Origin of the sequence: Brenneria roseae subsp. americana (assembly GCF_003115815.1) — a bacterium.
GTDB classification, from domain to species: Bacteria; Pseudomonadota; Gammaproteobacteria; order Enterobacterales; family Enterobacteriaceae; genus Brenneria; species Brenneria roseae.
In genome coordinates this window covers 57,672-115,342 of the sequence record NZ_QDKJ01000011.1, presented here as the reverse complement: position 1 = coordinate 115,342, position 57,671 = coordinate 57,672, and the positions used below count along the sequence as shown (strand labels likewise).

Below are 57,671 nucleotides of genomic sequence, written 5' to 3'. Positions count from 1 at the left end.
TCATCGTCGATGAAAAAGCAGTGGGGATCAGACTCCGCCTCTTTTCGTCCCTGCGCCACGGCAACGCCATAATCTTCGGCATATTCCACCACGTTCACGCCATTATCACGCAGCTTTTGCTTTTTCCAGGCGCGGGCGTCGGCGGACATGTGTACGCTGACGCTGAACCCCAGTCTGGCGCTCATGATGCCAATCGACATCCCCAGATTGCCGGTGGAGCCCACCGCAATGCTGTACTGACTGAAAAACCGGCGAAATTTGTCGGAACAGAGAATGCGGTAATCATCCTCCAGACTGAGCATGCCTGCGTCCAACGCCAGTTTTTCCGCATGAGCCAGGACTTCATAAATTCCGCCCCGCGCCTTGATAGAACCGGAAATTGGCAGGTGGCTATCTTTTTTCAACCATACCTGGCCGGCGATCGTCTGCTGGTAACGCTGCTCCAGCGCTTTCTGCATCGCCGGAATGGCCACCACTTCGGACTCAATGATGCCCATCGTTCTGGCCGTTTCCGGAAAAGCCAGGCACAGAAAAGGAGCAAAGCGCTGCAAACGGGCTTCCGCATCGGCAACATCCTCTGCCGTCAGCCCGACATAGGGAAGCCCTTGTTCCAGCGATGTCACGTTGGGGTTAAACCAGGTTACAGCGTCTAAATCGATGAGGCGCAGCACCAATGGGTATTGCACAACGAGTTTTTCAATTTCGGTCTTGTTCATCACTTTTCTCTTCTTGATCACACAACATAAGAAAGCAGGAAGGTCGCGCCCAGCGCAATCAACGAGGCAATAAAGGTCGCCACGGTGTAATACCTGAATGTTTCACTCAACGTCGCACCGCAATACTGCTTCACCAGCCAGAACAGGGAATCCGTCACGATGGTACAACCGATGGCGCCGGAGCCGATAGCCAACGTAATGATCTCCGGGCTGATGTCTGGATACATGGGCAACACCGGCGCGACAATGGCGGTCGCCCCCATCATCGCCACTGTGGCGGAGCCCACGGCAGCATGCAGAATGATGGCGACCAGCCACGCCAGCAGAATCGGGTGCATGTGCATATTCGACAGCACCGCCGCCAGCGTATCGGCCAGTCCACTCGCTTTGAGGATGCCGTTAAACGCGCCGCCCGCCCCGATAATCAGCAGAATATTGGCGATCGAGGAGAAGCAGTCTTCCGTTTTGGTCAGCAGCGTACTCATTCCCATATTCCGGCGAATGCCCAGCACGTAATAGGCGACAAACGCGGCGATAAACATGGCCGTGATGGGATTACCGATAAACTCCAGGAAGTTGTACAGCGCAGAATCTTTTTCCATGTTCAGTTCCGCTGCGGTTTTGATCAGCATCAGCACAATCGGCAGCAGTACGGTGAACAACGTGGCGCCCAGTGAAGGCAGATCCTCTTCCCGGCGCACCTCCAGTTCTGAAAACGCCGCGGGCACGGTTTTAAATGGCAGACGGTTACCGAGAAACTTGAGGAACAGCGGGCCGCCGATCAGTGAAGCAATCAGCCCGACGAGCAGTCCATAAACGATCACCGAACCAATATCCGCACCCAGTTTATTGGTGACATACAACGCCGCCGGGTGGGGAGGCACCACGCAGTGAACCGCCATCAGCGCGGTACACAGCGGGATGGCCAGTTTCAGCAGTGAAGTATGGGTCTTTTTGGCAATGGAGAAGGCCAGCGGAATCAACAGCACGACCCCAACCTCCACGAACAGGGTAATACCGCAGATCAATCCCACCAGCACCATGATGACGTCCGGCGACAACCAGCGGCACTTTTGCAACGTAATACCGATACGCTCCGCCGCGCCGGAAATTTCCATCATCTTGCCAAGAATCGTCCCCAGACCAATCACGGCGGCAAGAAACCCGAGCGTTCCGCCGATCCCGCCTTCAATGGCGTTTACCATGTCCAGCGGGTTCATCCCCATCAGCGTGCCAACATAGAAACTGGCCAGCAGCAGCGCCAGGAAGGGATGCACTTTGAATTTAACGATGGTCAATATGATGATGATTATGCTTGTTAATAAGGTACAGACTACCCAGATTTGTTCGTTCATATCTGTTCTCAGCCATGTTGAATTTACGCAACTATTGGATAAGAAGTTGGCGGGGCTGACAAACGATCAAAAATGCGCTACACATGAAGCAGATTAAATCAAATGTGTGATATTGGTCGTAACCTCGCCATAATCCTGCTTTTGCATCACAAGAATTCATCCTTATGCACCGCAGCCCGGATAATTACGTTATGCTCGCATCATCCAGGAACCATCACTGAACTCAGCCATGTACGACGCCAACCATTATCTTGTCCGAAATAAACACCTGAACGGCTACCAGTTATCGCGGCTACACACCTTTGAAGTCGCCGCCCGCCACAGCTCCTTTGCGCTGGCGGCAGAGGAGCTATCCCTGACCCCCAGCGCCGTCAGCCACCGGATCAATCATCTGGAGGATGAGCTGGGTTTTCGCCTGTTTCAGCGCTTCCACCGCAGGGTGGAACTGACCCCGGAAGGCGAACGGCTGTTTTCCGTGTTCAAATCATCGCTGAACTACCTCAATCAGGAGATCCTGGAGATCAAAAGCCAGGAACTCTCAGGGATGCTGACCGTCTATTCCCGGCCATCCGTCGCCCAATGCTGGCTGGTGCCGAAGCTGGCTGACTTCGCCCGTCATTACCCGGCCATCAGCCTGAATATTCTGACCGGCAATGAAATGGTGGATTTCAGCGGCGCGGGCATCGATTTGGCCATTTACTTCGACGATAAAACGCCGGAAAAACTGGCCTGCGAGCATCTGATGGATGAATCGATGGTGCCGGTATGCAGCCCGGAATACGCCCAGCGTTTTGACCTGATCGCCAAGCCGGACAATCTGCGCCGATGCACGTTATTACACGATCGGCAGGCATGGAGCTATGACTCGGACGTCGGTGAATGGAGCGCCTGGGCCAGCCATTTTTCGATAACGCTTGATGAAAGACAGTGCGGGATGGGATTCGATCGCTCCGATCTGGCGGTGATCGCCGCCATGAACCATATTGGCGTGGCGATGGGCCGGCGCAAACTGGTGAGCAAACGGCTGGAAAGCAAAGAACTGATCGTGCCGTTTCCGGGGCTGGAAATGAAGTGCGAACAGCGCTACTACATCACCACCCTGTCGGACCGGCAGTGGCCAAAAATCAACGCGTTTATCCAATGGCTGAAAAATCAGGCCCGGAATACCTGATCGACAAAGTCGTAAGCTCCCCCCCAATTTGGCAAATGCGGATGATTAACGCGCTTGACTGATGAAAATATCGCCTGCCACAAGGTGGTATCAAAATAATGAATGGATAAAAGTGCCTTCATAACGAGATACACCGTTTAGTTTCGATATCTTCCCAAGATATAATTGCGTTTTTGTGTTCTTCATCTCATTTTTAGTGAACGCGTTACATAGAATGACGTGGAAAACTTGGCCTGCCTCATATTTGGAGCAAACATGTCTCTATCCCATATTGCGCAATTTGTTTTGGCGTTGATTGTCGTTGCCGCTCTGGCGCTACTTGTCTGCCGGGATCGTAAAAGCATCCGTATCCGTTTTATTATTCAACTGCTGGTTATTGAAATCCTGCTGGCCTACTTTTTTCTCTATTCGAATATCGGGTTGGGTGCGGTAAAAGGGGTTGCGGCGCTCTTCGATAAACTGCTCGGATTCGCCGGTCAGGGGACTGATTTCGTCTTCGGTGACATGGTCAATAGTGAAAAGAACCTGATCTCGTTCTTCTTCAAAGTGCTCTGCCCTATCGTCTTCATTTCTGCGCTGATCGGGATTTTGCAATACATCAAAGTGCTGCCCATCATCATTCGTGTGATCGGGACGGTGCTGTCCAAAGTGAACGGCATGGGGAAACTTGAATCCTTTAACGCCGTCAGTTCACTGATTCTCGGCCAGTCCGAAAACTTCATTGCCTACAAAGACATTTTGGGCAAGATGTCCGAAAAACGGATGTACACCATGGCCGCCACCGCCATGTCGACGGTTTCCATGTCCATCGTCGGCGCCTACATGTCCATGCTTGATGCCAAGTTCGTGGTCGCCGCCCTGATCCTGAATATGTTCAGTACTTTTATCGTGCTGTCACTTATCAATCCTTACAAAGTGGGCGACGAACCGGAGCTACAGTTAGGTAATCTACACGAGGGTCAGAGCTTTTTTGAAATGCTGGGCGAATATATCCTGGCCGGTTTCAAAGTCGCGGTTATCGTGGCCGCCATGCTGATTGGCTTTATCGCCCTGATCGCCGCCATTAACGCCATTTTCAGCGCCGTCTTCGGCGTGAGCTTCCAGGATATCCTCGGCTACGCTTTCTATCCGTTTGCCTGGATTATGGGTATCCCCTCTCATGAAGCCCTACAGGTTGGCAGCATTATGGCAACCAAACTTGTATCCAATGAATTCGTGGCCATGCTGGAGCTGCAAAAAGTGGCGGACACGCTGTCGCCGCGCAGCGTGGGCATCCTGTCTGTCTTCCTGGTGTCTTTCGCCAACTTTTCATCGATCGGTATTATCGCCGGTGCGATTAAAGGTTTGAATGAGCAACAAGGCAACGTGGTTTCCCGTTTCGGTCTGAAACTGGTTTATGGTTCAACGCTGGTGAGCATTCTTTCCGCATCTATCGCAGGACTGGTGCTGTAACGCAATGTATAAACCGGGAACAATAAGTTCCCGGTTTTACCTTCAGAAAGGAATACAGCAGGCCCCTTGTTCCGCGCCGGAAAGCCGCTCACGCAACGCGGTAAAAAGTTCCCTGCCGCACCCCTGATGATAGGGCGTTAAATCATACGGTTTAACGACGCGCTGCGCTAACACCTCATCGTCAACCCGTAGTGAAATCTCCCCGGTGTGTCCGTTAATACGGATGATGTCGCCGGTGCGGATTTTCGCCAGCAGCCCGCCATCACAGGCTTCCGGGGTGACATGTATCGCTGACGGCACTTTCCCCGAGGCTCCCGACAGACGGCCATCGGTGACCAGCGCCACGCGAAATCCCTTATCCATCAGCACCCCCAGCGGCGGCATCAGCTTATGCAACTCCGGCATGCCCACGGCTTGCGGTCCCTGATAACGCACCACGACGACACAATCCTTATCGAGCTCACCACGGTCAAAGGCGGGACCAACATCATGCTGGCTGTCAAACACCACCGCAGGCGCTTCAACGATCAGCGCATCATCGGGAACCGCTGAGGTTTTCATCACGGCGCGGCCTATATTACCGGACAGCACTTTTAATCCGCCGTGTGGCGAATAAGGCTGGCCGACAGAGGTAATGACCGACGAATCCATCGAGATCTCCGGGCCGTTCCGCCACCGGAGGCCCTCTTCTGCAAGATAAGGTTCCAGGGTGTAACGCTGCAATCCCCGACCGGCAACCGTTTCTACATCCTCATGCAGCAGACCGCTATTGAGTAATTCACGCACCAGCAAGGGAACGCCACCCGCGGCCTGGAAGTAGTTAATATCCGCCGGGCCATTCGGATAAATACGGCACAGCAGGGGAACAACCTCAGACAACCGGGAAAAATCATCCCAGTTGATCAGAATTCCGGCGGCGCGGGCGATGGCGACCAGATGCATGGTAAGATTCGTCGATCCGCCGCTGGCCAGCAGCGCCACAATGCCATTGACGATTACCTGTTCATTGACCAGATGTCCGACGGGCAGATAATTACCGGAAACCGCCGTCATACGCACAATCTGACGGGCGGCGGCATCATTCAACGCCTGACGCAACGGCGTATCAGGATGAACAAAAGACGCTCCGGGCAAATGCAACCCCATGACTTCCATGACCATCTGGTTAGAATTGGCCGTTCCGTAGAACGTGCAGGTGCCAATACCGTGATAGGAGGCGGCTTCTGCCTCCAGCAGCGCCTGACGATCGACCTTTCCCTCTGCGTAAAGCTGCCTTACCCGCACTTTTTCTTTATTAGGCAACCCGCTGGTCATCGGCCCGGCAGGAACAAACAGCGCCGGCAGATGACCAAACGACAGCGCCGCCATCAACAGGCCGGGAACAATTTTGTCACACACGCCGAGATACAGGGCCCCGTCAAACATGTTATGCGACAACCCCACCGCGGCGGACATGGCGATAACGTCGCGGCTCATTAGCGACAGCTCCATACCGTCCTGCCCTTGCGTCACGCCATCACACATGGCGGGCACGCCGCCCGCCACCTGCCCCACCGCGCCGACGGTACGCAACGCCGATTTTAACTGCTCCGGATAATGTTCGTAGGGCTGATGGGCGGAAAGCATGTCGTTATACGCCGTAATAATCGCAATATCGCTATGCACCATATTTCTGAGCATCGCTTTATCATCGGGCGTACAGGCGGCGAAACCGTGCGCCAGATTGCCGCAGGCCAGCTGGGAGCGCTGAACCTTAGTCTCTTTGGCGGCGGCAATCCGTTCAAGATATGCCCGACGACTCACCGCTGAACGCGTAATAATTTGCTGTGTGACGCACTCAACGACAGGGTTCATTGAACCTCCTGCATCAGGCGGTCAATCGTTTCTTCTGTCAGACCGGCAAAACGCGCCAACACGCCGACCAGAAAAGAGTGATCTTCACGATGCGGCGCGCCCGATACCACCACGCTGCCGACGATCCCGGCATGTTTAACCTGTAAGGGGAATCCGCCGCCAAACGCGGCATAGTCACGTTCATTGACCCCATAACGGGCAGACAACGTGGTCTGGCGCACTTGTAACATCAGGCTGGCGGCATAGGAACTCATCTCCAGCAGTTCCACCACATTACGTTTACGGCGCAGCCAATCCAGATTTTCCTTCGTCGTACCCGGCATGGCATAACTGAACCAGGTTTGGTGATTAACGGTAATACTCATCGCCAGCGACAGAGACTGGCGCTCCGCCTGATGTTTTATTGCTTCACCCAATGACCAGGCCAGTTGGCGATTAAATTCAGGTAAAACAATCAACTGCTGCTGTTGTTGACATAATTCAAACTGGTGCTGCACATTCATAACCCACTCCGACTTCTACACTACCGGCTGCGATCGCAACGTATCGCAGCCAGCGGGATAACGCTGTGTTTGCTCAATACGACACTATGTTCGCTCAACACGACCAAGCGGCTTTACCTTGGCGTTTTTATCGACGGACATATCGCACGTTTCCGGCAACAGGCAGGTAACCAGTCCGGCAATAATCAGGGAGGCCGCCAGTACGCAAACCGCCGTAGCCTGCCCGAAGAAATAGAGCATCACGCCGACCAGATAGGGACCGCAAAAGCCACCCAGATTCCCCAGTCCATTAATCACGCCGCGAGCGCCCCCTGCCACTTCAGGAACGGCAATGCGTCCTGGAATGGACCAGAAAGGTCCGGTTGCCGCTTTCAGGAAGAAACCGCACACCACCAGAGAAATATAAGACGCGACGGGATAATTTCTGAACAGCACCGAACAAATCAAACCCGCCGCAAAGCAGAACAGCGACAGCATAATGAACAGACGACGTTTACCGGTCTTGTCCACCAGAATGGAGATGGCATAAATACCCAGAATGGTCGCGACAAACGGCAGGATAGCCAGAACGCCCACTGACGCCATGCTGCCGCCGGTCAGATTTTTCAAAATGGTGGGAAGCCAAAGCGTATAACCGTAATCACCTGTTTGATAAAAGAAATTCAGGATAATCAGCTTAACCAGACCATTATTCAGAAACACCTCTTTCAGCGGGGCATTGGTCACCGGCGCGATACGAACCCGTTCTTCCCTCTCCCGGGCCAGCTCCGTGACCAGATAATTGCGTTCTTTCTCAGACAGCCATTTGGCCTCTTCAGGACGATCGCTGATAACAAACCACCACATCACCAGAACAACGGCCGACAGTCCGCCTTCCAGAATAAACAGCCAGCGCCAGTCAAGCGCGTTGATGATGAACCCGGATAACGGCGCGGTAAACATGCCGCCCAGCGGGGCAAACATCATGACAAACGCGTTCGCGCGGCCAATTTCTTTTTCCGGAAACCAGTTGCTGACCATCGTCAGAACCACCGGCAGCATCCCGCCTTCAGAAACGCCCAGTAAAAAGCGCAGGAACAACAATTGATAGTGATTGGTTACCAGACCGGTCAGGATGGAAATCACCGCCCACCCAAACAGGGAAAAGGCGATAAATTTCCGGCCGCTGCCGTGCACCGCCATCCGTCCGCCGGGAATTTGCAGAAACAGATAGCCAATGAAAAATATGCCTCCGGCAAGTCCGGCCATTTGGCTGCCCATGCCTAAATCCGTCTCCATTCCTCCAGGCAGCGCAAAACTGATATTTACCCGATCCATAAAAGAAATAATACATGCAATCATGATCGGAACGATGACACGTAACCAGCGAGCATTAGGGATCTTATTGTCCATGCTTGTCATGCCTCTTCAAAATAAGAGAAACACTCCTCTGTTGATTAGAACAGTTAATTAGAACAACAGAGGATTGTCCGTACATAAAACAGATAAAAAATTAGTGACGCGATTAAATTTAAAAAATAAGTTAATTAATAAATCGCCGTAGGCTCTTTCTCACCTTTAAAATGAGCATCAATATTTGAGAAAACAATATTACTCATCTGAATACGTGTTTCTATTGTCGCACTGGCAATATGCGGTAATAAAACCACATTATCCATGCCAATAAACTCGTCGGGAACATGAGGTTCATTACTAAACACATCCAATCCTGCGCCGGCTATTTTTTTCTGCTGCAACGCATCAATAAGATCCTGTTGATTCACCATATTGCCCCGGGCAATATTAATCAGGATGGCGCGTTCAGGCATCAGCGAGAAAATATCAGCATTAATTAATCCTTCACGACCCGGCCCGCCTGAAATAGCGATGACCAGAATATCGCTCTGCTTTGCCAAATCCGATAATTCCGCGACATATTGATACGGCAGAGCGGGGTTTTCTTTCAAATCGGTATAGGCAATCTGCATGTCAAAACCGGCGGCACGACGGGCAATCGCGCGACCGATGTTCCCCATACCAAAAATGCCGATACGTTTTCCCGTCACTTTCGTTCCCAGCGGCAGGCCCGCATGCGGCCATTGGCCATCCCGCACAAATTTATCGGCCTGACATAAACGACGGCAGACAGACAGTATCAACCCTAACGCCGTATCTGCGACGTCGTCCGTCAACACGCCCGGTGTTGTTGTCACGACGATGCCCCGCTGACGGGTATATTGCAGATCAACGGCATCGGTTCCCACGCCAAATATGGCGATAACCCCCAGATTTGGCAGCTCTTCGAGCACGCTGTTCGTTACGCCAATATCACCGCGAGTAACGATCCCTTTGATATTTTTACCCTGCGCCGCAAGAAATGCCTGCGGATTTTCCTGCTCAAAAAGTTTATGTACCGTGAAGTTCGCTTCCAGATTATTCATCAGATGCGGCAAAATCGGCGCCACGACCAGGACAGACTGAGCATCATTTTTCATTACATAACCACCTGATAGATTTAATAAAATCATTAAAAAAGCACTATCGACACCGGTGTCACCCGTTCGGCTGGCAGTTCAATTCGCTGGTCCGCGCGGAACTGCACATTCCATTTCTGATAAGGCCCTTTCTTCGTTGCGGTTATCACACCCGTTTTTGATGTTCAATTTTGTGACGGACATCACTGCAAATCATGTTAACAAAAGATGTTACTGGTAACGTGATCGCGCCGTCATTTTCCACCGCGCAGCGCAATCCGTACAATTCATTCAGGGAAGAAAAAGGGCTTCTCGCGGCCATATCCGCCCGCGGAAGAAGATGGCGTCAGTGAAAATCACAGCGTACCGCCGAGCGAAATACGATAATGCAGGTCAATATATTCAATGGTAGGAATCTGATTGATTTTCTTAAGTAAAATCTCTGCGGCAACTTTCCCCATCTCAAAACGGGGGGTAATGACGCTGGCCATGACCGGCGTTGTCGCCTGACCAATATCAAGACCATGAAACCCGGATATCGCCATCTGAGCCGGGACATCAAGTGACAGTCGCAGACACTCTTGTAACACACCGACGGCAATATCATCGTTGGTGCAGAAAATCGCATCGGCCTGTGGATACATCTGGCGAGCCAGAGCCAGCATCCCGCCGCCGATTGAAATGGAGGAAACCCGGTTTGGCGTAATATGCATCGGCTGCTCCCCTGCGTCCAACATCGCCTGGCTGTAACCCTGATACCGCTTTCTATCACGCCGATCAGACATGGAACCAAAATAGACCACCTGTTTTTTCCCACTGGCCAACAGGGTCGAGGTCATATCATACGCGGCCCGGTAATTATCAAACCCGACCACAATACGGCCGGGGATCACCTCTAAATCCATCACCTGAGCAACCGGAATGGATGCGGCATTCAGGTATTTATCGGCGCGTAGCGTGTGCTCGGAATCCGTCAGGATCAGACCGGCGATGGGAAAAGAGAGCAGATTGATGATCTGTTCTTCTTCACGCTCTTTATTGTAATCGTAGTTAACCACCAGCGTCTGATAGCCCTGGGCAAGCGTGACGGATTCAATGCCTGCCAGCAGATCGGAAAAAATCTGATTATTAAAAGACGGCACCAGAACGCCGATACGGGGGCTGCGCGCACTTCCCGCGTCGGGCTGACTATCCGGTGTAAAATTCACTTCGGCCATAACCTGAGCGATACGCTCGCCGGTTTCTGGCGACACCTTATCCGGAGTACGCAAATAGCGGCTCACTGTCATTTTCGTTACGCCTGCCAGTAAAGCGATATCCTGTAACGTAACACGCTGGTTTTTCATGCCGGAGTCCCAGAGAAATACCGTAAGTAGATAGCAGGATTATGCCCTGCGATACCCCTTCATGGAAAGCATGATACCCCGCCACGTCGGCGGTAACATTCCCGCCATATAAATTAAATTAGATATTTATCATATAGTTAAATGAAAATATCCCTCTATTTACTGCCATTATTTATCGCGGTATCTCATGTGGAGCGGATGAGTGTCACGTAAGCGGTAACATCCCGCAGTAACACTTTTAAAGGTGATCTTCATCACAGTTTTACCGGCCGTAAAACGGTTTCATAATCCCACATAATTTATCGTTTTATTTCGTTATCCGTCATCAATATCGTATTAACCATCATCCAATATTACGTTGTTAATTTTTGGCCTGGTTAATGCTGGCTGGTTTTATTCATCAGTGCCGTATTCATGACATTTCGAAATATAAAATAACGTTGACCCTAAAAATGATTTACTCAGCCATCAGGAATTATTTATGAAAGATCTGTTTTCACTATCAAAAAAGAAAGTGCTTATTACAGGCTCTGCACAAGGCATCGGCTTTCTGCTGGCTAAAGGTTTATCTGAATTTGGTGCGGAAGTCATTATTAATGATATCACCACCGAACGCGCGGAAAATGCCGTCGGAAAATTACGTGAAGCGGGCTTTCAGGCTCATGCTGCCGCATTTAACGTTACCGACCACGACGCCGTTCAGGAATCGATTCATTACATAGAAGAAAATATTGGCGCCATTGATGTGTTAATTAATAACGCCGGCATCCAACGTCGCCATCCTTTTACCGAATTTCCGGAAAAGGACTGGGACGATGTCATTAACGTTAATCAAAAATCTGTCTTTTTGGTTTCTCAGGCGGTTTCCCGGTATATGGTGAAACGCCAGAGCGGGAAAATCATTAATATCTGCTCGATGCAGAGTGAATTAGGCCGCGACACCATCACGCCTTATGCCGCATCCAAGGGCGCGGTAAAAATGCTGACGCGGGGCATGTGCGTGGAGCTCGCTCGCCATAACATTCAGGTTAACGGCATCGCTCCCGGCTATTTTAAAACCGAAATGACCAAAGCGCTGGTCGATGATCAGGCATTTACCGGCTGGTTATGTAAACGGACGCCCGCCGCACGCTGGGGAGATCCCGAGGAGCTAATCGGCGCCGCCGTCTATCTCTCCTCCCGGGCATCGGATTTTGTCAACGGACACCTGCTGTTTGTTGACGGTGGCATGTTGGTCGCAGTGTAACTGACAGAGGGTATTATGTCCGGTAAATGTATCATCATCATGGGCGTGTCCGGCACGGGAAAATCCAGCGTCGGACTGGCGCTGGCCAATCATCTCCATGCCAAATTCATCGATGGAGATGACCTGCACCCGCGCGCCAACATCCAGAAAATGGCCTCGGGTCATCCCTTGAACGATGACGACCGTATGCCCTGGCTTGAGCGCCTGAGCGATGTGGCCTATAGCCTGCAACAAAAAAATGAGACGGGTATTCTGGTCTGTTCTTCTCTGAAAAAGCGTTACCGCGATCGGCTAAGGGAAGGGAATAACGATTTGACCTTCCTGTGGCTGCACGGCGACTATGAACTGGTATTGGACCGGATGAAACGCCGCGCGGGTCATTTTATGCCGGAAAGTCTGCTGAGAAGTCAGTTTGCTACCCTTGAGTGCCCCGACGAGCGGGAAACAGACGTTATCCCTATCGATATCGCCACGTCATTTGACGGCGTGGTCAACCGCTGTGTGACGTCGTTGCCCCAGGAGGCAACGCCGCAATACGCCTGAAAAATACACGCCATACCCACAGGTTTCGAGGTGCCGGCGAACGGCAGGCAAATACGTCCCCTCTCAGCGACGCAAGTCAGCGATCGGGGGGACGCCCCCGCCAGAAGCAGGTTTAAACGCCGCCAACCTGCCGGCCTTTGAAAGATAACGGGTACAAAAACAAGGATTGATTATGATCGTCGATACACTTAAAAACGCGCTGGACAACCCCGGTTATCCCGATGCCATTCTCCGCACGCTTAACGCTATCAGTAAGCTGGATCTTGCCACTCTCCCCGCGGGCGAACAGGATATTGAAGGCCGTGAAATTTATCTGAACCATATCATCGGGCAGACTAAGCCCCTGCATGAACAGCAGCCGGAATTACATCGTTATTACATTGATCTTCATTTTCTAATCGAAGGCCATGAATATATCGGTGCGGCGCCCGGAACTCAGGGGCAATCCCCGACCATGGAATTCGATACCGAGCGGGACTATGGTTTCTATGAAAACATCAGCAACGAAACGCTGTTGGCCTTATCACCCGGCGATTTCGCCTTGTTATTCCCCGGCGAATTACACCGTCCGATGGCGACGCTGACCCAACCCGCGCCGCTGCGCAAACTGGTTGTAAAAATCGCGGCGCACCTGCTGCAAGATTGATTTAACCGTTCAACCCGAAATACCCAATGCCGCCTTGCCACCTACCCTGCCAGGACAAGGTGGCATTTCTGTGATAATATCCAGCCCGTCTCGCAAGTCGAAATACCCCCCTACAAACCCTGACACATCTTCCACATTTCCTTCATTTTTGTCCTGTATGAACTGTTTAAACTAGTATGATAAACCTGGTTTATGTAGCGTCTTGTTTTTTATGGAGCCTGAGCCGTTCTCAGCGCAATCTGGAGAGATTAATCCCATTATTATGAATGCCAAACGCCTCTCACGTCTGTTGATACTCGTTGCCGCCATCATTATTGCAGCCCTGCTGCTCTGGAGACATTTCAGTCAACCCCAGGCCGTTCCAGGTCCGGGAGGAAACAGCACCGCGCAACAGTCACGCGACGGCGGCAGCGGTGGGCGACGGGCGGCGATGAGAGTGCTGCCGCCCGTGCAGGCGGCGTTGACTCAATCAGCCGCCGTCCCTTACTACCTTTCCGGCCTCGGCACCGTGACCGCCGCCAACACCGTGACCATCCGCAGCCGCGTGAGCGGTGAATTGATGGCCCTGCACTTTCAGGAAGGACAGCAGGTCAACGCGGGCGATTTACTGGCAGAGATTGATCCGCGGCCTTTTCAGGTTGAACTCACTCAGGCTCAGGGCCAATTGGCAAAAGATCAGTCAGTGCTGGCAAATGCTCGTCAGGATTTATCCCGCTATCAGCAACTGGTGAAAACCAACCTGATTTCCCGTCAGGAACTGGATGCGCAAATTGCGCAGGTCCGTCAGGCGGAAGGCACCCTGAAGGCCGATGAGGGCGCGGTGGCCAGTGCAGAACTCCAATTGGCTTACAGCAAGATTACCGCGCCAATCAGCGGCCGGGTCGGTCTGAAACAGGTGGACGTGGGGAATTACATCACCAGCGGCGATACCAACGGACTTATCGTCATCACGCAGACACACCCTATTGATGTGGTGTTTACCGTACCGGAAGGTGAAATCGCCACGATTCTGAATGCGCAAAAATCGGGCCAGTCGCCGATAGTCGAGGCCTGGGATCGCGCCAATCAGAAAAAGCTGTCGCAGGGCAGCCTGCTCAGCATGGACAACCAGATCGATACCACCACCGGCACCATTAAGCTCAAAGCGCGTTTTGAAAATCTGGATGATGCATTGTTCCCTAATCAGTTCGTCAACATCCGTATGAAGGTTGATACGCTGCAAAATGCCGTGGTTGCTCCGGCCGCCGCCGTGCAAATGGGTAACGAAGGACGTTTTGTCTGGATACTGAATGATAAACACGAAGTCAGCAAACGACAGGTGACAACCAGCATTCAATACGGTCAGCAAATCGTGATTACCGCAGGTTTGGATGCCGGGGTACAGGTCGTTACCGATGGTATTGACCGTCTGACGGAAGGGGCAAAAGTCGAGGTACTGCCCTCGGCCAAAATAGAGCAAACACCGGTAACCACCGGGGAGAAATCCTGATGCAGGATACCGTGCCAGCCAGTGGTGGCGGACCATCACGGCTTTTTATACTGCGTCCGGTCGCCACCACATTGCTGATGATCGCCATCCTGCTGGCGGGGATCATCGGCTATCGCGCGCTGCCCGTTTCGGCCCTGCCGGAAGTGGATTACCCGACGATTCAGGTTATCACCCTTTATCCCGGCGCCAGTCCCGAGGTGATTACCTCGGCGATTACCGCGCCGTTGGAGCGTCAGTTCGGCCAGATGTCAGGGCTGAAACAGATGTCGACCCAGAGTTCGGGCGGGGCGTCGGTCATCACCCTGCAATTCCAGCTTGAACTGTCGCTGGATATTGCGGAACAGGATGTGCAGGCCGCCATTAACGCGGCGACCAATCTGCTGCCGACCGATCTGCCCTATCCGCCGACCTACAGCAAGGTAAACCCGGCCGATCCGCCGATTATGACGCTGGCGGTCACCTCCAGCGCCATGCCGATGACGCAGGTTCAGGACATGGTCGATAATCGTATCGCGCAGAAAATCTCGCAGGTGGCCGGCGTCGGTCTGGTTTCGCTGGCGGGCGGACAACGCCCCGCGGTGCGGGTGAAACTGAACGCGCCAGCGCTGGCGGCCTACGGCTTAACCAGCGAAACGATCCGCACGGCGATCACCGCCGCCAACGTCAATTCCGCCAAAGGCAGCCTCGACGGCCCGACGCGCTCCGTCACGCTCTCCGCCAACGATCAGATGAAATCCGTTGAGGATTACCGGCAGTTGATCGTCGCCTGGAACAATGACGCGCCGGTACGTCTGCGCGATGTCGCCACCATCGAACAAGCCGCGGAGAACACCTATCTGGCCGCCTGGGCTAATCGGCAGCAAGCGATCATTATCAACGTTCAGCGCCAACCGGGCGCCAACGTGATCACCACCACCGACAATATTCGCAACATGTTGCCGGGGTTGACGGCCAGCCTGCCGAAAACGGTTGAAGTCACCACGCTGACCGATCGCACCACCAGCATCCGGGCATCCGTCAAAGATGTACAATTCGAGCTGCTGCTGGCTATCGCGCTGGTCGTGATGGTGATTTACCTGTTTCTGCGTAATGCGGTTGCCACGCTGATCCCAAGCATCGCGGTGCCGCTCTCGCTGGTTGGCACGTTTGCCGCCATGTATTTCCTCGGTTTTTCCATCAACAATCTGACGCTGATGGCGCTCACCATTGCGACCGGTTTTGTGGTGGATGATGCGATCGTGGTCATCGAAAACATTACCCGCTATATCGAAAAGGGGGAAAAACCGCTTAATGCGGCGTTGAAAGGCGCCGGGGAAATCGGCTTTACCATCATTTCACTGACGTTCTCGCTGATTGCCGTACTGATCCCGCTGCTGTTTATGGGCGACATTATTGGCCGTCTGTTTCGGGAATTCGCCATCACGCTGGCCGTCTCCATTCTGATTTCAGCGGTTGTCTCGCTCACCCTCACCCCCATGATGTGCGCCCGGATGCTCAGCCATCAGTCGCTTCACAAGCAGAACCGCTTTACCCGCGCCAGCGAACGGTTCTTTACCAGACTGGTGGAGGCGTATGGCCGTTATCTGCGCAAGGTACTGAATCATCCATGGCTGACGCTGAGTGTCGCATTAGGCGCCCTGCTGATGACCATCCTGCTCTACCTGTGGATCCCCAAAGGATTTTTCCCGGTGCAGGACAACAGTATTATTCAGGGAACCGTGCAGGCGCCGCAGTCCGTCTCCTTCAGTAATATGGCGGATCGTCAGCAGCAGGTGACGTCGATTATCATGAAGGATCCGGCGGTACAGAGCGTCTCCTCCTTCGTGGGCGTTGATGGCACCAATGCGGCGCTGAACAGCGGCCGCTTGCAGATCAATCTGCGGCCGCTCAGTGAACGCAGCGAACGTATTCCCGAAATCATTAGCCGGCTGCAACAGCAGACCGCGCAGATCCCCGGGATCCAGCTTTACCTGCAACCGGTGCAGGATTTGACTATCGATACCCAGGTCAGCCGCACGCAATATCAGTTTACGTTGCAGGCCATGTCGCTGGACGAACTGAGTCTGTGGGTGCCGCAGCTGATGGCGGAACTGCAAAAACTGCCGCAGTTGGAAGACGTCAGCAGCGACTGGCAGGATCGGGCGCCGATTGCCTATGTCAACGTCAACCGCGACAGCGCCAGCCGTCTGGGCATTACCATGTCGCAGGTCGACAGCGCGCTGTATAACGCGTTCGGACAACGTCTGGTTTCCACAATTTATACGCAGGCCAGCCAGTATCGCGTCGTGCTGGAACACAACACGGCCAACAACAACGGTCTGGACGCGCTGAATGACATACGGTTAATCAGCAGCGACGGCGGCGCCATTCCACTGAACAGCATCGCGACCGTTGAAGAGCGTCAGGGGCCTTTGGCGATCAATCGCATCGATCAATTTCCCTCAACCACGATCTCCTTTAACGTGAGCAGCAACTACTCACTGGGTGAAGCGGTGGATGCCATCACCCAGGCGGAACGGCAGATGAATTTGCCTGCGGATATCACTACCCGTTTCCAGGGCAGTACGCTGGCGTTTCAGGCGGCGCTGAGCAGCACCGTCTGGCTGATCGTGGCGGCCGTGGTCGCCATGTACATTGTGCTTGGCGTGCTGTATGAAAGTTTTATCCATCCGGTAACCATTCTCTCGACCTTACCCACCGCGGGAGTGGGGGCGCTGCTGGCGCTGATGATGGCGGGCAGCGAACTGGATGTGATCGCCATTATCGGCATCATTCTGCTGATCGGTATCGTGAAGAAGAACGCCATTATGATGATCGACTTCGCGCTGGCCGCCGAACGGGAACAGGGCATGACCCCCTATGACGCCATCTATCAGGCTTGTCTGTTGCGTTTTCGTCCCATCCTGATGACCACCATGGCGGCGCTGCTCAGCGCCTTGCCGCTGATGCTCAGCACCGGCGTAGGGGCGGAACTACGGCAACCGCTGGGAATCTGTATGGTTGGCGGCCTGGTGATGAGCCAGATCCTGACCCTGTTTACCACCCCGGTGATTTATCTGCTGTTTGACAGGCTGGCGTTGCATTTACGCCGTGCGCCGCGTCGGGAGGAAGAAACCGAGTGAAGTTCTTCGCCCTGTTCATTCACCGGCCCGTTGCCACCACGCTGCTGACATTGGCCATCGCCATCTGCGGCGTGATTGGATTTCGCCTGCTGCCGGTTTCTCCCCTGCCGCAGGTGGATTTCCCGGTTATCTCGATTAGCGCCTCGCTGCCGGGCGCCTCGCCGGAAACCATGGCCTCCTCGGTCGCCACGCCGCTGGAGCGTTCTCTGGGCCGGATTGCCGGCGTCAGCGAAATGACGTCCACCAGTTCGCTCGGCAGTACGCGCATTATTCTGGTGTTCAACCTCGATCGGGATATCAACGGCGCCGCCCGTGATGTACAGGCCGCCATCAACGCCGCCCAGAATATGTTGCCGTCAGGCATGGCGAGTCGTCCGACCTATCGGAAGGTCAACCCGTCCGATGCGCCGATTATGATCCTGACGCTGTCTTCCGATACCTATGATCAGGGGCAGCTCTACGATTTTGCATCAACCCAACTGGCGCAGAAAATTTCCCAGATGGAAGGCGTGGGGGATGTTTCGATCGGCGGCAGTTCGCTGCCCGCAGTACGGGTGGCGCTCAATCCACTGGCGCTGTTTAATCAGGGGATTTCGCTGGATGACGTGCGTCAGGCCATCAGTCAGGCTAATGTTCGCCAACCGCTCGGCAATATCGAAAACCACCAGCAAAACTGGCAGATACAAACCAACGATGAACTGAAGACCGCCGATGTCTACAAGCCGTTGATTATTCACTACAGCAACGGAGCCGCAGTACGGCTGAGCGATGTGGCGACGGTGGAAAATTCGGTGCAAGATGCGCGTAACGCCGGCATGTCCAATTCCAAACCCGCCATTCTGGTGATGATCCGCCGCACCCCCGACGCCAATATCATCAATACCGTAGATAATGTGCGCGCCGCCCTGCCGGAACTGCGCGCCAGCCTGCCCGCGGCGATCCAACTCGATGTTGCTCAGGATCGCTCGCCGACCATCCGCGCCTCGCTCGCCGAGGTCGAACAATCGCTGGTGATTGCCGTCGCGCTGGTCATTCTGGTGGTATTTCTGTTCCTGCGTTCCGGGCCCGCCACCCTCATTCCTGCGGTAGCCGTTCCGGTTTCCCTGATCGGCACCTTCGCCGCCATGTATTTGTGCGGATTCAGTCTGAATAACCTGTCACTGATGGCGCTCACCATCGCGACCGGTTTCGTGGTGGATGACGCGATTGTGGTGCTGGAAAATATTTCCCGGCACATTGAAGCAGGGATGAAGCCGATGCAAGCCTCGTTGCAAGGGGTACGCGAAGTCGGTTTCACCGTGTTGTCGATGAGTCTGTCGCTGGTGGCGGTTTTCATCCCGCTGTTGCTGATGGATGGCTTACCGGGCCGGCTGTTCCGGGAATTTGCCGTGACGCTGTCGGTGGCGATCATGATTTCTCTGCTGATTTCACTCACGCTGACCCCCATGATGTGCGCCCGGCTGCTGCGGGCCGTGCCCAAACAAAGTCAACCGCGTAAACGCGGTTTCAGCCGGGTTATCACGGCGGTACAGCGGCACTATGGGCGTTCGCTCAAGTGGGTGCTTAACCATACCCGCTGGGTATTGATGCTGTTGCTGGGGACGATGGCGCTGAGCGTCTGGCTGTATATCAGCATCCCAAAAACCTTTTTCCCCGAGCAGGATACCGGCAGGCTGATGGGGTTCATTCAGGCGGATCAAAGCATCTCCTTCCAGGCAATGAAAGTGAAGCTACAGGACTTCATGACTATCGTCCGCAACGATCCCGCCGTGGATAACGTGACGGGCTTTACCGGCGGGACGCGAACCAACAGCGGTTCGATGTTTATTTCCCTCAAGCCGCTGTCCGAACGCGATGTCAGCGCCCAGCAGGTCATCAGCCGCCTGCGGATCAAACTGTCGAAAGAACCGGGGGCCAACCTGTTTTTAACGCCGGTGCAGGATATCCGCATCGGCGGGCGTGAAGCGAATGCAAGCTACCAGTTCAGCCTGTTGTCTGACGATCTCGGCGATCTGCGCGCCTGGGAGCCGAAAATCCGCGAGGCCCTGAGCAAATTGCCCGAACTGGCCGATGTGAACTCCGATCAGCAGAATAAAGGATCGGAAATGGCGCTGTCCTATAATCGCGATGCCATGGCGCAGTTGGGGATCAGCGTTTCCAGCGTCAATGCGCTGTTGAACAATGCGTTCGGCCAGCGTCAGATCTCCACCATTTATCAGCCGCTCAATCAGTACAAAGTGGTGATGGAAGTGGATTCCGCCTATACGCAGGATGTGAGTTCGCTGGATAAAATGTTTGTCATCAGCGCTGACGGTAAACCGATCCCGCTCTCTTATTTTGCCAACTGGCAGCCAATTAACGCGCCGCTGTCGGTCAACCATCAGGGATTGTCGGCGTCTTCAACCATTGCCTTTAACTTACCGGAAGGGGGAACGCTGTCCGAGGCGACCTCCGCGATTGAGCGGGCAATGACCTCGCTGGGCGTGCCTTCCACCGTGCGGGGACAGTTCGCCGGTACGGCGCAGGCCTTCCAGCAGTCGCAATCTTCTCAGCTGGTGTTGATTCTGGCGGCAATCATTACGGTCTATATTGTACTGGGTGTGCTATACGAAAGTTACGTGCATCCGTTAACCATTCTCTCCACTCTGCCTTCTGCCGGCGTGGGGGCGTTACTGGCGCTGGAGTGGTTTGATGCGCCGTTCAGTTTGATCGCGCTGATTGGAATCATGCTGCTGATAGGTATCGTTAAAAAGAATGCGATTATGATGGTGGATTTTGCATTGGTGGCGCAGCGTACTGGCGGACTCAGCGCCAAAGACGCTATCTTTCAGGCCAGCCTGCTGCGCTTCCGCCCGATTATGATGACCACGCTGGCCGCGCTGTTTGGCGCCCTGCCGTTGGTTCTCACCAGCGGCGACGGCGCCGAGCTGCGCCAGCCTCTGGGAATTACCATTGTCGGCGGATTGGTGATGAGCCAGCTACTCACGCTCTACACCACGCCGGTGGTGTACCTGTTCTTTGATAAACTGCGGAATTTGCGGCGCAAGAAACCGCTACCAATAAAGATAGAAAGCAGCGCTAATTAGCATAAATCCGGCGTGAAAGGGGCTGAGCCGGAAGATGCCTTCAGGATGAGCCGCCATAGCGTGTTGATAAACGTTTATATTTTCAATTCAGTCACCAGGAGAATCCTGAAGAATGATCACTCAGCCCGCCTCGGTGCGCTGGCAACTCTGGATCGTCGCCTTCGGCTTTTTTATGCAAACGCTGGATACCACCATCGTGAATACCGCTCTGCCGTCGATGGCCGCCAGCCTGAATGAAAGCCCGCTGCATATGCACTCGGTGATTGTGTCCTATGTACTGACCGTCGCCGTCATGCTGCCGGCCAGCGGCTGGCTGGCCGATCGGATCGGCGTTAAAAATATCTTTTTCTCCGCCATCCTGCTCTTTACGCTGGGTTCGCTGCTGTGCGCCCGTTCTGCAACCCTGAACGAATTACTGATCTCCCGTGTGATTCAGGGCGTCGGCGGGGCAATGATGGTGCCGGTCGGACGCCTGACCGTCATGAAGATTGTGCCGCGCGATCAGTATATGGCGGCGATGACTTTCGTGACCCTTCCCGGTCAGATTGGTCCGCTGATGGGGCCGGCCCTCGGCGGCTTTCTGGTGGAATACGCCAGCTGGCACTGGATTTTCCTGATCAATCTGCCGGTGGGGATTGCCGGCGCGCTGGCTACCTGGTTTCTGATGCCGAACTACACCATGCAAACGCAGCGTTTCGATATTCGTGGCTTCCTGTGGCTCGCCGTGGGGATGGCAACGTTGACGCTGGCGTTGGACGGGCATAACAACCTCGGCATTCCGCCCATTGTTATTTTCGCCTTGATCGTCGTCGGGCTGATTTCCCTGCTGAGCTATTGGCTGCACGCCCGCAACAACAGCCGGGCGCTGTTTAACCTGCAACTGTTCAATACGCAGACCTTTTCCATCGGCTTGACCGGTGGGCTGCTGGCCCGCATCGGCAGCGGCATGCTGCCATTCACCACGCCGTTGTTCCTGCAACTGGGAATGGGATTTTCACCGTTTCATGCCGGGCTGATGATGATCCCCATGGTGCTGGGCAGCATGGGGATCAAACGCGTCGTGGTGCAAATTGTGAATCGGTTTGGCTATCGCCGTATGCTGGTGGCTTCGACCTTACTGCTGTCGCTGGTGACGCTGCTCTTTGCGCTGGTGGCGTTAATGAACTGGATGTGGCTGCTGCCCGTGGTGCTGTTTTTCCTCGGCACCGTGAATTCAATTCGCTTTTCCTGCATGAATACGCTGACGCTGAAAGATCTGCCGGATGCCCTTGCCAGCGGCGGCAACAGCCTGCTTTCCATGACCATGCAGCTCTCCACCAGTCTGGGCGTCAGCGTGGCCGGGATTTTGCTGGGGATGTTTTCACAACAGCATATGAATATGGGCGCATCAGAAACGCACGCCGTGTTCCTCTATACCTATCTCAGCATGATGGTCATCATCGCGCTGCCGGCCCTGATTTTTAATCGCGTACCGCCGGATACCGTCAAACAGTCAACGCTTTCCCGTCGGTCGTGAGGTTGCTATGAAATTCGGAATTACCGCCAAGCTTTTCCTCGCCATTTTCGCCACCTGTATGCTGGTCTTGATCACCATGCACTGGGGTGTACGCATAAGCTTTGAGCGCGGATTTATTGACTACATCAAGAACGGCAACGAGCAACGGGTCATTCAGTTACGTGACGCGCTGGCCGAGCAATATCAGCTGCGAGGCGACTGGTCGTTTCTGCGAAATAACGAACGCCTGGTTTTTAAAATGCTGCATTCGATGGATCAAAGCGCCGACGACAACAATACCAACAACAGTATGCAGGGCTGGCGTGTACGCCTCTGGGTGCTGGATGCCGCCAAAAACAAGCTGTTTGGTTCTCCGGCGCCGGTATCCCGGGATAGCACGTGGCAGCCGATTATCGTCCAGAATCAGACGGTCGGCTGGATTGTCGCCTCTCCCATCGGACGGCTAACCCGCGATGCCGATATCAATTTTGACAAGCAGCAGCAGCGAACCAGCTGGCTGATTGTCGCTCTGTCGACCCTGCTGGCCATTATTGTGACCTGGTTAACCGCACGCGGTCTGCTGGCCCCGGTAAAACGGCTGGTGAATGGCATACACCATCTGGCCGCTGGGGATTTTAGCGCACGCGTATCCGCCAGTTCGCACGATGAACTTGGCCGTCTGGCACAGGATTTTAATCAGCTCGCCAGTGCATTAGAAAAAAATGAACAGTCCCGACGGGATTTCATGGCCGATGTTTCCCACGAACTGCGCACGCCGCTGGCCGTACTGCGTGGAGAACTCGAAGCGTTGCAGGATGGCGTTCGGCAACCTAACGCCAATTCGCTGAATTCGCTACAGGCGGAAGTGGCAACGTTAACCAAGCTGGTCGACGATCTTCACCAGTTGTCGTTCTCCGATCTGGGCGCGCTGGCCTATCGCAAGGTTCCCGTGGATATTGTGCAACTGCTGCATATCGCGATTGCCGCATTCAGCGATCGCTATCAGAAGAAGCACATAACGCTGACGATGGACTGTCCTGCGCCGTCCGCGGTTTTACAAGCCACAGTTTTCGGCGATCCGGATCGATTGAGTCAGCTGTTTAATAACCTGCTGGAAAACAGCCTGCGCTATACCGATGAGCAAGGGAAACTGGCTATCCAGGTTGCGCTGCGTCAGAAGCAGCTGCTGATAACCTGGCAGGACAGCGCCCCCGGCGTCACCGATGAACAGCTGACGCTGATTTTTGAACGGTTTTACCGGGCGGAAAGCTCGCGCAATCGCGCCAGCGGCGGCTCCGGACTGGGGTTGGCCATTTGCAATAATATCGTTGAGGCTCATGGCGGACGACTGTATGCTGAACACTCCTCATGGGGTGGCCTGTTGATTACCGTCGAGCTACCTTTACATTCATCGGAATAACGCGTCACAACAGAACCCGGAATAATGACAACTGAATCGACTTTCGCTAATCCTTTACCCGTATTGATCGTTGAAGACGAGCCAAAACTGGGGCAATTACTGGTCGATTATCTTCAGGCGGCAGATTATCAAACGCACTGGATCACCAACGGCAATGACGTCGTTGATTGGGTACGGAAAAATCCGCCCGCCCTGATTCTGCTGGATCTGATGCTGCCGGGCTGCGATGGCCTGACCATCTGCTGCACCATCCGTCAGTTCTCCAACGTGCCCATCATTATGGTGACCGCCCGCAGCGAAGAGATCGATCGCCTGCTCGGGTTGGAAATCGGCGCGGATGATTACATTTGCAAACCCTTCAGCCCACGCGAAGTGGTGGTCAGAGTCAGGACGTTACTCCGCCGCTGCGGCTGGCAAAACGATCCCCGCCAACCGATGGAGAAAACCGCGTTACTGATCGATAAAAGCGGTTTTCAGGCCAGCTACCTCGGCCAGAATCTCGACTTGACCCCGGCAGAATTCAGGCTGTTAAAAACATTATCCACCGAACCGGGCAAGGTTTTTTCCCGTGAAGAACTGCTGGATAAACTCTATGACGACTACCGTGTCGTCACCGATCGCACGATCGATAGCCACATCAAGAACCTACGCCGCAAGCTGGAACAGCTTGATGAGGAAACCTCATTTATCCGCACCGTTTACGGGATGGGCTATCGCTGGGAAGCGGCGCCCTGTGAGGAGGTTTAAATCAGGCCACGTTTCATCAAATTGAAACACGATGCACGGGCAACGCCGGGGCGAGGCCCATTTAAGAGGACAACACGATGTCAGGTTTAGTAGACGGCAAATGGGTCAGCGGCGATGTCGCGGCCGAAGAAATAAAAAACGGCACCTTTCATCGGCAGGAAACCCGATTCCGGCAAACCGAGATTGTTCCTGAATCCGGCCGTTACCAGCTTTTTGTCTCGTATCTCTGTCCGTGGGCATCGCGTACGTTGATTTTCCGCAAGTTGAAAGCACTGGAGAACATCATTCCGGTCTCCATAGCAGAGCCGCGCATCGGCGATAACGGCTGGGAATTTTCTACCCCGCAGGATGCGGGAGAACATGTTGCGCCCATCCGTTTTCTGCACCAGCTTTACACCGCCAGCGAGCCGCACTATACGGGAAAAGTCTCGGTTCCCGTACTGTGGGATCGTCAGGAAGGCCGGATTGTTAACAATGAATCCGCAGAAATCATCCGCATTCTGAACGATGCCTTTAACGATCTGAACGATAACCGTCTGGATTTTTACCCGGCCGCCCTGCGTGGCGAGATCGATAGCTGGAATGAAACGATCTATCACAATGTGAATAACGGCGTGTACAAAACGGGCTTCTCCAGAACGCAGGAAAGCTACGATCTATCGGTTACCGCCCTGTTCAGCACCTTGGATGAACTCGAAAAACATCTGGCAACCCATCGCTATATTGCCGGTAATACCCTGACCGAAGCGGACTGGCGTCTGTTCGTTACGCTGGTTCGTTTTGATGTCGCCTACCACGGCGCCTTCAAATGTAATCTGCGCCGTATTGAAGATTATCCGAATCTGTCGAACTACCTGCGCGAACTTTATCAGTGGACGGGCATAGCGGAAACCGTCAACATCGACCATATCAAAGCCGGTTATTACGGCATTTTATGGCTGAATCCTACCGGCATCATTCCAAAAGGTCCGATGGTTGATCTGTATCGTTTGCATAATCGCGAACAACTTGGCAAGTCGGTTATCGCCAGCCGTTAATCGCCATCATCGCGCCCGTGAGGCAATGCGACTTCGCGGGCCGTCACACTTGATGCACATCAAAGAATAGGCCTACTTTTTGTAGACCGTCTGCTGCATTTTTTGCTTATTAGCGCTAGAATCGCCGCCTTTACTGCTCCCGCCGGGAGCAGCCTGACTTGTGATCAGAATCGAGAGCCCTCCCATGTTCAAACCGGAATTACTTTCTCCGGCCGGTACGCTGAAAAATATGCGTTACGCCTTTGCCTATGGCGCTGATGCGATTTATGCCGGTCAACCCCGCTACAGCCTGCGAGTCCGCAACAACGAATTCAACCACCAGACGCTGGCGCAAGCCATTACGGAAGCGCACGATCTGGGTAAGAAATTCTATGTTGTGGTCAACATTGCGCCCCACAACGCCAAGCTGAAAACGTTCCTGCGCGATCTGCAACCCGTCGTTGATATGGGGCCGGATGCGTTGATCATGTCCGATCCCGGCCTGATTATGCTGGTACGGGAAAACTTTCCGCAGATGCCGATTCATCTTTCCGTTCAGGCCAACGCCGTGAACTGGGCCACGGTGAAGTTCTGGCAGCAAATGGGGCTAAGCCGCGTGATTTTATCCCGCGAGCTGTCGCTGGAAGAGATCGAGGAAATCCGCAGACAGGTGCCGGAAATGGAGCTGGAGATCTTTGTCCACGGCGCCCTGTGCATGGCCTATTCCGGGCGTTGTCTGCTGTCTGGCTACATCAACAAACGCGACCCCAATCAAGGCACCTGCACCAACGCCTGCCGCTGGGAATATAACGTACAGGAAGGAAAAGAAGACGACGCGGGCAATATCGTCCACCAGCATGAACCCATCGCGGTGAAAAACGTTGAGCCGACGCTGGGTATCGGCGAGCCTACCGACAGAGTCTTTATGCTGGAAGAAAACCAGCGCCCCGGCGAGTACATGAGCGCGTTTGAAGACGAGCACGGCACCTACATTATGAACTCCCGCGATTTACGCGCGATTCAGCATGTAGAACGCCTGACGCAAATGCAGGTTCATTCGCTGAAGATCGAAGGCCGCACCAAGTCCTTCTACTACTGTGCCCGCACCGCCCAGGTGTATCGTCGTGCTATTGATGACGCGGCCGCGGGGAAACCCTTCGATCCGACGCTGTTGCAAACGCTGGAAGGTCTGGCCCACCGCGGCTACACCGAAGGCTTCCTGCGCCGCCACGTCCACGAGGATTACCAGAATTACGACTACGGTTATTCTGTTTCCGATCGCCAGCAGTTTGTGGGGGAATTTACCGGCGTGCGCCGTGACGGTCTGGCAGAAGTGGCGGTAAAAAACAAATTTTCCTGCGGCGACAGTGTGGAAATGATGACGCCCGGCGGCAATATTCAGTTCACCCTTTCAGCCATACAAAATGCCAAAGGTCAGGCGACAGACGTCGCGCCGGGTAACGGACACATTGTCTATTTGCCGGTTCCCGCCGACATTGCGCTGGAGTACGCGCTGCTGTTGCGTAATTTGCCCGGCACCACCACCCGCAATCCAAACGCCAAATAGTCCGGTATGACAACCGATTGCCGCCGGTAATCGGTTGTCAACGCATGACGCACCTTCGTCGTTACCGGGCCCGGCAGGCAAAATCACCGATAAAGAGCGATGAAATATAGCCGGTATAACCACAAACAACATGGTTTTTGACAAATATTAGAATCGGATCACATCAATGACTCATCCTTCTGGTTAGTATTGCGTTGCTGAGAAAATCTAGAACGAAAAATAAGCGTAGTGATACTACTAGGAACCACCTCCTTGGCCAGCTCAATCTCCCTTGAGCTGGCTTTTTCTTTATCTGCCCCTTAACATATCTCCCGTCGCCACACGATCCTGACGTCACGCGAGTCCCCACGGCGCTCAATTCACCGATTCTTCTGATACCTGTGTTGGTATTTCCTGACTATGATTATCAGGGTTCAATCCGCCGCCTTTCATCTGAACGCCCTGATATGGAGAATGCTATGGATAAACGCCCGATGACTTTACTGATTCTGAACGGGAAAAGCGCAGATAATGAGGAACTTCGAGAGGCGATTGGGGCGCTGCGTCAGGACGGCTATCATCTGGATGTACGCGTAACCTGGGAATTTGGCGACGCACAGCGCTATGTAGAAGAAGCAATCCGCCTGAAGGCCGACAATGTGATCGCCGCAGGCGGCGATGGCACGGTTAATGAGGTTGCGGCAGCGATTGCCAGACAACCGGAAGGACGGCGCCCTTGCCTTGGCATTGTTCCATTGGGAACCGCCAATGACTTCTCGACCAGTTGTCAGATCCCCATCGACCTGCACCACGCGTTGACGCTGGCCATCAAAGGCCGGGCAACGGCGATCGATATGGCGAAAGTGAATGACGAACACTATTTCATCAACATGGCGACAGGCGGATTCACCACGCGGATTACCACAGAAACGCCTGCCAGGATGAAATCGGCGTTGGGGGGAGCGTCTTATGTGCTCCATGCGCTATTCCGCATGGATATGCTGCAATCCGAACGCTGTGAGATCCGCGGTCCGGACTTTAGCTGGTCGGGCGATACGCTGGTCATTGCCGTGGGGAATGGCCGTCAGGCAGGCGGAGGACAACAGCTTTGCCCGGAGGCATTGATTAACGACGGGTTTCTGGAGCTAAGCGTGCTTTCCGCGCAGGAGCTGCTGCCCAATATGCTACAGACGTGGTTCACCGGCAGTGAAAACCAGAACATGATTTCCGCTACGCTACCCTGGCTGGAAATCATCGCGCCAGACGAGATGACATTCAATCTGGACGGTGAACCGCTCAAGGCAAAACGTTTTCATATCGAGGTGTTGCCCGCCGCCATTCAGTGCCGTTTGCCGCCACAGTGCGCCCTGTTGGGATAACGGGCCGCCTATCGATATAACCGGAATCGGGATTATTCGCGTTTCAGCCGGTTGCTGTTTGCCAGATAGAGCGTCACCACCAGCAACAAAATTGCACCCGAGTATATCAACGTGTCACTCGGGCTTTTGTGGTCGACAATAATCAGCCGGATAATCGCGGTAATACCGATATAGATAAAATAGCGCAGCGGAAAATGATATCCGGCCTGGAAATATTTCACGATCAGCGCAATAAACTCAAAATAGAGGAAATAGATAACAATACCTTCGATCAACTGATAGGAAGAGTCCCTCTCGTTGCTGAACAATAATACTCTGGCCAGATGAATGGTTTCCTTGGCCAGAAAAATAACCAATATGGTGGCCAATAACAGTAATCCGACATTGAGTATCGTCTGAAGTATTTTGGCGATCATGATGCCACGTGTTGAACCTGCCATCGCCTTTCCCTCACTGCTGTTTAACGTCTGCTGGTACTGCCTGCGCTCTTGCTCGCCTGCAAGGTTATTGTTCTTATGTGTCACTACTGCCTCTGATCACGATTTACCGACTACTTGTTTATCATCGTGCCGCACGGCCTGAACCCGCGCCACAATGCCAACGGCTTATACTTGTTGTCCTCTTCAAATGCAAATACAGGAATGAAGAAATCAAGGCAAAGCGAGTCACCACTTAATGAGCAACTCGCTTATTTATCAGCAAAAATTACCGGGAGTATGTCAGGATGTCCATGAATTCAGATTATTTTATCCAGGTGATTTTCTTATTCCTTTCTTTCACCACCAGCGATAGAAATGATGTACCGGCCCGATCCCCTGCCCGACCTCCAGCGAATCCGCCTGTTGCAACGCCTGTTGTAGATACGCTTTGGCTTCTCTCACCGTATCCGCCCAGGACGCATGCCGTGGCCGCAATGCCGCAAGCGCGGCGGAGAGGGTACACCCGGTGCCATGTGTATGTCGGGTATTGACTCGCGGGGAGGTAAAACGCAGCGGCGATGCCTGCCGGCTGAACAACCAGTCAGGGCTTTCCTCTTCGCTCAGGTGTCCGCCCTTCATCAAAACCGCCTGACATCCCATTGCCAGCAACGCTTCCCCCTGTTCGACCATCTCCCGCTCGCTGGCGGCAGGCTGACAATCAAGCAGCGCCGCGGCCTCCGGCAGGTTCGGCGTAATCAGCGACGCCAGAGGGAGCAATAAACGCCGCAGCGCCTCCACGGCCTCGGACGAAAGCAGCGGATCGCCGCTTTTCGCCAGCATAACCGTATCCAACACGACGTAAGGCAGCGGGTAATGATGCAACCGTTCGGCAACGGCTTCAACAATGTCCGCCTGCGCCAACATCCCAATTTTGGCGCTATCAATACGGACATCACTCAACACCGAATCCAACTGGGCCGCGACAAAGGCGGGTTCAATCCGGTAGACCGACTGTACGCCGCGCGTGTTCTGCGCCACCAGCGCGGTAATGACCGAGGCGCCATAAGCCCCTAGCGCGGAAAACGTTTTTAAATCCGCCTGAATGCCCGCGCCGCCGCTGGGATCGGTGCCCGCGATCGTCAGTGCGTTAATCCGTTTCATGCCAGATCCTCCGCACGCAGACCATAAAGCCGATCGAGAAAGGCCGGGATAAAACTGCCCGGTCCCTGGGCCTGTAACGCAGCCAGTTTGCCGGCCAGCGACATGACATAGCAGGCGGCCGCCACATGTTGCAACCGATCGCCGTCAAGCGCACAGAATCCCGCCACTACTGCGGATAAGGCACACCCTGTTCCGACGACGCGAGTCATGATTTTATCGCCGCCGTTAATCGAAAAATCCCGCTCACCATCGGTGACGTAATCGATTTCTCCCGTCACGGCGACGACGGCTGACAGACGGCGCGCCAGATCGCGAGCGGCCGGCAGCGCACTTAACGAATCGTTGGTACTGTCCACACCTCGTCCCTGTGCGTTCAGCCCGGACAGCGCCATAATCTCCGAGGCGTTTCCACGCACAGCCGCCGGTTTCAGAGCTAGCAACTCATGAGAAAACTGCGTGCGGAACGTCAGTCCGCCGACGGCGACGGGATCAAGCACCCACGGCGTTCCCGCCTGATTCGCACTGTGAACCGCAGCCAGCATGGCATCTGCGCGATCCCGCTCCAGCGTCCCCACGTTAATCAGCAGCGCATCCGCCAGCGCGCTGAACTGCGCGGCTTCGCCGGGATCGACCACCATCGCGGGCGACGCGTTCAACGCCAGCAGGACATTCGCCGTAAACGACTGCACCACATCGTTGGTCAGACAGTGTACAAGCGGAGACAACGCATGAAATTGTGTTAGACAGGCCGCCGCACAGGCAGCAGGTAGAGGGACAGGTCGAGTATTCATCATTCTCCCAACCGGCGTTCAAGAAGGCGGTAACCGGTTGGGGAATACCGTGACTTCCCTCCGCTGGCATTATCCAGTTCAGGTAATACGGGTATTTCTCAGCCATGCGTTACCGCACGGGCACCCCGAGTCATTTAATTCACGTTAATATGGATACGATCGAGCAATCGACCGCCAGCCATATCGTTTTATAGTATGTCTAACAAACAGGCCGGCAACAATCCCCATTTATCGCTCCGCGGGCAAAAAATCCGAGCGGCCTGACGGCAAGCCGGGCTTCAGCGCACGCAGGAATAGTGACGGCCAATCTGCGCGGCGGCGTTGACCAGACTCCGATCGCTGCCGCGAGGCCCAATCAGAGAAATCCCCAGCGGCGCGCCCTCTTTTTGCGCCAGCGGCAGATTAACCTGCGGTACGCCGCACAGTACGGCAATCGCTAACAGATGATGAGACAAACGCCGGGTTTCTTCGATATCAGCATCATTCGCGTTCAGCAGCGGCGCAATATCCGGCACCGTGGGCAAGACCAGAATACGATTGCCCGCCAGCGCCTGCCAGGCCGCGCGAAAACGCTCACGAACAGCACAGCTAGTAAGATATTGCTCATCGGTCACGCTTTCACTCCAGGCGAAACGACCGGCAACATCCGGCCCCAGGACCAAGCCATCGCGCTTTATTCTTTTCCCCTGCGCCAGCCAGGCTTCGCGTCCCTGAATAAAACGGAAGGCCCAGTAAGCGTCCTCCAGCGCAGGAAGCTGTCCGGCTAGCGGCGCCAATTCGCCGGCGACGGCCTTGATCTGTTCCAGCGCGGGCAACAGCGCCGCCTGCGATGCCGCGGGCAGTAACGCAAACAGCGCCTCGCAAATCACCCATTCCGGCCGGGCGGGCAGCGGCGCGTCGTCCTCACCCAGCAGGCACTCCCCGACCCGAGCGAACAAGTCGGCGTCGCGGGTAAAATAGCCCGTCGTATCCATACTCGGACAAAGCGGCTGACAGTCTTGCAGAGAAATCCGACCGTGGCTGGGGCGCAATCCGTACAGGCCGCAGTAACTCGCCGGCGTGCGAACCGAACCGCCGGTATCCGTCCCGAGGGCGAAATCGCACAGATGGTTAGACACCGCCGACGCCGAACCCGATGACGATCCGCCGGGAATGCGATCGGGCGCCGCGCCGTTACGCGGGGTGCCATAATGCATATTCTTGCCGCTCATGGAGAACGCCATCTCGTTGGTATGGGTTTTCCCCACCAGTTCCGCCCCCGCATCCAGCAGCCGCTGCACCGTCGGCGCCGTGCGCTGTTTTATCCCCGACATGGCGAGCACGTGAGGATTGCCGCCCCCGGTCGGATAGCCCGCCACGTCAAACAGATCCTTCACCGCGAACGTAACACCGGCCAGCGGGCCGTGCGGCGCGTGCCCGACGGCAACCGCCGGGTAGGGCATAAAAGCGAACGCATTATCCTGCATAGTGATTATTCCTTCATTCATGACGCCGGATCGCTCAGGCGATCTGCCATCCAGTGATGACAACGAATCTGATGCCCGGCGGCCACGTTCTGTGAAGCCGGCAGTTGGCTGCGGCACACATCGCTGGCGCGCGGGCAGCGGGGAGAAAAAGCGCACCCGTCGGGTAAGCGCGTCAGGTCCGGCGGCGAGCCGGGAATACTGACCAGCCTTTCGCCTTTTCTGAGCCCGTCTTTCGGCCGGGTGCTCAGCAGCACCTGGGTGTACGGGTGGCGGGGATTATTCAATAGCTCCTGTAGCGGCGCCTGTTCGACAATGCGGCCGCCGTACATCACGGCAACCCGGTCGGCCACCTCGACGGCCGCCCCGATATCATGCGTCACGAAAACGATTGAAAGACCGAGGTCCTGCTGTAACTCGCGCAGCAGGATCAGAATCTGGATTTGCACCGTCGCATCCAGCGCGGTCGTCGGCTCATCGGCCAGCAATAACTGTGGCTGGCACGACAACGCCAGCGCGATCATCGCCCGCTGACGCATCCCGCCGGACATTTCATGCGGATAGGCGTCGAGCCGCTGTTCGGGGCTGGGAATGCGCACCCGGCGCAGAGCCTCCAGCGCCGCAAGCCGCGCCTCGGCATAAGACAACGGACGATGCTGGCGCAGCGCTTCGATGATTTGCGCGCCGACGGTATAGACCGGATCCATCGCCAGCAACGGTTCCTGAAAGATCATCGCCGCCACCGGGCCACGCAGGGCGCGCAGCTGGCTTTTGGAAAGCGCCATCACATCCTGTCCGGCGATATGAATCTGGCCTTCAATGGCGGTGCTGCGTTCAGGATGGAGGCGCATCAGGGCCCGCAGGGTGACGCTTTTTCCCGAACCGGATTCGCCAATCAGCGCCAGAACCTCGCCGCTGGCCACCTCAAGGCTCACTCCATTTACCGCCGATACCGTCTGGTTGCCCCGGCGGAAACGCACCTTAAGATCCCGCACATCGATCATGAGTTGCTCTGCCATTCAGGCCTCCTTAACGGGGATAAGATCGGCGGAACGCCGCGAATGTCCGGAATCGGGCTCAATCATCAGGCAGGCGGCGAAATGCTGATGCGCCGCGGAATACAACCGCGGCGTACGCTGCGCGCACACCGGTTCGGCATACGGGCAACGCGTGTGAAAACGACAGCCCGAAGGCGGATCGATCGGACTGGGCGGATCGCCGCTCAACGGAGATCTCAGCGTACGCTGCGTCGGGTCCATGGATGGCATGGAGCTGAGCAACGCGCGGGTATAGGGATGTAATGCCCCGGCAAACAGCGTCTCCGCCGGCCCAATTTCAACCACTTCCCCCAGATACATCACCATGATGCGATCGGAGAGATAGCGCACAACGTGCAAATCATGACTGATAAATACATAGGTCAGACTCAGGCTATCTTTCAAATCCAACAGCAGGTTAATCACCTGCGCCTCAACGGATTTATCCAGTGCGGATACCGCTTCATCAAGGATCACCAGACGAGGATCGACAGCCAGAGCGCGGGCGATGTTGACCCGCTGGCGCTGTCCGCCAGATAATTCATGCGCGTAACGACCGGCAAAACGTGACGGCTCCAGCCCGACGCGCGCCATCAAATCCCGCGCCCGCGCCTGAGCCTCCCGCTTGCCGACGCCATGCACCAGCGGACCAAATGCCACTGATTGTTCCATGGTCAGCCGGGGATTGAGCGATGAATAGCTATCCTGAAATACCATTTGCACCTGACGCCGGTAGTGGTGCAGCGGCAATCGCTGGCCGCCGACGGACTGCCCATCGAAAATAAGCTCGCCGCTGTCTTGTTCAATGAGCTGCATAAGTACGCGGGCGGTCGTGGATTTTCCACATCCGGACTCTCCCACAACCCCCAGCGTTTCCCCCTTCAGCACCGAGAAATCGATGCCGTCCACCGCCCGCACCAGAGCGCGTTTTCCCAACACCCCTTTCACCGGAAAATGTTTGACCAGTTTCTGCCCGATAAGCAGCGGCTGAGCCGGCCCGCCGATGTCGTGATTATCCATAGTCAACTCCGTACAGCCATTGCCATCCGCAGACGATCGGCCAGAATATTAAAAGAGACCGAGGTGACGAAAATCATCACGCCGGGCAGCGCGCAAACCCACGGCTGGGTATAAATCGCGGTACGCAGCGTATTCAGCATCAATCCCCATTCCGGCTCCGGCGGAGTGACCCCCAGCCCGAGAAAAGAGAGCCCCGAGGCCAGAATCATCGATACCGAAATCAGGCCGGTGGTGAAAACGAAGATCGGCCCCAGCACATTCCCCAACACCTGAGTGCGTATAATGGTGAACGCCGAAGCGCCGGAGGCGCGCGCCGCTTCAATGTAATCGCGGTTGCGCACCTGCGTCGTCACACTCTCCGCGATACGCGCCACCTGCGGCACAAAAACCAGCGTCAGGGAAATCAGGGCATTCACCACCCCGGCGCCCATCGCGCCGGATAAGGCAATCGCCAGCAATACGGAAGGAAACGCATAAAAAACATCGACGGTACGCATGATCGCGCTGTTCAGCCAGCCGCCCGCGTAGCCGGCAATAATGCCGATCGTCGAACCGATAAAAAACGCGATCACCACCGGCGTAATCCCCATAAATAAAGACAGCCGGGTCCCCAGCAGCAAACGCGACAGCATATCGCGCCCCAGCTCATCGGAACCCAGCGGGAAGCCAGGAGAGCCGATGGGTTTCAGGCGATTGAACATGGAGGTGGCATAGGGGTCGCTCTGAACGATCCACGGCCCCAGCACCGCCAGAATCAGAAGACATAAAATCACCGCCCCCACGCTCAGCGCCGAAGGATCGCGCATCACCCTCTCCAGCACGACGCGCCAATATCCCGGTGATTTTTCTGTCGGAGCCAGTCGCGGGACCGGGCGAACAAGATTCAGATTCATCATCAGGCCCTCTTGATGCGCGGATCGAACAGCGTTTGCAGGATATCAACCAGCAAATTAAGCAGAACAAAGAACAGCGCCAGCACCCAGATAGTGCCTTGCAGCAGCGGCAAATCACGTTGGAAAATCGCCGAATTGAGCAACAGCCCGGTTCCCGGCCAGGCAAATACGGTTTCAACCAGAATGGAGCCTCCCATCAGGTAGCCGATCTGCAACCCCATCACCGCCAGCGCGGTAGGCGCCGCGTTTTTCGCCACATGGGTAAATAGCGCAAATTCGCCGATCCCTTTCGCCCGCAGTCCGATAATAAATTCCTGCGCCAGCGTTTCCGCCACCTGCGCACGCACGGTCCGCGCGATGATGCCCGTTGGGATGACGGACAGCGTAATGGCGGGCAATAACATGAATTTCAGATGCGCCCAATCCCAGGCCCAATCCATCGCCCCCATCGGACCGCCCCCGGTGGCAGGCAGCCAGTTGAGCTGTGAAGAAAAAATGATAACCAGCAGCATACCCAGCCAATAATGCGGCACGCTGACGCCAAAAATGGAAAAGGCGGAGGCGATTCGATCAATCCAGCTATCCTGAAAATAACCCGCCACAAAACCAAACAGGCTGCCTAAGGCAAAACCGATGAACGAGGCGAGCAAGGCGAGGCGCAGTGAATAGCCCACGGCATTCATCACTTCGCTGCTTACCGGACGGCCGCTGGCGATAGACATGCCCAAATCGCCCTGCACGGCATGCCACAGCCAGAGGCCGAACTGCACCGGCAAGGGTTTATCAAAACCATAAGCCTGGATAAGCTGCTGCCGTAGCGCTTCGGACGCGTCCGGCGGCATAACGGAAACCAGCGGATCGCCTGGCGTCATATGCACCAGCATGAAACAGACCAGCGCCACCCCGAGCAGAATAGGCGTCGCCAGCAGCAGGCGACGAATAATATAAGTGAGCATGACAAACCTCGCAGACCGAAGATAAAAAGCACCTCTACACCGTTGATGTCGGCCACTTAAGCGCGATTAACGTTTCCCTCAGGACCGGTAGTCTGCGCCGGGTTTAAACACATGCCCGGCGCATTTATCAGGAGAAATGCGGAGATAAGCCGGCCGGAGAGAAACCGTCGCTCAGTTTCCCTTTACAACCGAGGTAAGATCGATCATCCAGCTCTGAGCCTGAACCACGCCGCTGACCGCAGGCGAGATAGCACGGGGCGCCATATCATGAGCGACGTACAAAAAGGGCGTTTCGTCGACCATTTCCTTATGTAATTCAGCGGTTGCGGCGTCCAGCGCGTTGGGATCAAAAGCGTTACGCGCTTTGCTAATCAGCTCTTCGATTTTCGGCGTGGTGAAATAACCCCAGTTGGTGGAGACCGGCGGGAACGTTTTTTCACTGGCAAAACGCATCAGGCCAAAGAAGGGGTCCATAACCGCGGCGCTGACGTTAATCGCATCGGCTCCCTGGGCGGCCGGATCTTTTGCGCCCAGACGCCAACTGCTGAACAGGGTATTCCACTCCATCACCACGATATCCACATCGAAATAGCAATTTTTCAGGCTCTGCTGAATATATTCATTCATCGGCAGCGGCTGCATTTGGCCGGAGCCCGATGCGGAAGTCAGCACCTTCACTTTTACCGGTTTCGCGCTGCTGAAGCCGGCTTCGCTCATCATGTTACGTGCGGCGTCTTCGTCGTAGCGGATTTTGAAATCGGGGTTGCCATACCATGCCGAATCCTTTTCATACGTCCCGGTGGCCTCCTGCATATAGCCGCCAAGATAGGATTTAAGCTCGCTGCGGTTCAGGCAAAGATTTGCCGCCTGGCGCACGCGCTTGTCCAACCAGGGGGAGCCGGGGGCGAATGAGAACTGCCACGGCCAGAGGTGCGGTTGCGCATTGGCATAAATTTTAAAGCCTTTGCTCTGGATCTGCGCCATCGCGTCAGGTGCCGGGGCTTCAATCCAGTCTACCTGTCCGGATAACAGCGCCGCTGTCCGCGCATTGGCTTCAGGCAGCGGGATCAACATGACATGATCCACTTTCGGTATCCGTTTAGGATCCCAATAGTCGGGGTTTTTATCCAGCATAAGCTGCTGTCTTGCCACCAGCTTATTCATTTTGAACGGCCCGGTGCCCACGGCGTGAAACGCAAAAGCCGTCCAGGCTTGTTTAGAACGCTCGGCGAGATCCGTAACCGAAGCGGGAACCGCATCGAAATCCTTCTGCCAGGCAGACGGAGACACGATAAAAAGATTTGTGAGGCCGAATGGCAATATGGAATCCGGCTCGCTGGTGGTCAGCTCCACGGTCAGGTCGTCAATCTTGCGCGCGGAAAGCAGCGTCGGCATACGAGACGCCGTGTTGCCGATCTGCGCCGGAGCGTATTGCGGCGCCTGTTTATTCAGCACCTTATCAACGTTCCAGACCACCGCGTCGGCGTTGAACGAGGTGCCATCATGGAATTTAACCTCAGGACGCAGTTTGAAAATCCATTTGGTATGATCCTGCGGGTCCACATGCCATTCGGTTGCCAGCCCCGGAACCAGTTCACTGGGCTTCTCCCCCTGCGACAGATCCCACAGCACCAGCGAGTCATACAGCGTAATGCCGGTAAAACGGTTGCCTTCATAGCCCTGATCCGGTTGCCCCAGAGTCAGGGGGATATCGGCTGCGGTCATCGCGATACTCAGGGTACTGGCGGCGGAAGCAGAAAACGGAGTCCATGCGCTTACCGCCAGCGCTCCGGCCAATGTCAGGAGAGTAAAACGAGAAGAATGTCGGTTAGTTTTATATCGCATGTTGGCACTTCCCTTTAGGTTGTCAGAGTCGTTTGCCTATGACAGACGCAATGTATGTACCAACTTTCTCAGTAATACGGCTTTTCAAGAAACAAAGGGGAAATTTTATTTTTTATCAATGGATTACTTTTACAGAAAAACCAATTAAAATTTCACCCAAACGTTTGGGTAGAGTAAGAAAACCTGATATGCAATAAAACAGGGCATGACGCACCAGTCTGGATCACCCGGCCAATCGTATACATTCTGGTCGGCCGTACGCATAATTTTGTGACGGAAATATCATCGAACCTTTACCATGGATCGGGCTATCATTTTTAAAAGGTCATTCAATGAGCAAACGTCCCGCCACATTACGCAGTATTGCTGAACAACTGAATGTTCATGTCTCTACCGTGTCGCGCATACTGAATGGTGATACAGCAAGGATTGCCAGCGTGGCGTCGAAAGAAACCATTGAACGCATTCGTGAGTTAGCCGCCAGTCTCGGCTATCAGCCCAATCCTCACGCGATTAGCCTGAAAACCCGACATAGCCGCGAGATCGCCGTACTGGTGCCGCAGCTGTCCGATATCGTGTTGGCCAATATTTATGAAGGCATTGACGCCGCGGCCTGTGACTACGGCTATACCGCCTTTGTCGCCAATACGCTCGATCGGCCTGAACGCCAGCGGCAGTTGGCTGAAAAAGCGCTGGCACGAAATGTAGAAGGTTTAATCATCAGTGATGCGCACTGTACGCCCGAAGAAGATTTCATCGGCGAGTTGGAAAAGCAGCGCATCCCGCTGGTGTTGGTCAGCCGTCGTAAAGGGGAGCTTTGTTCCGTCACGTCGAATGACGGCGAAGGCGGGCGTCTGGCCGCACAGCATTTATTTGAGCAAGGTCATACGCGGGTTGGCATTATTGCTGGTCAGGCTCATAGCAGTAATGCCCTTGAGCGCGTGACTCACTTTCTGGATTACTACCACGAGCGGGGCATCACGATTCTCCCCCACAACATTATCCACGGACCGTTCGACGCCGCGACCGGTTTTGCCATCGGAGAAACCTTGCTGGCGCAGCCGGAACGCCCTACCGCCATTTTTGCCGTTAATGATTTTCTGGCCATCGGACTGTTCGGCGCCATGCGTAACCGCGGGTTGATACCAGGACAGGATATTGCGGTAGTCGGCTATAACGACACGCCGCTGGCCGCGCATTTACAGATCCCGCTAACCAGTATCAGCACTTGTATGTACCAACAAGGCTATCTGGCCGTTGAAACCCTGCTCAAGCGCATCGCCGGTGAAAGCGTGGAATCGTACCGCTTTCCTGCCATTATGACGATTCGGGCAAGCAGTCAATGTAGCCCGCGATAATCCGCCACGTTAATCAACGCTATCGGCAGCGGGATGCCGGCGGTTTTTGGCCGCCGCCAATGAACGCAGTAACACGCCCAGCGTGGTTCCATTGTGCAATAACGCACTGGCAGTCGGTTTCAGCCAGCCCATTGCCGCCGCCAGCATGATAGAGCTGTTCACCCACTCCGTCAGTCGGATATTGCTGTTAACCAGCCGCATCGCCTCCTGCGCCATTTCACAGGCGGTAACCACACCGTCGAGGCTATCCTGCAACAACACCGCATCAGCGGCCTGCTGCGCCAGTTCCGTGCTTTGGTTCATCGCCATCCCCACATCAGCCTGGGTTAATACCGGGGCATCATTGATGCCATCACCGATAAACAGCACGCGATGGCCTTGCTGTTGCAGATCGCGGACGATATCGACTTTACTTTCCGGCGTCGCCTGGGCAAAAAAGCGATCGATCGATAACGCCTGCGCCAGTTGTTGCGCCTTCTCAGCCCCGTCACCGGTCAACATGACGACGTTTTTCACGCCCAGTTCACGCAACCGTTGGATCACGTTCACGGCCTCTTCCCGCACATCATCCAACAGACCAATCATTCCTGCCAGACTATCATCCAGACCGATAAACAGCAGGTGGCGCCCCAATGCTTCCAGTGCGGCGATTTCATTTTCAAACGGGGTAAAATCGATATGACAGTGACAACTGAGAAAATGACGGCTGCCCACCACCATGCGATGACCATCCATCTCGCACTGTAAACCGTGGGCGATGACATACTCTACTTCACCATGATTAATATGCGGTAACTCATGGTGGGCGGCCGCGGCAACCACCGCCTTCGCCAACGGATGGTTACTGTGTTCCTCGACAGAGGCGGCAATAGCCAGCAGGCGCTCGGCCCAGACCTTTTTCGGATCAAAACTGACCACGTCGGTCACCAGCATATCACCATGCGTCAGCGTGCCGGTTTTATCAAATACCGCGGTATCAACGGTGGCCAGTTTCTCAATCGCCCACCCGCCTTTCAGCAGTAATCCCTGACAGGCCGCACGACTCATGATGGATTTAAACGCAATCGGCGTACTCAGTTTCAACGCACATGAATAATCGACCAAAAAGACGGAGGCCAGACGCTGCCAGTCACGGGTTAACGCAAAAACCATCGCGCCGACCCCCATGGTGATGGCCACCCGCCGATCGGCCATTTGTTGTGTGACACGCTGCGTTTCACTGCGCTGGCTTAGAGAATCACTGATAAAGCGCCGGATATTGGCGGCTGACGATTCATCGCCAACCCGTTCGGCGCGAACGGTAATATTGCCATCCTGCACCTGAGTGCCCGCGTAGACCCAGGCGCCGCGCTCCCGGCGAACCGGCACGCTCTCACCGGTCATGGATGACTGATTAATCAGCCCCACGCCGCGCAGAACCGTTCCATCGGCGGGAATATTGTCTCCCGGCCCCAGCAACATCAAATCGCCATTCACCAACTCGCTGCTTTGGATCGCTTCGCGTCGATCCTGCCGCTCAACCCAGACCGCATGTTCTCTGGGTTGCATCAGATCCGCCAGAAGCGCATCGGAATGACGGCTGGTTTCCTGCTCGAGATACTCACCGAGCGTCAGCAGGGATTGGGTGATCATCGCGGTACGGTGATCGCCCCGCGCCATGGATAATCCCAATGCCATCGCATCCAGCACTTCCACTTTCAGTTGGCCGTGCGCAAGACTCTCTGCGCCTTCAACCAGAGTGGGCGCGGTTAACAATAAGGCTGGCAGCGCAGCCCAGTTATTGGGCAGTAGCTGAGCCAGCGCCACGCCCCCGAGGTTGAGCAGGTTATCGCTATTACAATATTCAGCGTCGTACTCCCCCTCGGTATGCGTCGGCCAATCCAGCGCCAGCGTCTTCTGCAACAGGTCATCGCCGTTGGTCTGCCCGCGGTCGTAGGTAATGACCGCCGAACAGGCTTCAGGACGCAGACGAACGCCATTGACACCGCGGAAAGACAGCAGTTGGCGTTTCAACCAGACCAGACCCTGCGGGTGATACCGCATCTGTGGAATACGCAGCCGTATCCGCCCCGGCAGTTGATGAACCAGCGAGATGGTGTCAGGCAAATGATGGATCACTCTGCGTCCTGTTCGCGATTACGGTAGTACTCTAACTCTGCCTGTAAATCGGCCAGACGTTCTTTTAACTCTTCGACTTCACCACGAACCGTTCCCCACGCTTTGCTGGCCGTTGTCGTGATCCCTTGCTGGACCTCGCGATTACTCAGCAAATAGGCAATCGCCGCTCCAGCGACCACGCCAGTCAGCAAATGCGCCCTGCCGTTGGCCTGACGATAAGGCGCTGGCGCCGGAGGCGTCGGGACATAAGCAGCATAATACGGGTAGTAAGCATAAGGATAATTAGACGGTTTCATTATGCGCATCCTTTTTACTTATCGCATCCATCAGATAGATACCGGCAGCGCCGGCACTGAGTAATGTCAGCAACGTTAACGCGGGCCGGCCGGCGGTTGCATTCGCGACAGCCATCACCACGCCGCCGACCATTCCGCCTTTAGCGGCGTCGCACATCACGGTGGCGGCAGTCTGGTGCAACGTTTTCTCGCCGTTCTGATAGCGACGCCACTGTTCAACGCAAGAAGCCGTGGTGCCCACCAGCGCACCGGCGATGACGGCCCGGCTCACCGGGCTCAGGCTGTCACGATTGTTGCTCATTCTGCGGTTCCTCGTCTGCGGGTTGCCCTTGTTGACGATGGCGCTCTACCGATTCGTTAAAACCCTCTTTCCCGGCTTTCAGCGTATCGCGGAAAATAGTCGAACTGGTGGTTGCGGTTTCTTTCAGGCTTTCCGCGCCGCTTTTCACGCCATCTTTGACTTTGGCGCCGCCGGTTTTGAGTAAATCGCCCGTGTTGGCAACGGTTTGCAGCAGCATATTGCGGACGCTCTCATTGGTTAACAACAGCGTGACCGCCGCACCGATCATGGCGCCTTTCCAGAATTCTTTATCATCCATACCAACCGTCCCGATAATGTTTTTCAGTATCCCGGCCTGTTCGCCCATCATATTTTCCACCATGCTCTGCGCCTGCTGGTTCCAGTCAAAAGCGGGCTGGGCATGATGGGAAGGCTGCGCCGCCGCCATCGCCTGTGGCGGCATGGGATATCCCATTGGCGGGAATCCCGGCATCATTTGCGGATACCACATCGGAGGATGGGGCCAATACGCGGGCTGCTGAGGTGGCGCCGCCTCCGGCGCGGGCGCGGGCGCGGGCGGGTAGTAAGGATAGCCAAACGGAGGGTAATAGGCGCCCCCCGGATTCACAGGATTGTTATTATCATTGCTCATATTCGATTCCTTTATAATTAGGATGACGGCGAGAGCGTCTGAATCAACTGTTCCAGCACTTGCCGGGCCGCTGCATCATCCGCACCGAAAAGCTGCGTCAACACTGCCGGTTTGATTTGCCTGACGTCATACTCCAGTAACAGGCTTCCGGTATGGGTATTGAGCGCATAGCTGCGCAGCGCATTGTCGGGATGGCATAACGCCTCAAGTTTTTCCAGCTTTCCCTTACCAAGACCGGGGATCAGCCTATTGGTGAAACGTAAACGAATGCGTCCCGGTATATGATGTTCGACAGCCATAAAACGACGTAACATCATCAGCCCGCTTAAATCATCTGACTCCATACTGTTTCCTGCATCATCTGCGATCGTGGCGGACATCGTCTTCCTGATATTAAAACCCGTCTGGCCTAATAGCAGGCAAACACAAAAACCCTACAAACATAAAGTTATTATCAGCCGGTGTGGTTTTGATTCTTTGCGGTTTATCAAGTGGTTCTGGCTTTTGTCAGCCGGAGGGCAAAAAAACAGCAGGTTTACCGGCAATAAGTGGACAAGTTAATATTGGTAACGTAAATTATTCGCATTACAATTTTCATGTTCGAGGTTGCCATGACCCCCTACCTGCACCAGACCCAGAACCGCGTTCGCGTCCGTTCCGACTATATTCAGCGGAACCCCAAACAGGTAGAACACGTTGTTCGGCAACTGGCGCAGTTGGATGGTGTGCAGGAGATAACCCATCGTATCTATGCAGGATCGGTGGCTATCTGTTTCGATAGTCGAAAGGTCGCTGTCGAACAATTGCTTGAGAAGTTTGAGCAGCTTGGCTGGCTGCGTTCGGCCAAAGACAGGGATTACATCGACAGCACGATTCGTCGCGGCGCAAAAACCTTGCTGAAAGGCCTGGCGATCGGCGCCTTGAAACGCACCGTGGGCGGCCCGATTATTACGGCAGTGAGCGTACTGGCCCGCTAATAGATTCAACCCGCGTTACTACCACCCGCCATTGAAATTTAAATTTTCCCGGCCGGACGTCAATACCATAAAACCCGCCCTATCCGATGAAACGATCGGATACCGGCGCCATGCACGCACCGCCCCGACGTTGCAAATACCACCCAGAAAATTCACTTCACGACCGTGATAAAGCGTATCATAGCCAGATGACACGGTTATACGAATCCTTGTCTATTATGACAGAGAGAAAACGTCAATCCTCGGTACATTCTGCCTCATCACGCAGGTAGTGCGATCGCCGAAACTCATGTGAGCACCATACTTTCGAACATCTTGTTTTCAGGAGGTTTACAGTGGGATATGCAACAACCAATCCGTATACGGGCGAGGTCATCAAAACGTTCCCAGACGCCACTGACGCGATTGTCGCGGACGCCATCACAAAAGCGCATAGCGCCTTTCTTGGCTGGAAAAACGCCTCTTTTTCAACTCGTGCGGCAATATTGCAAAAAGCCGCAGACCTGTTGCGCCAGCATAAAGACGAATTCGCACGTTTACTGACGTTGGAAATGGGGAAACTGATTGGCGAGGCGCATGCAGAAGTCGAATTGTCTGCCCAAATCTTCGAGTATTATGTCCACAACGCAGAACGTTTACTGGCGCCGGAAACGCTCCCCGTCGCCAATCCGAAAGAAGCGACGGCGCAGATTGTCCATGAACCGTTAGGCGTGCTGCTGGCTATCGAACCCTGGAACTTTCCGTATTACCAGATTGCCCGCATTATTGCACCGCAGCTTTCCGCGGGTAACACCATTCTCCTGAAACATGCGTCGAACGTACCGCAAAGCTCCGCCCGCTTTGAACAATTGATGAAAGAGGCGGGATTGCCGGACGGCGCCTTTACCAATCTGTATGCCACCCGTGACCATATTGACATGATTCTGAACGACCCCCGCGTTCACGGCGTAGCATTAACCGGTTCAGAAGGCGCCGGAGCAATGGTAGCCCAGCAGGCGGCCAAAGCCCTGAAGAAATCGACGCTGGAACTCGGCGGCGCCGATGCGTTCGTCGTTCTGGCCGATGCCGATTTGGAAAAATCAGCGAAATGGGCCGTATTTGGCCGTCACTGGAACGGGGGCCAGGTTTGCGTGTCCTCCAAACGAATGATCATCGTTGACGCGGTATACGACGAATTTCTGGATCGCTATACACAGGGTGTCGCGGCGCTACGCGCAGGCGATCCGTTTGATGAAAACACTACGCTGGCCCCGCTCTCTTCACAGGAAGCGGCCGATGAAGTAAAACAAAAAATCCAGCTGGCCGTGTCTCACGGCGCCGTCGCGCTGGAAGTCGGCCCCAGCGTGCCGCAACAAGGCGCTTTCGTTCAGCCGACGATCCTGACGGATGTGACACCGGATAATCCGGCTTATCACATGGAATTTTTCGGTCCGGTGTCCATGCTATTTCGCGCCAAAGATGAAGATGACGCGATCAACATTGCCAACGATTCGCCCTTTGGCCTTGGCGGCTCCGTGTTCACGCGCGACACGGCGCACGGTGTGGAAGTGGCAAAACGAATCTCAACGGGGATGGTGTACATCAATCACCCGACGCGGGTGAAAGCCGACCTGCCATTCGGCGGCGTTCGTCGTTCGGGCTACGGACGTGAACTCACCGGTTTGGGAATCAAAGAGTTTGTGAACCACAAATTAATTTCTATTGTCGATATTGATGCTGAATTTTAAGGACAACACGATGAGCACGATTAAACTGTTAGGTATTGCAGGCAGCCTGCGGAAAGCCTCTACCAACCGGGGGCTGCTGCGTGCAGCCCAGTCTGTTCTTCCGGCGGGAGTTTCACTGGAAATCGCCGATCTATTGGATGTGCCCTTTTACAACGCCGACCTGACCGACGTGCCCGCATCCGTACAGCGTATCGCGCGTCAGGCGCAAAACGCCGACGGCTTCGTTTTCGCCTGTACCGAATATAACTATTCCATGGCGCCCGCACTCAAGAACATCCTCGACTGGCTTTCCCGTCTTCCCGATACTCATGTTCTGGACGGCAAACCGGCCGCCCTGATGGGCGCCGGCGGCGGGATGGGAACGTCCCGCTCACAATACCATCTGCGTCAAACCTGCGTTTTCCTGAACATTCACCCGCTGAATAAGCCGGAAGTGTTCTCGAATGCCTTTGCCGGTAGTTTTGACGATCAGGGTAATCTGCAAGACGAGAAAATCGTGGCATTGATTACTGAACAAATGAAGACGCTTGCAGACGTCATTGCGCAGCAAAAATAATCCACGCATCTCCTCGAATGCCGTCTGTCAGCGCCCGTTATGGCTGAAAGACGGCATTTTTCTTTCCTCTGCGCTATCTCAACAATCAACATTTGTTCTTGCCGGTAACGTAGCAACGCCTTTTATTTCAGTACCAGCATCGTGATCCCCACGCCGACGAGGACCAGACAAAATGCGGCGCGCAGATAAACAACCGGCAGTTTGTGTGCTAATGCAACGCCCCAGGACACGCTGAATATGCCGCCCAGCGCCAGAGGAATACCGATAAGCCAGTCGACGTTACCCGCCTGCGAATACGAGAGCAGCGCCGCCAGCGCCCCCGGAACAACCAATATCAGCGCCATTCCCTGCGCCTGCGTCTGAGCGAATGCAAACAGCGTGACCAACAGCGGAACCACCACCAGCCCGCCGCCCACGGTAAAAATGCCCGACATCACCCCGCTCGCCACCCCCAGTAAGGGCAGGTATCTGGTTGATAACACGATTTCCGGCGCTTGATTACGCTGCCGGTTATACCACTGCCACATGTAGTACGCCGCCAGCAGGAGTAAAAAGATGGCAAAGGCACGCTGAAGGTGGTAGACGTCGATCGACGATGCGATATGCGCCGCAAGGTATGAAGACACCGAGGCAAAGACGCACATGATCAACGCCACCCGCCCATCGATTCTATTACGCTGTCGATAGCGCAGAAACCCAATCAGAACATTGGGCGTAATCATGACCAGCGCGGTTCCCTGAGCAAGGTGCTGATCCATATTGAAAAGGATGCCTAATATCGGAATGGCGATCAATCCTCCGCCAATGCCAAGCATTCCCCCACAAACTCCCAGCCCAACCCCCAAAAGCAAACACAATAAAATATCGCTGAAAACCATTAAGCTAAACATAACGTAATGAAATGACCCGTGTGGTGAGAATATCTGGAGCAACCGCTTTTCAGGCAGGTAAACAAAGGTCATTCCGGCGGCACACCGACGCCATGAATACTCAATGTCCTTTGTCTGTCAGGAAAACCACCAGATGTAACCAAATTACATCGTTACATAAGAAATGTGACAACAAGCTGAACTACATCAATTCACGTAGTAGTTTTTTATCGCTTCCTGCCGTCTTCAGGCTCAGATTTTTTATGGCGTTGAGAAACAGGAAAGCGCCGGCAAACCAGACTCAGCTTTTATTCTTTTCCACATTGTCATAACCCAGTCGGCCGATAAACGGTAAGCGCAGCGCCGGGGGATTAACATCTACGCCAATATTCATCCCCAGAATGTTGGCCTCAATCCCCTCTTCCACACCTACCGTCACGCCAAGAACTCCCAGCAGCGATATCTGTACCCCCTTGCCCGACGGCGGTAAGCCGATGAGATGCGTTATCGTTCGGTAATCTTTACCGATGGCATTGGCGGGCAGATCCAACTTCAGTTCCGGCACTTCCCGGCCGATATGAGCAAGAAACGTATTGCTGTTCGGCCCCGGCCAGGCGCGATAGGTATGCGGCCAGGGATAGCTTTCAATCGCCGCTTCGATCCGCGGGATCATGGCTTCCGCCTCGGCGCCGCGATGCGTCACCAATAGCTTCGGCATCGAGCCATACCAGAATCCATCGGGATTGGCATAGTTGCGGCGAACGACATTATCGCTGCCCCATCTGACCACCTCGTAGCGACGATATTGGCTTTCCCCCGCGTGCTTGAGAATGATCCACGGATGGACCGCGACCAGACCGCGCCAGCCATAGGTGGGGGCGGCATAAACCTGAACGATCGCGATATCGCGAAACTGTACCGGATTTGGCGCCACCCCGGCAGAATCGCGCCGGGACGACCACCAGTTCTGGCCGCCGGACGCCCCTTCGCTCCGCGCTGAATGTGCCCAACTCTGCCAAAATGACAGCAGCAGGACACAGATAAAACCAAGACCCAACGCTTTAAGGTACGTCATATATCAACTAACCCACTGAAAAGGAATTGAACGAAACGAACATGACTGACCGCACGTTTCCGTATGCGATAGCGGTTAAAAATTCACCTGGGCAGTTTACAGTGAGTTGGCAGACAGATTAAAGCGTCGGTTAACATCTTGACCAAGCTTTACTTTATGCTTGCTTAAACCGGTAAAGAGATAAGACAAGTGACATCCGAAGCGGTCAGCAGGTCATACTGATTAACCGCATGGGGGCAATTCAATGGAGCCGGTCATGCCCAGGGACAGTGCCGGTTAGTGCGTCCGGGCCCGGCCAGTTATGCAACCGGCGCGGTCGCGTCCGGACGGCGTATTTTGCGTTACGGATTTGAGAGTTATTACTTCCTTTATCAACGCCGCGTGTGCCGGGTAAGCGCCGCCAGCCTGATTTAGCTGGCGGCACGCCCCCAGAACGTTGATATCTTCGTTTATGGTTTCCTGATAATTTCCGCTATGGCTGCACGTTAAACACGCCATGCTGTTCAAACCAGGCAAACTGTTCAGCGCCGTAGGCTGACATCTTGCTTCCGCTATGGCCAACGTCCGGCAGGGTAGTAAACTGCCAGTTGAAATCAACTTTATAGCGTTTAGCCTTCTGCTGGCCCGTGAGATAGTAGGTTTGCGCCCGTTCAAGCCGGCTATCGCCTTGCGCCATTGCCTGATAAGAACGGCGCAGCAATGGATGATACGGATCGTTATCCTTCGCGCCTACCGTGATCAACACGGGCTTGGCAAAATAGTCCGCCAGCTGTTTTTGCGTCACCTTAACCGGCGCCTGATCCAGACCGTAGGGCCAGGGATTTTCCACATCAGGCATAGTCCACCAGCCTGCGGCGGCGCAAATTGCGGCTTTTACTTTCGCCTCAGGAACAAACGTCATCATCCGATGGACAAACTGACAACCGGCGCTGTTACCAAACAGATAATAGCTTTTCTGCTGGGTAATCCCCTGCTTTTGCATATCGGCAAACAACCGGTCAATAACGCTGAATGCCCACGCCTCCCGGGGATTGGGGGTATTCGTCTGTTTATTTTCCATATTCCCCATATTGTAACCGTCAACCCCGGGATAATCATCCGTTGAGAAAAGTGGCGCGATCACAATTAGTTTATTTTTTCTGGCATTCTCGATCCATGAATCACGATATTCAGCCGCATTACGATTTAACCCGGTGAGGACAAATACAACCGGCGTATCTTTAGTGGCGCCCGCGGGCTTGTAACTAAACACCTCCATTTTGTTGCCGTTCTGCGGTAATTCAACGCTGAAACTGCCGCTTTCCGCCGGTAATTCCGCGCCGTAAGCAAAATTCATCGTCAGGGTCAGAAAAATAATCCAGCCAGCTTTGTTTTTCATTTTTTATTCCTTCACTCATGGATTAGAAATCGTAACGCAATCCGGCTATCCACAGATTTTCAGCGGAGTCGTAACTTTCCCGTTCATCATAAATCCAGGTTACGGAGAAGTGGATATTCCTTTTCAGCCGGTATTCAGCTTCTGTCACCCACTGCCTGCGATGTACATAGTTATTCTTTGTTTCAATCAGTTGAGAATAACCACCGCGTAACGCGATTTTATCGGTAAACCAATACTCGGCTAAAGAATCGAACACGTCATAATCAATATCCGGCCGCCCCTGGCGCTCATAGCTTTGCCTGCCGATATTGAAGGCGAGCAGGGCTTTGTCATAATTCAATCGGATACCCGCGCCTTTTTGACTATAGTCGGTATAATTACCGCTGAGCGTCGTGTTTTTAGGATCTTTGGTCAGTGACTGCCAGGCAATAACCGGCTTGATCTTTAACGGCTTGCCGGCGATTTGAATATCAAAGGAATAACCCAGACTGGCCATATATCCATTATCAATCGTGCTGTCTGCGGCGCCGTTGCCCATCACATACGCAAGGCGGACATCCACCCCTTTATTCTCATACTCATACTGGATCGTGCCGTCCTGCCGGTTCCATTGCCAGGATGAATCAATGCGGCTACCCACCCAGTTTGAATAGACATTGGCGGTGTAATTCATATACCGATCGGTCAGCCCCATCCACTGATACATCGGATTGCGGGTACGACCGACCATGATCTTGCCATAATCCTTACTGCCAACGCCGGCATAAGCGTAGCGAACATCCCAGTTATCCTCCGTATTTTTGGTGTCATTCTTTTGCGTGGTAACCTGCCATTCCAGTTTACCGAACAGGTTAAAGGACTCATCCAGCTTTTGCTGTGCCTCAAAACCCAGTCGCCCGGTCAGGTTGGTGGCGTTAGTATTATCGTTCGTCCATCCATTGCCAATTTGCGCTTCGATACGGCCATAGATATCCAGTCGCGTATCTTTATTGTTATATACGGTTACTGCATGAACAGAGGTGGTAATAAAAAAGAGTACAGAGGAATAAAAAACAATATATTTTTTCATTATATTATCCTGTCATTGATAAATAACATACCTCATACAACATCGATAATTGTGTTATTTTTAAAGAAAGTTATTATTTTTATCACGGTTAAGCATCCCGTTTGAAAACGCAGGATTTATTACCCTGAAATCCGGGCATGTATTAATAAATAGACGTATTCTATTCTTTATCTTTTTTTATAATCGGTTCACCTCTCAATTAAGAAAGCCATTAATAATTAACATCGTCACCATACCGCCAAGCGCGGGAATCAGCGTTCTGCGGACAATCATAAATGGCGAGCACTCCCCGGCTTTGCTGACGGCAATGATCACCCCCGCCACGGGCGAGATGGATCGGCCCATTCCGGCCATCAACTGCATAGGCAGAATCATATTCACTGCGCTTTCACCAAATTTGCCGGCAATACCTGGCGCAAGACCTGAAAACGAGAAAAACGCCGCAACGCCCGATCCCGTTAGCGCGGCCGTGACGCAGACCAAAATCGCCATGACAACGGTCATACTGCCGAAACCAAATCCTGCGGTCTGCACCGTCTGTATGATGAAATCCACCGCGCCTATAATTTGTAGTCCCTGAGCAAACACATCGGCACAGACCAGCAGCGATACAATGCTGGCAAACATCGATCCCATGCCTTTGAAAAAGACCTGAATGCCTTTGCACGCCGCTTTAAAGTCCCGTTTCAATAACAGTTCGCAAAAAAACGCCAGCAGGGTGCCGATAATCATCGCGGTGACGACATCAATCTTTATGGTGCTGACCACCAGCGGGCTGAAGACGATCACCAGAACAACCGGGAAGACAGGCAGAAAAGCATAAAACGCCGGAACCCTGATCTCGTCTTCATTTTTTGGCTGCTCGTCAGCTTGCTGAACCACCACGTGCCCATCTTTCGCATCAAAATAGCGTGCGGTGAAGTATGTCAGTATTGAGACCGTCAGCATGACGCCGATAGCCACCGGCAGCTGATAATGGGCAAAATACACCGCGGTTTCCATACCGGCGTGTTTCGCCGCCAGATTAGCCGTTCCCACCGCCGGGCCGAGATCCATAAACGCGGACATGCCGATCATTGATGCGGCCGCCGCCTTACTGACCCCTAGCCTCACCAGCACCGGGAAAAAAGTGACCAGCAGCAGCATGGCAAGCCCTGCCGCGCTGGATATCGCGACATGAAGTAACTGGGATAATATGTATCCGATCGAGAGAATGACGTAGGGAGCCTTTATCATCCGCAAAGGTTTGATACACATATTAACCATTGAATTAGAGGCCTTGATATGATCCATATAATCGGCAAATCCGCCCGCCGCCATAATGATCAAACCAATACCCGCCACCTGCGTCGTTAAAGACTCTTTGACAAACGCGAAAATATCCCCGCCAACCCAACCAATCGATTTCGCCTTGCCGTACAATATAGATTGTTCAGGAAAAAAGATTATCGTAATTAGCAATAAACTTAATCCGGCCAAAAGCAGCACAGTTTGTGGTTGATAATTTTTTATAATAAAATAAGCGGCAAATATTGTAATCAATATTCCTATTATAAATCCAGCCATCTCATCCCCCTATTGTATTGAGTTATTGGATATAAAATCCCTAATCAGAGAGCTATAATATTCTGGCGCCTGGAAATAAGGCGCATGCGCCAGACCCGCCATTTCAATATGTTGAGTAAAAGGAACTAAAGAAAGCAGCTCCGCTTTTAACTTCGGCTGAACGACACGATCTTTTTCCCCGGTTAATATGAGTGTCGGGACGGCTATTTTGGGCAGCAGCGGGCGATTATCGGCAAGCTGCAACATGCGCGAGGCACGTCTGAGACCTTCCGGATTAGTTTCAGAGGCAATGTTTGCCGCATATGACAAAATCAACTCGGGGATATCAGGGAAAGGTAATAAATCATGCGCCCGGTTCCAGCCATAAGCCTCAGGACCAATCTTAGCGAGTTCCTGAAGACGTTTTTCCAGTTTTTCTGAGGGCGGCGCGGTTTCGGGGTCCCCATAGCCCGGATGGGTACAGGATAATACCAGGCGCTTTACCGTATCAGGATGTCTGGCGACATAGCGACTGGCAACCGTCCCGCCCATCGAGTGCCCCACGATGGAGATTTTTTTCTCGCCGCAATGCTGAATAAGTTCATGTAATGCTTGTTCGTAAGCCCCGATATCCGCCTCAACCAGCGTGGAATCGCCATAGCCCGGCGCATCCCATGCAATGACGTTATAAGCAGGAGACAACTCGGCAAACTGGAATGGCCATGCTTTGGAACTTCCCAAAAGACCGTGTAAAAAAATAATGACTTCGCCATCCCCGGAAGAGCGGAATGACAATTTCCCCTGAGACGTGGTAATAATCTGTTTTTCAGGGCAAGCCGGTACTATTTTTTTATTTCCATCACTCATAATTCAAACCTCTTTTGATAGAGAACAGCAAAAATTTATCTGTAATGTTTATTGCAGTGATAATAGAGAGCCATCTGTTTATAGACAGATACTCACATATAGGAATTAAACCAGATGTTGACTTTTAAAATATTTAATCACTATTTATTAAAGACATTAAACTCCTCAAATAATGATTCCATGACGTCAAAATTATTACCGAGTTCATTTCCTGTTACTTCGCCCATATAATTAACCAGCGCTTCAACAAGAACAAACCCGGAACTTCGGCTATTAAAAAGCCCGCCATGTTGACTATCCATAAGTAGCAATGCGGTGGCAAAATGGCTGAACGGATTCACATCACGGTTGGTGATCACCACCGTATCGCCCCGGTTCTGATGAAACCACCTGACCAAGCGCGTAGTCACACTGGAAAACCGATAGTATGATATTGCCAACAAGACATCGCCCTTGCGCGAATCGACCAGCTTATGCGGCAGGTTAGCAATATTCGCATCCAGTAAAACGATATCTCTTTTGATATACCTCCCCAGCAGATAAAAATATTCCGCTAGCGAATGTGCGGTGGCGCTCCCAATAACATACAGTCTTTTTTGCGGATCGCAGATCAGATCAACGGCTTTTTCCAGATCCTTTTTATTGATTTTCTCCAGCGTATTGTTAATGTTTTCAGATATTTTACCGAAATATCCTTCAATATACTCCGCCCCGCTGTTGATGTTGTTTTCTCTATTAAATCTTTCTATTGGAGAAATATTTCTACGCAGTTCAGGTTTATTCGTGGACTGTTTAAAATCCTGAAAGCCATTAAACCCGATTTTTATCATAAAACGCCCCAGCGTTGATTTTGCAATGTTTATTTCCTTACAAATATCAATAACTTTACTGTAGGGTATCGACAGAAAATGCTTATCAAAATAAGCAACAATGCGTTTATCCGTTTCCGTCAGATTATCCAATTGAGCAATGCGTTGAGAGAATTCTGTTTTGTTCATGTTGTTCTTCCCCCTTGCGTAAATCTCTTTGGTATTAATAACCCAACTGAAGAGATAAAAAAGGGGAATTAATAATTCCCTCTTCAGAAATGTGCGTTATATCTCATCCACTGGAATTCACTCGATCAATCACCTGGCTCATCGCTTTCTATCGGGCATTGACTATTATTATCTGTCAGGGTACGGAAACAGGCTCGCCGCCACCATTCATTTTGCAATGTTATGGTCGCGGTTACGATTGTCTTATCTGTTCATCGTCTGCATTTCATGGCTCAATTGGCACAATATCTCCTTGTTCTTTAATCATTTCCCGCGTTTTCGGCGCACTCGATTTCCGCACCGGCGTCAAACCCTGTGCATTGCGTAACAGTACCAGCCGTACCGGAGCCCCTATACCTATTTGGCGATAGGTCGATAGCAGACCTATCGCCATTGTTGCAACGCCCATCCGACTAATGGCCAACACCAGCACGAATTTTCGTCCCAGCCGATCGCCAAGGCCGAAGCAACGTGCTGTCTGACTTGCTTCTGATCTACGATTTCATCTGTCGAATCATCGCTAAATAGGTTTAAACTTCTTATATCAAGTGTCTGGTATTCATTTATAATGTTTTAAAAACGTTATTATTTTAACTAACAATAGTTTTCCCTGGTGTTTTGAATATGTCTTTAAGATTAACTAATGCAATGAATATTCCTCCAACAATAAGCCCGGCGCCAATTAACTTATAATGATTAAGGCTGTCGTCAAGCAAATAGGCTCCCATGAAAATGGCAAATACAGGACTCAATAAAGAATACGGCATCACTTTATTCACTGGATATTTTTTTAACAGCCAGTACCACAGAGAATAGGCGATAACCGATGAACCAATCGCACTGTAAAGTACCGCGAACCATCCCCGCCAGGATGAGTGAATCAGTGAGGTTAATTGGTCGTGCTCACATATCAACGAAGCCGTACCGACCATCGGGATCGCAAAGAATGACAACCATCCAGCCATCGTCAACGGATGTATGGCAGGAGAGCATTTCACGATAATATTGGTGATGGCCCATCCCCAGGCGCTGGTCAACAACAGGACCAATGCCAGCCAGGATGCCAACGATGGGCTGCCAGCCAGGAAAAAGACCCCCGAAAGCGAAAGCAAGATCCCAATAACCTGAATCAAACGGAGTTTTTCTTTGAGGAACAGCGCCGCCATGATCATGGCAAAAGGCGTACCCAGTTGAACGACGATCGCCGCTGTTCCTGCATCGGTATAGCGGAGTCCCACAAATAACAGAGAAAAATGCATAAAACCGAAGGTAAAGGCCAGCAGCGATACGGTGCGCAATTGCGCCCGGTTAATTCGGGTAAAAGGCACGACGACAGCGGCAACCACAACAAATCGCAACAACGTCATGAACAACGGCGGCAATTCCGTCACGCCTACTTTAATCGCCACGACATTAAATGCCCACATGGCGACAACACCTATAACGATCAAAACATGACGGAATGCCACGATAATTCCTTAGGTTTAACCCATGACTGATTTCAGCGTATCTTCAAAAGCGTTGAGCAGCTGATCGGCATGCTCCTGCCTGAACGTTAACAGGGGACGAATTTTCAAGCTATTCCCACCCTTACCGGTCGTACTGATCAACACCCGACGCTCACGTAGTTCGCTAACCACTTGCCGGGTTACTTCGGGGTCCGGTTCTTTACTCCTGCTGTCTTTAACAAACTCCACCACATGGTAAAGTCCTGCGCCGCGCACATCGCCTATCCGGGAGTAATTTTCAGCAATAGCACGGAAACCATTCAGAAGATAGTTGCCTATAATTCTGGAATTTTCTTGCAGATGTTTGGTCTGGATTTCATTTAATACCGCCTGTGCGGCAGCGATGCAGACGGGATTGCCGGCGAACGTGTTGAAATAGCGAACCTTACGCCCAAAATCGTCCAGCAGTTCGGGTTTGGCGACAACACCCGCAATCGGCAGGCCATTACCCATTGGTTTCCCCATCACCACCAGGTCTGGAACAATGCCATGACGCTGGTAGCCCCACATATGACTGCCGGTACGAGCGAAACCTGGCTGCACCTCATCAGCGATGTAAACGCCGCCATATTGATGCACCACCGCGAGAGCCTTCTTCAAAAATCCTGCCGGTTCCGTCAGCAGACCGTCGGTAGAGAATATGCTGTCCGCGATAAATCCGGCGAACTTGATACCATGCCGATGCATGTCTTTAATGGCGGCTTCAATATCGTCCGCCAGACGCTGGGCGATATCTACGCCGTCGCCCGCACGCCAGGCATCGGGAGCACGAACCGTTCTGACATGCTGATCGACCGGCACATATTCGCCCATCGTGGTGGAGATCGCCGCAACGGTCGTGGTAATGCCGTGATAAGCATAATCCGTGACTATTATCCCGGTACCGCCGGTGTAAAATTTGGCAATACGCAATGCAAGATCAACGGCTTCACTGCCGGTACAGGTATACATTACATGGCCAAGTTCAGAGTCAAACGTATTCAGCAACTGCTCTGAATAGTCGAGTATGTCCTCACTCATATAACGGGTGTGCGTATTTAATATGGCCAGTTGTTTGGCAACGGCTTCAACCACCGCGGGATTACAATGCCCAACAGAAGGTACATTGTTATAACAGTCAAGATAGGCATTGCCTTCGGCATCATAAAGAAAGACGCCTTCGCCTCGCACAAATTCCACCGGATGTTCGTACATTAACTTATACGAGGGACCGAGTAATTTCTGCCGGCGAGTCACAATATTCTTCTCACGTTGATTCAATTCGTTCAGACGTGAAATATCAAAGCCATTTTGCATACCGGCTGTCGCGGAAAAAGACTGAGGCATAACTACTCCTTACAGACAGACTGAAATAATGAGCGCATGTCATTCACGGGCGCCGCCAGCAACTGTTCCAACTGCAACCAGCTCATGGAGGTATTTCTTAAAATATATTGCCGGTTTTCAGGGAACTGCTGTGCGCGCCACTCGGTAATAACAATGCGGACAAACATACGGATCAGAATCAAATCAAACATCAGGCTGGATTCTGCTGGCGTCAGAGGAATAACCGAGGTATAGCCATCAATAAATGCCAGGGCCCCCTCAAGCAACGTTTCATCCAGCCCAAGCTGGTAGCTTGCCCCTACCGCAATATCGTTGACGATCGCGGTATATACCGAATCGCCGAAATCGAGAATTGCCGTAACGTTATCGGTATAGCGGGGATCCACTAATACGTTATCCCCATTCAAATCATTATGTACGACGCTTTTTCGCAAAGACGGCAGTCGCGGTTTAACCCGCCGCTCGAAATTATCGAGGCAAAAATTGAGCATGGCCTGCCGTTCCGGCGCGATCACGGCAGACATATAGCCACGCAGTAGCGAGGCATGCTGGATATCCCAAAGCAAAACATGGTCCTGCCCGGGGTGTTTAAACCCGGATAATATCCCGGTCAGTTTGCCACCCAGCCGACCCAGATTGCGTTTTTGTTTCGCAGTCTGGGGCGCGTTTGCCATCAGCATTCCTTCCAGGTAGCTGACGACACGAACCGTGCGCTGTTGCCCGAGACAGTCCAGACTAAGTTCATAGTCTCCACTTATTGCCGGAATAACCTTTTGAATCGGAAACTCTGGCGCTTGCTCGTTGATATAACGCATCATTTCAGTCTGGAAATTACTAACCAGCGGCTCTTCACTTGGATGAGT

At 53.6% G+C, this 57,671-nt stretch carries 50 protein-coding genes and 1 riboswitch (2 of these 51 cut by a window edge); of the genes, 18 read left to right on the top strand and 32 right to left on the bottom strand.

The window, feature by feature from the left end; all coding sequences use genetic code 11:
• Positions 1-716 carry the 5' portion of a D-serine ammonia-lyase gene (locus B4923_RS14750; RefSeq protein WP_109055120.1) on the bottom strand. It extends 619 nt beyond the left edge of the window, so only the first 716 of its 1,335 coding nucleotides appear in the window; it begins with the start codon at positions 714-716; its stop codon lies beyond the left edge, outside the window.
• 17 nt (positions 717-733) lie between these two features.
• Positions 734-2,071 carry a D-serine transporter DsdX gene (gene dsdX / locus B4923_RS14745; RefSeq protein WP_109055119.1) on the bottom strand — a complete coding sequence of 446 codons (1,338 nt, stop codon included), beginning with the start codon at positions 2,069-2,071 and terminating at the stop codon, positions 734-736.
• A 229-nt stretch (positions 2,072-2,300) separates the two neighbouring features.
• Between dsdX and dsdC the strand changes: the two genes are divergently transcribed.
• Both dsdC and B4923_RS14735 read left to right on the top strand, forming a co-directional pair.
• Positions 2,301-3,242 (top strand): DNA-binding transcriptional regulator DsdC, encoded by a 942-nt coding sequence (gene dsdC, locus B4923_RS14740; RefSeq protein ID WP_109055118.1) that lies wholly within the window; start codon positions 2,301-2,303, stop codon positions 3,240-3,242.
• Between the two features lie 255 nt (positions 3,243-3,497).
• Positions 3,498-4,694 carry a NupC/NupG family nucleoside CNT transporter gene (locus B4923_RS14735; RefSeq protein ID WP_109055117.1) on the top strand — a complete coding sequence of 399 codons (1,197 nt, stop codon included), beginning with the start codon at positions 3,498-3,500 and terminating at the stop codon, positions 4,692-4,694.
• 42 nt (positions 4,695-4,736) lie between these two features.
• On the opposite strand, the gene edd is transcribed toward B4923_RS14735, so the two are convergent.
• The 5 genes from edd to B4923_RS14710 all read right to left on the bottom strand — a co-directional run bounded on the left by edd (position 4,737) and on the right by B4923_RS14710 (position 10,850).
• On the bottom strand, positions 4,737-6,548 hold the full coding sequence (edd, locus tag B4923_RS14730) for a phosphogluconate dehydratase (protein ID WP_109055116.1): 1,812 nt from the start codon (positions 6,546-6,548) through the stop codon (positions 4,737-4,739).
• Complete coding sequence (locus B4923_RS14725; protein WP_109055115.1) at positions 6,545-7,051, bottom strand: heme-degrading domain-containing protein; 507 nt, start codon at positions 7,049-7,051, stop codon at positions 6,545-6,547. Before B4923_RS14725 ends, edd begins: the two co-directional genes overlap by 4 nt.
• Positions 7,052-7,135: 84 nt before the next feature.
• Positions 7,136-8,443 carry an MFS transporter gene (locus tag B4923_RS14720; protein ID WP_109055114.1) on the bottom strand — a complete coding sequence of 436 codons (1,308 nt, stop codon included), beginning with the start codon at positions 8,441-8,443 and terminating at the stop codon, positions 7,136-7,138.
• A 134-nt stretch (positions 8,444-8,577) separates the two neighbouring features.
• Positions 8,578-9,525, bottom strand: a complete 948-nt coding sequence (locus B4923_RS14715) for a 2-hydroxyacid dehydrogenase (protein WP_109055113.1) — start codon at positions 9,523-9,525, stop codon at positions 8,578-8,580.
• 335 nt (positions 9,526-9,860) lie between these two features.
• On the bottom strand, positions 9,861-10,850 hold the full coding sequence (locus B4923_RS14710) for a LacI family DNA-binding transcriptional regulator (RefSeq protein ID WP_109055112.1): 990 nt from the start codon (positions 10,848-10,850) through the stop codon (positions 9,861-9,863).
• Between the two features lie 481 nt (positions 10,851-11,331).
• Here B4923_RS14710 and idnO point away from each other — a divergent pair, with 481 nt between their 5' ends.
• The 12 genes from idnO to yegS all read left to right on the top strand — a co-directional run bounded on the left by idnO (position 11,332) and on the right by yegS (position 28,585).
• Positions 11,332-12,096, top strand: coding sequence for a gluconate 5-dehydrogenase (gene idnO / locus B4923_RS14705; protein ID WP_109055111.1), 765 nt, complete (start codon positions 11,332-11,334; stop codon positions 12,094-12,096).
• A gap of 15 nt (positions 12,097-12,111) precedes the next feature.
• Positions 12,112-12,639 carry a gluconokinase gene (locus B4923_RS14700; protein WP_109055110.1) on the top strand — a complete coding sequence of 176 codons (528 nt, stop codon included), beginning with the start codon at positions 12,112-12,114 and terminating at the stop codon, positions 12,637-12,639.
• Positions 12,640-12,811: 172 nt separating this feature from the next.
• Positions 12,812-13,285 (top strand): NanQ anomerase/TabA/YiaL family protein, encoded by a 474-nt coding sequence (locus tag B4923_RS14695; protein WP_109055109.1) that lies wholly within the window; start codon positions 12,812-12,814, stop codon positions 13,283-13,285.
• A gap of 262 nt (positions 13,286-13,547) precedes the next feature.
• On the top strand, positions 13,548-14,774 hold the full coding sequence (locus B4923_RS14690; protein WP_109055108.1) for an MdtA/MuxA family multidrug efflux RND transporter periplasmic adaptor subunit: 1,227 nt from the start codon (positions 13,548-13,550) through the stop codon (positions 14,772-14,774).
• Complete coding sequence (locus tag B4923_RS14685) at positions 14,774-17,896, top strand: MdtB/MuxB family multidrug efflux RND transporter permease subunit (RefSeq protein ID WP_109055107.1); 3,123 nt, start codon at positions 14,774-14,776, stop codon at positions 17,894-17,896. The genes B4923_RS14690 and B4923_RS14685 overlap by 1 nt, the downstream gene beginning before the upstream one ends.
• Positions 17,893-20,982 carry a multidrug efflux RND transporter permease subunit MdtC gene (gene mdtC, locus B4923_RS14680; RefSeq protein WP_109055106.1) on the top strand — a complete coding sequence of 1,030 codons (3,090 nt, stop codon included), beginning with the start codon at positions 17,893-17,895 and terminating at the stop codon, positions 20,980-20,982. Before B4923_RS14685 ends, mdtC begins: the two co-directional genes overlap by 4 nt.
• Before the next feature lie 112 nt (positions 20,983-21,094).
• Entirely contained in the window at positions 21,095-22,498 is a 1,404-nt protein-coding gene (gene mdtD, locus B4923_RS14675; RefSeq protein ID WP_211313961.1) for an MFS transporter, read from the top strand.
• A 7-nt stretch (positions 22,499-22,505) separates the two neighbouring features.
• Positions 22,506-23,897, top strand: coding sequence for an envelope stress sensor histidine kinase BaeS (baeS, locus tag B4923_RS14670; protein ID WP_109055105.1), 1,392 nt, complete (start codon positions 22,506-22,508; stop codon positions 23,895-23,897).
• A gap of 24 nt (positions 23,898-23,921) precedes the next feature.
• Positions 23,922-24,644, top strand: coding sequence for an envelope stress response regulator BaeR (gene baeR / locus B4923_RS14665; protein ID WP_109055104.1), 723 nt, complete (start codon positions 23,922-23,924; stop codon positions 24,642-24,644).
• Between the two features lie 77 nt (positions 24,645-24,721).
• Entirely contained in the window at positions 24,722-25,681 is a 960-nt protein-coding gene (locus B4923_RS14660; RefSeq protein WP_109055103.1) for a glutathione S-transferase family protein, read from the top strand.
• A gap of 184 nt (positions 25,682-25,865) precedes the next feature.
• A complete protein-coding gene (gene trhP / locus B4923_RS14655) occupies positions 25,866-27,227 on the top strand; it encodes a prephenate-dependent tRNA uridine(34) hydroxylase TrhP (RefSeq protein WP_109055102.1) in 1,362 nt (453 codons plus the stop codon).
• A gap of 458 nt (positions 27,228-27,685) precedes the next feature.
• Positions 27,686-28,585 (top strand): lipid kinase YegS, encoded by a 900-nt coding sequence (gene yegS / locus B4923_RS14645; RefSeq protein ID WP_109055100.1) that lies wholly within the window; start codon positions 27,686-27,688, stop codon positions 28,583-28,585.
• Between the two features lie 32 nt (positions 28,586-28,617).
• Here the strand turns inward: yegS and psiE are convergent, their stop codons facing one another.
• From psiE to B4923_RS14600, 9 genes are all read right to left on the bottom strand, one after another.
• The gene (gene psiE, locus B4923_RS14640) at positions 28,618-29,025 is read right to left on the bottom strand and encodes a phosphate-starvation-inducible protein PsiE (protein WP_109055099.1); all 408 of its coding nucleotides are present in this window, start codon (positions 29,023-29,025) and stop codon (positions 28,618-28,620) included.
• 336 nt (positions 29,026-29,361) lie between these two features.
• On the bottom strand, positions 29,362-30,165 hold the full coding sequence (thiD, locus tag B4923_RS14635) for a bifunctional hydroxymethylpyrimidine kinase/phosphomethylpyrimidine kinase (protein ID WP_109055098.1): 804 nt from the start codon (positions 30,163-30,165) through the stop codon (positions 29,362-29,364).
• Positions 30,162-30,956, bottom strand: coding sequence for a hydroxyethylthiazole kinase (gene thiM, locus B4923_RS14630; protein WP_109055161.1), 795 nt, complete (start codon positions 30,954-30,956; stop codon positions 30,162-30,164). The genes thiD and thiM overlap by 4 nt, the downstream gene beginning before the upstream one ends.
• A 38-nt stretch (positions 30,957-30,994) precedes the next feature.
• Positions 30,995-31,094: riboswitch (TPP riboswitch) on the bottom strand.
• Positions 31,095-31,234: 140 nt separating this feature from the next.
• Positions 31,235-32,422, bottom strand: a complete 1,188-nt coding sequence (locus tag B4923_RS14625; protein ID WP_109055097.1) for an amidase — start codon at positions 32,420-32,422, stop codon at positions 31,235-31,237.
• A 17-nt stretch (positions 32,423-32,439) separates the two neighbouring features.
• Entirely contained in the window at positions 32,440-33,438 is a 999-nt protein-coding gene (locus tag B4923_RS14620; RefSeq protein ID WP_109055096.1) for an ABC transporter ATP-binding protein, read from the bottom strand.
• On the bottom strand, positions 33,439-34,476 hold the full coding sequence (locus B4923_RS14615) for an ABC transporter ATP-binding protein (RefSeq protein ID WP_109055095.1): 1,038 nt from the start codon (positions 34,474-34,476) through the stop codon (positions 33,439-33,441).
• Positions 34,477-34,478: 2 nt separating this feature from the next.
• On the bottom strand, positions 34,479-35,369 hold the full coding sequence (locus B4923_RS14610; protein WP_109055160.1) for an ABC transporter permease: 891 nt from the start codon (positions 35,367-35,369) through the stop codon (positions 34,479-34,481).
• A 2-nt stretch (positions 35,370-35,371) separates the two neighbouring features.
• Positions 35,372-36,325: an ABC transporter permease gene (locus B4923_RS14605; protein ID WP_109055094.1), complete on the bottom strand. Its 954-nt coding sequence runs from the start codon at positions 36,323-36,325 to the stop codon at positions 35,372-35,374.
• A 171-nt stretch (positions 36,326-36,496) separates the two neighbouring features.
• On the bottom strand, positions 36,497-38,170 hold the full coding sequence (locus B4923_RS14600; RefSeq protein ID WP_109055093.1) for an ABC transporter substrate-binding protein: 1,674 nt from the start codon (positions 38,168-38,170) through the stop codon (positions 36,497-36,499).
• A 332-nt stretch (positions 38,171-38,502) separates the two neighbouring features.
• On the opposite strand from B4923_RS14600, the gene B4923_RS14595 reads away from it, so the two are divergent.
• Positions 38,503-39,528: a LacI family DNA-binding transcriptional regulator gene (locus tag B4923_RS14595; protein ID WP_109055092.1), complete on the top strand. Its 1,026-nt coding sequence runs from the start codon at positions 38,503-38,505 to the stop codon at positions 39,526-39,528.
• Between the two features lie 9 nt (positions 39,529-39,537).
• Here the strand turns inward: B4923_RS14595 and B4923_RS14590 are convergent, their stop codons facing one another.
• From B4923_RS14590 to B4923_RS14570, 5 genes are read right to left on the bottom strand one after another with little or no spacing between them, the layout of a single operon-like run.
• Complete coding sequence (locus B4923_RS14590; protein ID WP_245929602.1) at positions 39,538-41,646, bottom strand: heavy metal translocating P-type ATPase; 2,109 nt, start codon at positions 41,644-41,646, stop codon at positions 39,538-39,540.
• Positions 41,643-41,942: a YtxH domain-containing protein gene (locus tag B4923_RS14585; RefSeq protein WP_109055091.1), complete on the bottom strand. Its 300-nt coding sequence runs from the start codon at positions 41,940-41,942 to the stop codon at positions 41,643-41,645. Before B4923_RS14585 ends, B4923_RS14590 begins: the two co-directional genes overlap by 4 nt.
• Positions 41,929-42,243, bottom strand: coding sequence for a magnetosome protein MamC family protein (locus B4923_RS14580; protein WP_109055090.1), 315 nt, complete (start codon positions 42,241-42,243; stop codon positions 41,929-41,931). The genes B4923_RS14585 and B4923_RS14580 overlap by 14 nt, the downstream gene beginning before the upstream one ends.
• Entirely contained in the window at positions 42,227-42,874 is a 648-nt protein-coding gene (locus B4923_RS14575; RefSeq protein WP_109055089.1) for a YtxH domain-containing protein, read from the bottom strand. Before B4923_RS14575 ends, B4923_RS14580 begins: the two co-directional genes overlap by 17 nt.
• 17 nt (positions 42,875-42,891) lie before the next feature.
• Complete coding sequence (locus tag B4923_RS14570) at positions 42,892-43,254, bottom strand: HMA2 domain-containing protein (RefSeq protein WP_245929601.1); 363 nt, start codon at positions 43,252-43,254, stop codon at positions 42,892-42,894.
• Between the two features lie 231 nt (positions 43,255-43,485).
• On the opposite strand from B4923_RS14570, the gene B4923_RS14565 reads away from it, so the two are divergent.
• The 3 genes from B4923_RS14565 to B4923_RS14555 all read left to right on the top strand — a co-directional run bounded on the left by B4923_RS14565 (position 43,486) and on the right by B4923_RS14555 (position 46,134).
• Positions 43,486-43,851, top strand: coding sequence for an HMA2 domain-containing protein (locus B4923_RS14565; protein WP_245929599.1), 366 nt, complete (start codon positions 43,486-43,488; stop codon positions 43,849-43,851).
• Positions 43,852-44,186: 335 nt separating this feature from the next.
• On the top strand, positions 44,187-45,578 hold the full coding sequence (locus B4923_RS14560) for an NAD-dependent succinate-semialdehyde dehydrogenase (RefSeq protein ID WP_109055087.1): 1,392 nt from the start codon (positions 44,187-44,189) through the stop codon (positions 45,576-45,578).
• A gap of 10 nt (positions 45,579-45,588) precedes the next feature.
• Positions 45,589-46,134, top strand: a complete 546-nt coding sequence (locus tag B4923_RS14555; RefSeq protein ID WP_109055086.1) for an NADPH-dependent FMN reductase — start codon at positions 45,589-45,591, stop codon at positions 46,132-46,134.
• A gap of 122 nt (positions 46,135-46,256) precedes the next feature.
• On the opposite strand, the gene B4923_RS14550 is transcribed toward B4923_RS14555, so the two are convergent.
• The 11 genes from B4923_RS14550 to B4923_RS14500 form a co-directional block, all read right to left on the bottom strand.
• Positions 46,257-47,024 (bottom strand): sulfite exporter TauE/SafE family protein, encoded by a 768-nt coding sequence (locus B4923_RS14550; RefSeq protein WP_109055157.1) that lies wholly within the window; start codon positions 47,022-47,024, stop codon positions 46,257-46,259.
• Positions 47,025-47,304: 280 nt separating this feature from the next.
• Positions 47,305-48,078 (bottom strand): DUF3750 domain-containing protein, encoded by a 774-nt coding sequence (locus B4923_RS14545; RefSeq protein ID WP_109055085.1) that lies wholly within the window; start codon positions 48,076-48,078, stop codon positions 47,305-47,307.
• A 472-nt stretch (positions 48,079-48,550) separates the two neighbouring features.
• Complete coding sequence (locus tag B4923_RS21100) at positions 48,551-49,456, bottom strand: hypothetical protein (RefSeq protein WP_109055084.1); 906 nt, start codon at positions 49,454-49,456, stop codon at positions 48,551-48,553.
• A gap of 22 nt (positions 49,457-49,478) precedes the next feature.
• Positions 49,479-50,525, bottom strand: a complete 1,047-nt coding sequence (locus B4923_RS14535) for a porin (protein WP_109055083.1) — start codon at positions 50,523-50,525, stop codon at positions 49,479-49,481.
• Between the two features lie 195 nt (positions 50,526-50,720).
• Entirely contained in the window at positions 50,721-52,091 is a 1,371-nt protein-coding gene (gene dcuC, locus B4923_RS14530) for a C4-dicarboxylate transporter DcuC (protein WP_109055082.1), read from the bottom strand.
• A gap of 9 nt (positions 52,092-52,100) precedes the next feature.
• The gene (locus tag B4923_RS14525) at positions 52,101-52,937 is read right to left on the bottom strand and encodes an alpha/beta fold hydrolase (RefSeq protein ID WP_109055081.1); all 837 of its coding nucleotides are present in this window, start codon (positions 52,935-52,937) and stop codon (positions 52,101-52,103) included.
• 140 nt (positions 52,938-53,077) lie between these two features.
• Positions 53,078-53,935 carry a MurR/RpiR family transcriptional regulator gene (locus B4923_RS14520; RefSeq protein WP_109055080.1) on the bottom strand — a complete coding sequence of 286 codons (858 nt, stop codon included), beginning with the start codon at positions 53,933-53,935 and terminating at the stop codon, positions 53,078-53,080.
• Between the two features lie 265 nt (positions 53,936-54,200).
• Complete coding sequence (locus tag B4923_RS21335) at positions 54,201-54,407, bottom strand: hypothetical protein (RefSeq protein ID WP_109055079.1); 207 nt, start codon at positions 54,405-54,407, stop codon at positions 54,201-54,203.
• A 157-nt stretch (positions 54,408-54,564) separates the two neighbouring features.
• A complete protein-coding gene (locus B4923_RS14510; protein WP_109055078.1) occupies positions 54,565-55,443 on the bottom strand; it encodes a DMT family transporter in 879 nt (292 codons plus the stop codon).
• 15 nt (positions 55,444-55,458) lie between these two features.
• Positions 55,459-56,808, bottom strand: coding sequence for an aspartate aminotransferase family protein (locus tag B4923_RS14505; RefSeq protein WP_109055077.1), 1,350 nt, complete (start codon positions 56,806-56,808; stop codon positions 55,459-55,461).
• Between the two features lie 2 nt (positions 56,809-56,810).
• Positions 56,811-57,671 carry the 3' portion of a phosphotransferase gene (locus B4923_RS14500; protein WP_109055076.1) on the bottom strand. The gene runs 198 nt beyond the window's last position, so 861 of the gene's 1,059 nt are visible here — the last part of the coding sequence; its start codon lies beyond the right edge, outside the window — the gene reads right to left on this strand; the stop codon is at positions 56,811-56,813.

Excerpts from the sequence above, each read along its gene's own strand:
- dsdX (WP_109055119.1), bottom strand. The coding sequence starts at position 2,071 with ATGAACGAACAAATCTGGGTAGTCTGTACCTTATTAACAAGCATAATC.
- dsdC (WP_109055118.1), top strand. The coding sequence starts at position 2,301 with ATGTACGACGCCAACCATTATCTTGTCCGAAATAAACACCTGAACGGC.
- B4923_RS14735 (WP_109055117.1), top strand. The coding sequence starts at position 3,498 with ATGTCTCTATCCCATATTGCGCAATTTGTTTTGGCGTTGATTGTCGTT.
- edd (WP_109055116.1), bottom strand. The coding sequence starts at position 6,548 with ATGAACCCTGTCGTTGAGTGCGTCACACAGCAAATTATTACGCGTTCA.
- B4923_RS14725 (WP_109055115.1), bottom strand. The coding sequence starts at position 7,051 with ATGAATGTGCAGCACCAGTTTGAATTATGTCAACAACAGCAGCAGTTG.
- B4923_RS14720 (WP_109055114.1), bottom strand. The coding sequence starts at position 8,443 with ATGGACAATAAGATCCCTAATGCTCGCTGGTTACGTGTCATCGTTCCG.
- B4923_RS14715 (WP_109055113.1), bottom strand. The coding sequence starts at position 9,525 with ATGAAAAATGATGCTCAGTCTGTCCTGGTCGTGGCGCCGATTTTGCCG.
- B4923_RS14710 (WP_109055112.1), bottom strand. The coding sequence starts at position 10,850 with ATGAAAAACCAGCGTGTTACGTTACAGGATATCGCTTTACTGGCAGGC.
- idnO (WP_109055111.1), top strand. The coding sequence starts at position 11,332 with ATGAAAGATCTGTTTTCACTATCAAAAAAGAAAGTGCTTATTACAGGC.
- B4923_RS14700 (WP_109055110.1), top strand. The coding sequence starts at position 12,112 with ATGTCCGGTAAATGTATCATCATCATGGGCGTGTCCGGCACGGGAAAA.
- B4923_RS14695 (WP_109055109.1), top strand. The coding sequence starts at position 12,812 with ATGATCGTCGATACACTTAAAAACGCGCTGGACAACCCCGGTTATCCC.
- B4923_RS14690 (WP_109055108.1), top strand. The coding sequence starts at position 13,548 with ATGAATGCCAAACGCCTCTCACGTCTGTTGATACTCGTTGCCGCCATC.
- B4923_RS14685 (WP_109055107.1), top strand. The coding sequence starts at position 14,774 with ATGCAGGATACCGTGCCAGCCAGTGGTGGCGGACCATCACGGCTTTTT.
- mdtD (WP_211313961.1), top strand. The coding sequence starts at position 21,095 with ATGATCACTCAGCCCGCCTCGGTGCGCTGGCAACTCTGGATCGTCGCC.
- baeS (WP_109055105.1), top strand. The coding sequence starts at position 22,506 with ATGAAATTCGGAATTACCGCCAAGCTTTTCCTCGCCATTTTCGCCACC.
- baeR (WP_109055104.1), top strand. The coding sequence starts at position 23,922 with ATGACAACTGAATCGACTTTCGCTAATCCTTTACCCGTATTGATCGTT.
- B4923_RS14660 (WP_109055103.1), top strand. The coding sequence starts at position 24,722 with ATGTCAGGTTTAGTAGACGGCAAATGGGTCAGCGGCGATGTCGCGGCC.
- trhP (WP_109055102.1), top strand. The coding sequence starts at position 25,866 with ATGTTCAAACCGGAATTACTTTCTCCGGCCGGTACGCTGAAAAATATG.
- yegS (WP_109055100.1), top strand. The coding sequence starts at position 27,686 with ATGGATAAACGCCCGATGACTTTACTGATTCTGAACGGGAAAAGCGCA.
- psiE (WP_109055099.1), bottom strand. The coding sequence starts at position 29,025 with ATGGCAGGTTCAACACGTGGCATCATGATCGCCAAAATACTTCAGACG.
- thiD (WP_109055098.1), bottom strand. The coding sequence starts at position 30,165 with ATGAAACGGATTAACGCACTGACGATCGCGGGCACCGATCCCAGCGGC.
- thiM (WP_109055161.1), bottom strand. The coding sequence starts at position 30,956 with ATGAATACTCGACCTGTCCCTCTACCTGCTGCCTGTGCGGCGGCCTGT.
- B4923_RS14625 (WP_109055097.1), bottom strand. The coding sequence starts at position 32,422 with ATGCAGGATAATGCGTTCGCTTTTATGCCCTACCCGGCGGTTGCCGTC.
- B4923_RS14620 (WP_109055096.1), bottom strand. The coding sequence starts at position 33,438 with ATGGCAGAGCAACTCATGATCGATGTGCGGGATCTTAAGGTGCGTTTC.
- B4923_RS14615 (WP_109055095.1), bottom strand. The coding sequence starts at position 34,476 with ATGGATAATCACGACATCGGCGGGCCGGCTCAGCCGCTGCTTATCGGG.
- B4923_RS14610 (WP_109055160.1), bottom strand. The coding sequence starts at position 35,369 with ATGAATCTGAATCTTGTTCGCCCGGTCCCGCGACTGGCTCCGACAGAA.
- B4923_RS14605 (WP_109055094.1), bottom strand. The coding sequence starts at position 36,325 with ATGCTCACTTATATTATTCGTCGCCTGCTGCTGGCGACGCCTATTCTG.
- B4923_RS14600 (WP_109055093.1), bottom strand. The coding sequence starts at position 38,170 with ATGCGATATAAAACTAACCGACATTCTTCTCGTTTTACTCTCCTGACA.
- B4923_RS14595 (WP_109055092.1), top strand. The coding sequence starts at position 38,503 with ATGAGCAAACGTCCCGCCACATTACGCAGTATTGCTGAACAACTGAAT.
- B4923_RS14585 (WP_109055091.1), bottom strand. The coding sequence starts at position 41,942 with ATGAAACCGTCTAATTATCCTTATGCTTACTACCCGTATTATGCTGCT.
- B4923_RS14580 (WP_109055090.1), bottom strand. The coding sequence starts at position 42,243 with ATGAGCAACAATCGTGACAGCCTGAGCCCGGTGAGCCGGGCCGTCATC.
- B4923_RS14575 (WP_109055089.1), bottom strand. The coding sequence starts at position 42,874 with ATGAGCAATGATAATAACAATCCTGTGAATCCGGGGGGCGCCTATTAC.
- B4923_RS14570 (WP_245929601.1), bottom strand. The coding sequence starts at position 43,254 with ATGTCCGCCACGATCGCAGATGATGCAGGAAACAGTATGGAGTCAGAT.
- B4923_RS14565 (WP_245929599.1), top strand. The coding sequence starts at position 43,486 with ATGACCCCCTACCTGCACCAGACCCAGAACCGCGTTCGCGTCCGTTCC.
- B4923_RS14555 (WP_109055086.1), top strand. The coding sequence starts at position 45,589 with ATGAGCACGATTAAACTGTTAGGTATTGCAGGCAGCCTGCGGAAAGCC.
- B4923_RS14550 (WP_109055157.1), bottom strand. The coding sequence starts at position 47,024 with ATGTTTAGCTTAATGGTTTTCAGCGATATTTTATTGTGTTTGCTTTTG.
- B4923_RS14545 (WP_109055085.1), bottom strand. The coding sequence starts at position 48,078 with ATGACGTACCTTAAAGCGTTGGGTCTTGGTTTTATCTGTGTCCTGCTG.
- B4923_RS21100 (WP_109055084.1), bottom strand. The coding sequence starts at position 49,456 with ATGAAAAACAAAGCTGGCTGGATTATTTTTCTGACCCTGACGATGAAT.
- B4923_RS14535 (WP_109055083.1), bottom strand. The coding sequence starts at position 50,525 with ATGAAAAAATATATTGTTTTTTATTCCTCTGTACTCTTTTTTATTACC.
- dcuC (WP_109055082.1), bottom strand. The coding sequence starts at position 52,091 with ATGGCTGGATTTATAATAGGAATATTGATTACAATATTTGCCGCTTAT.
- B4923_RS14525 (WP_109055081.1), bottom strand. The coding sequence starts at position 52,937 with ATGAGTGATGGAAATAAAAAAATAGTACCGGCTTGCCCTGAAAAACAG.
- B4923_RS14520 (WP_109055080.1), bottom strand. The coding sequence starts at position 53,935 with ATGAACAAAACAGAATTCTCTCAACGCATTGCTCAATTGGATAATCTG.
- B4923_RS14505 (WP_109055077.1), bottom strand. The coding sequence starts at position 56,808 with ATGCCTCAGTCTTTTTCCGCGACAGCCGGTATGCAAAATGGCTTTGAT.